Annotated in this window: 46 protein-coding genes (2 of these 46 cut by a window edge); 17 read left to right on the forward strand and 29 right to left on the reverse strand. The window is 46.7% G+C overall.

All coding sequences use genetic code 11. From position 1 onward, the window contains the following. A protein-coding gene (rluB, locus tag MHN31_RS04670) for a 23S rRNA pseudouridine(2605) synthase RluB (RefSeq protein ID WP_010385476.1) crosses the window boundary here: on the forward strand, window positions 1-651 show its 3' portion. The gene continues 210 nt to the left of window position 1, outside the view; the window shows 651 of its 861 coding nt (coding positions 211-861); the start codon falls outside the window, past its left edge; its stop codon occupies window positions 649-651. 41 nt (window positions 652-692) lie between these two features. On the opposite strand, the gene MHN31_RS04675 is transcribed toward rluB, so the two are convergent. Continuing rightward, window positions 693-1,436, reverse strand: a complete 744-nt coding sequence (locus MHN31_RS04675; RefSeq protein WP_125561472.1) for a YciK family oxidoreductase — start codon at window positions 1,434-1,436, stop codon at window positions 693-695. Window positions 1,437-1,705: 269 nt separating this feature from the next. On the opposite strand from MHN31_RS04675, the gene MHN31_RS04680 reads away from it, so the two are divergent. Beyond that, entirely contained in the window at window positions 1,706-4,126 is a 2,421-nt protein-coding gene (locus tag MHN31_RS04680) for a VolA/Pla-1 family phospholipase (protein WP_239443578.1), read from the forward strand. Window positions 4,127-4,198: 72 nt separating this feature from the next. Then, window positions 4,199-5,212, forward strand: a complete 1,014-nt coding sequence (gene sohB / locus MHN31_RS04685; RefSeq protein ID WP_138539705.1) for a protease SohB — start codon at window positions 4,199-4,201, stop codon at window positions 5,210-5,212. Between the two features lie 30 nt (window positions 5,213-5,242). On the opposite strand, the gene MHN31_RS04690 is transcribed toward sohB, so the two are convergent. From MHN31_RS04690 to MHN31_RS04705, 4 genes are all read right to left on the reverse strand, one after another. Next, window positions 5,243-5,743 carry a histidine phosphatase family protein gene (locus tag MHN31_RS04690; protein ID WP_239443579.1) on the reverse strand — a complete coding sequence of 167 codons (501 nt, stop codon included), beginning with the start codon at window positions 5,741-5,743 and terminating at the stop codon, window positions 5,243-5,245. Between the two features lie 37 nt (window positions 5,744-5,780). Beyond that, window positions 5,781-6,698 (reverse strand): ABC transporter ATP-binding protein, encoded by a 918-nt coding sequence (locus tag MHN31_RS04695; protein ID WP_239443580.1) that lies wholly within the window; start codon window positions 6,696-6,698, stop codon window positions 5,781-5,783. Beyond that, window positions 6,695-7,504, reverse strand: a complete 810-nt coding sequence (locus MHN31_RS04700; RefSeq protein ID WP_239443581.1) for an ABC transporter permease subunit — start codon at window positions 7,502-7,504, stop codon at window positions 6,695-6,697. Before MHN31_RS04700 ends, MHN31_RS04695 begins: the two co-directional genes overlap by 4 nt. A 121-nt stretch (window positions 7,505-7,625) precedes the next feature. Continuing rightward, complete coding sequence (locus MHN31_RS04705) at window positions 7,626-9,437, reverse strand: M2 family metallopeptidase (protein ID WP_125561466.1); 1,812 nt, start codon at window positions 9,435-9,437, stop codon at window positions 7,626-7,628. 148 nt (window positions 9,438-9,585) lie between these two features. Between MHN31_RS04705 and MHN31_RS04710 the strand changes: the two genes are divergently transcribed. Beyond that, the gene (locus tag MHN31_RS04710; protein ID WP_239443582.1) at window positions 9,586-11,850 is read left to right on the forward strand and encodes an acyl-CoA dehydrogenase; all 2,265 of its coding nucleotides are present in this window, start codon (window positions 9,586-9,588) and stop codon (window positions 11,848-11,850) included. Window positions 11,851-11,972: 122 nt separating this feature from the next. Here MHN31_RS04710 and MHN31_RS04715 read toward each other — a convergent pair whose 3' ends face one another. The 4 genes from MHN31_RS04715 to MHN31_RS04730 form a co-directional block, all read right to left on the reverse strand. Next, window positions 11,973-12,410, reverse strand: coding sequence for a hypothetical protein (locus MHN31_RS04715; RefSeq protein ID WP_239443583.1), 438 nt, complete (start codon window positions 12,408-12,410; stop codon window positions 11,973-11,975). A 162-nt stretch (window positions 12,411-12,572) separates the two neighbouring features. Then, on the reverse strand, window positions 12,573-14,918 hold the full coding sequence (locus tag MHN31_RS04720; protein WP_239443584.1) for a hypothetical protein: 2,346 nt from the start codon (window positions 14,916-14,918) through the stop codon (window positions 12,573-12,575). Between the two features lie 198 nt (window positions 14,919-15,116). Continuing rightward, the gene (locus MHN31_RS04725; RefSeq protein WP_239443585.1) at window positions 15,117-18,260 is read right to left on the reverse strand and encodes an efflux RND transporter permease subunit; all 3,144 of its coding nucleotides are present in this window, start codon (window positions 18,258-18,260) and stop codon (window positions 15,117-15,119) included. 3 nt (window positions 18,261-18,263) lie between these two features. After that, window positions 18,264-19,439, reverse strand: a complete 1,176-nt coding sequence (locus MHN31_RS04730; RefSeq protein ID WP_239443586.1) for an efflux RND transporter periplasmic adaptor subunit — start codon at window positions 19,437-19,439, stop codon at window positions 18,264-18,266. A gap of 221 nt (window positions 19,440-19,660) precedes the next feature. On the opposite strand from MHN31_RS04730, the gene MHN31_RS04735 reads away from it, so the two are divergent. Then, window positions 19,661-19,909: a zinc/iron-chelating domain-containing protein gene (locus MHN31_RS04735; RefSeq protein ID WP_010385461.1), complete on the forward strand. Its 249-nt coding sequence runs from the start codon at window positions 19,661-19,663 to the stop codon at window positions 19,907-19,909. Between the two features lie 138 nt (window positions 19,910-20,047). On the opposite strand, the gene map is transcribed toward MHN31_RS04735, so the two are convergent. From map to rsmF, 3 genes are all read right to left on the reverse strand, one after another. Continuing rightward, on the reverse strand, window positions 20,048-20,854 hold the full coding sequence (gene map, locus MHN31_RS04740) for a type I methionyl aminopeptidase (protein ID WP_239443587.1): 807 nt from the start codon (window positions 20,852-20,854) through the stop codon (window positions 20,048-20,050). Beyond that, window positions 20,829-21,041, reverse strand: coding sequence for a ParD-like family protein (locus MHN31_RS04745; protein WP_049863010.1), 213 nt, complete (start codon window positions 21,039-21,041; stop codon window positions 20,829-20,831). The genes map and MHN31_RS04745 overlap by 26 nt, the downstream gene beginning before the upstream one ends. Window positions 21,042-21,780: 739 nt before the next feature. After that, window positions 21,781-23,220, reverse strand: coding sequence for a 16S rRNA (cytosine(1407)-C(5))-methyltransferase RsmF (rsmF, locus tag MHN31_RS04750; protein WP_239443588.1), 1,440 nt, complete (start codon window positions 23,218-23,220; stop codon window positions 21,781-21,783). A gap of 228 nt (window positions 23,221-23,448) precedes the next feature. On the opposite strand from rsmF, the gene MHN31_RS04755 reads away from it, so the two are divergent. Together MHN31_RS04755 and arsJ are read left to right on the forward strand one after the other, a co-directional pair. Continuing rightward, window positions 23,449-24,462, forward strand: a complete 1,014-nt coding sequence (locus tag MHN31_RS04755) for an ArsJ-associated glyceraldehyde-3-phosphate dehydrogenase (protein WP_194867871.1) — start codon at window positions 23,449-23,451, stop codon at window positions 24,460-24,462. Between the two features lie 4 nt (window positions 24,463-24,466). Continuing rightward, on the forward strand, window positions 24,467-25,666 hold the full coding sequence (arsJ, locus tag MHN31_RS04760; protein WP_239443589.1) for an organoarsenical effux MFS transporter ArsJ: 1,200 nt from the start codon (window positions 24,467-24,469) through the stop codon (window positions 25,664-25,666). A gap of 72 nt (window positions 25,667-25,738) precedes the next feature. Here arsJ and MHN31_RS04765 read toward each other — a convergent pair whose 3' ends face one another. From MHN31_RS04765 to ccoN, 12 genes are all read right to left on the reverse strand, one after another. Next, window positions 25,739-27,718 carry a methyl-accepting chemotaxis protein gene (locus MHN31_RS04765; protein WP_239443590.1) on the reverse strand — a complete coding sequence of 660 codons (1,980 nt, stop codon included), beginning with the start codon at window positions 27,716-27,718 and terminating at the stop codon, window positions 25,739-25,741. 453 nt (window positions 27,719-28,171) lie between these two features. Continuing rightward, entirely contained in the window at window positions 28,172-29,089 is a 918-nt protein-coding gene (gene ttcA, locus MHN31_RS04770; protein ID WP_239443591.1) for a tRNA 2-thiocytidine(32) synthetase TtcA, read from the reverse strand. 150 nt (window positions 29,090-29,239) lie between these two features. Next, a complete protein-coding gene (uspE, locus tag MHN31_RS04775) occupies window positions 29,240-30,163 on the reverse strand; it encodes a universal stress protein UspE (RefSeq protein ID WP_125561406.1) in 924 nt (307 codons plus the stop codon). A 100-nt stretch (window positions 30,164-30,263) separates the two neighbouring features. Then, the gene (locus tag MHN31_RS04780; RefSeq protein WP_125561404.1) at window positions 30,264-30,992 is read right to left on the reverse strand and encodes an FNR family transcription factor; all 729 of its coding nucleotides are present in this window, start codon (window positions 30,990-30,992) and stop codon (window positions 30,264-30,266) included. A gap of 227 nt (window positions 30,993-31,219) precedes the next feature. Then, the gene (locus MHN31_RS04785) at window positions 31,220-31,891 is read right to left on the reverse strand and encodes a sulfite exporter TauE/SafE family protein (protein WP_239443592.1); all 672 of its coding nucleotides are present in this window, start codon (window positions 31,889-31,891) and stop codon (window positions 31,220-31,222) included. Further along, entirely contained in the window at window positions 31,869-32,051 is a 183-nt protein-coding gene (ccoS, locus tag MHN31_RS04790; RefSeq protein ID WP_049865783.1) for a cbb3-type cytochrome oxidase assembly protein CcoS, read from the reverse strand. Before ccoS ends, MHN31_RS04785 begins: the two co-directional genes overlap by 23 nt. Further along, the gene (locus MHN31_RS04795; protein ID WP_239443593.1) at window positions 32,048-34,423 is read right to left on the reverse strand and encodes a heavy metal translocating P-type ATPase; all 2,376 of its coding nucleotides are present in this window, start codon (window positions 34,421-34,423) and stop codon (window positions 32,048-32,050) included. Before MHN31_RS04795 ends, ccoS begins: the two co-directional genes overlap by 4 nt. Before the next feature lie 5 nt (window positions 34,424-34,428). Next, window positions 34,429-34,920: a FixH family protein gene (locus MHN31_RS04800; protein WP_125561398.1), complete on the reverse strand. Its 492-nt coding sequence runs from the start codon at window positions 34,918-34,920 to the stop codon at window positions 34,429-34,431. 118 nt (window positions 34,921-35,038) lie between these two features. Beyond that, on the reverse strand, window positions 35,039-36,004 hold the full coding sequence (ccoP, locus tag MHN31_RS04805; RefSeq protein WP_125561396.1) for a cytochrome-c oxidase, cbb3-type subunit III: 966 nt from the start codon (window positions 36,002-36,004) through the stop codon (window positions 35,039-35,041). Continuing rightward, a complete protein-coding gene (locus MHN31_RS04810; RefSeq protein WP_010373992.1) occupies window positions 36,001-36,186 on the reverse strand; it encodes a cbb3-type cytochrome c oxidase subunit 3 in 186 nt (61 codons plus the stop codon). Before MHN31_RS04810 ends, ccoP begins: the two co-directional genes overlap by 4 nt. A 6-nt stretch (window positions 36,187-36,192) precedes the next feature. Further along, window positions 36,193-36,813, reverse strand: coding sequence for a cytochrome-c oxidase, cbb3-type subunit II (gene ccoO, locus MHN31_RS04815; RefSeq protein ID WP_058795135.1), 621 nt, complete (start codon window positions 36,811-36,813; stop codon window positions 36,193-36,195). 12 nt (window positions 36,814-36,825) lie between these two features. Continuing rightward, a complete protein-coding gene (ccoN, locus tag MHN31_RS04820; RefSeq protein ID WP_125561394.1) occupies window positions 36,826-38,259 on the reverse strand; it encodes a cytochrome-c oxidase, cbb3-type subunit I in 1,434 nt (477 codons plus the stop codon). A gap of 97 nt (window positions 38,260-38,356) precedes the next feature. On the opposite strand from ccoN, the gene MHN31_RS04825 reads away from it, so the two are divergent. The 5 genes from MHN31_RS04825 (at window position 38,357) to MHN31_RS04845 (ending at window position 45,949) form a co-directional block, all read left to right on the forward strand. Next, window positions 38,357-39,067, forward strand: a complete 711-nt coding sequence (locus tag MHN31_RS04825; protein ID WP_125561392.1) for a hypothetical protein — start codon at window positions 38,357-38,359, stop codon at window positions 39,065-39,067. A gap of 209 nt (window positions 39,068-39,276) precedes the next feature. Next, complete coding sequence (locus tag MHN31_RS04830) at window positions 39,277-42,318, forward strand: hypothetical protein (RefSeq protein ID WP_239443594.1); 3,042 nt, start codon at window positions 39,277-39,279, stop codon at window positions 42,316-42,318. Window positions 42,319-42,379: 61 nt separating this feature from the next. Continuing rightward, complete coding sequence (locus MHN31_RS04835; protein ID WP_125561388.1) at window positions 42,380-43,474, forward strand: hypothetical protein; 1,095 nt, start codon at window positions 42,380-42,382, stop codon at window positions 43,472-43,474. A gap of 10 nt (window positions 43,475-43,484) precedes the next feature. Beyond that, window positions 43,485-45,395, forward strand: a complete 1,911-nt coding sequence (locus MHN31_RS04840) for a hypothetical protein (RefSeq protein WP_125561386.1) — start codon at window positions 43,485-43,487, stop codon at window positions 45,393-45,395. A 77-nt stretch (window positions 45,396-45,472) separates the two neighbouring features. Then, window positions 45,473-45,949 carry a GreA/GreB family elongation factor gene (locus tag MHN31_RS04845; RefSeq protein ID WP_125561384.1) on the forward strand — a complete coding sequence of 159 codons (477 nt, stop codon included), beginning with the start codon at window positions 45,473-45,475 and terminating at the stop codon, window positions 45,947-45,949. Here the strand turns inward: MHN31_RS04845 and MHN31_RS04850 are convergent, their stop codons facing one another. Continuing rightward, the gene (locus MHN31_RS04850) at window positions 45,950-46,945 is read right to left on the reverse strand and encodes a helix-turn-helix domain-containing protein (protein ID WP_125561382.1); all 996 of its coding nucleotides are present in this window, start codon (window positions 46,943-46,945) and stop codon (window positions 45,950-45,952) included. A gap of 117 nt (window positions 46,946-47,062) precedes the next feature. On the opposite strand from MHN31_RS04850, the gene MHN31_RS04855 reads away from it, so the two are divergent. Beyond that, on the forward strand, window positions 47,063-48,964 hold the full coding sequence (locus MHN31_RS04855) for a beta-ketoacyl synthase (protein ID WP_194867879.1): 1,902 nt from the start codon (window positions 47,063-47,065) through the stop codon (window positions 48,962-48,964). A 51-nt stretch (window positions 48,965-49,015) separates the two neighbouring features. On the opposite strand, the gene fghA is transcribed toward MHN31_RS04855, so the two are convergent. Together fghA and MHN31_RS04865 are read right to left on the reverse strand one after the other, a co-directional pair. After that, window positions 49,016-49,858 (reverse strand): S-formylglutathione hydrolase, encoded by an 843-nt coding sequence (fghA, locus tag MHN31_RS04860; protein WP_239443595.1) that lies wholly within the window; start codon window positions 49,856-49,858, stop codon window positions 49,016-49,018. A 10-nt stretch (window positions 49,859-49,868) separates the two neighbouring features. Next, window positions 49,869-50,990 (reverse strand): S-(hydroxymethyl)glutathione dehydrogenase/class III alcohol dehydrogenase, encoded by a 1,122-nt coding sequence (locus tag MHN31_RS04865; RefSeq protein WP_228553340.1) that lies wholly within the window; start codon window positions 50,988-50,990, stop codon window positions 49,869-49,871. 97 nt (window positions 50,991-51,087) lie between these two features. On the opposite strand from MHN31_RS04865, the gene MHN31_RS04870 reads away from it, so the two are divergent. Continuing rightward, window positions 51,088-51,954 (forward strand): LysR family transcriptional regulator, encoded by an 867-nt coding sequence (locus MHN31_RS04870; protein WP_138538846.1) that lies wholly within the window; start codon window positions 51,088-51,090, stop codon window positions 51,952-51,954. On the opposite strand, the gene MHN31_RS04875 is transcribed toward MHN31_RS04870, so the two are convergent. Then, the gene (locus MHN31_RS04875) at window positions 51,951-53,618 is read right to left on the reverse strand and encodes a SulP family inorganic anion transporter (protein ID WP_239443596.1); all 1,668 of its coding nucleotides are present in this window, start codon (window positions 53,616-53,618) and stop codon (window positions 51,951-51,953) included. The two genes, MHN31_RS04870 and MHN31_RS04875, sit on opposite strands and share 4 nt — an antisense overlap. Before the next feature lie 168 nt (window positions 53,619-53,786). Here MHN31_RS04875 and MHN31_RS04880 point away from each other — a divergent pair, with 168 nt between their 5' ends. Genes MHN31_RS04880 through MHN31_RS04890 form a run of 3 tightly spaced genes read left to right on the forward strand, consistent with a single transcriptional unit; the run spans window position 53,787 to window position 56,920 of the window. Next, on the forward strand, window positions 53,787-54,998 hold the full coding sequence (locus MHN31_RS04880) for a lipoprotein-releasing ABC transporter permease subunit (protein WP_239443597.1): 1,212 nt from the start codon (window positions 53,787-53,789) through the stop codon (window positions 54,996-54,998). Next, window positions 54,991-55,689, forward strand: coding sequence for a lipoprotein-releasing ABC transporter ATP-binding protein LolD (gene lolD, locus MHN31_RS04885; protein ID WP_125561367.1), 699 nt, complete (start codon window positions 54,991-54,993; stop codon window positions 55,687-55,689). The genes MHN31_RS04880 and lolD overlap by 8 nt, the downstream gene beginning before the upstream one ends. 4 nt (window positions 55,690-55,693) lie before the next feature. Next, on the forward strand, window positions 55,694-56,920 hold the full coding sequence (locus MHN31_RS04890) for a lipoprotein-releasing ABC transporter permease subunit (RefSeq protein ID WP_239443598.1): 1,227 nt from the start codon (window positions 55,694-55,696) through the stop codon (window positions 56,918-56,920). A 29-nt stretch (window positions 56,921-56,949) separates the two neighbouring features. On the opposite strand, the gene MHN31_RS04895 is transcribed toward MHN31_RS04890, so the two are convergent. After that, window positions 56,950-57,671 carry the final stretch of a sensor domain-containing phosphodiesterase gene (locus tag MHN31_RS04895; RefSeq protein ID WP_239443599.1) on the reverse strand. 898 nt of this gene lie beyond the right edge of the window, so only the last 722 of its 1,620 coding nucleotides appear in the window; its start codon lies off the right edge, out of view; its stop codon occupies window positions 56,950-56,952.

The raw sequence follows: 57,671 nt of genomic DNA on the forward strand, positions 1-57,671 counted from the left end.
CATAAGCCAGAAGGCGAGCTGTGTACGCGTAAAGACCCTGAAGGGCGTCGTACTGTGTTTGATCGTCTGCCGCGTATTGAAGGCGATCGCTGGATTGCTATCGGCCGATTGGATGTTAATACATCAGGTTTGTTATTGTTCACCAATGATGGTGAACTGGCCAATCGTTTGATGCATCCAAAATATGAAGTAGAACGAGAGTATTCGGTACGCGTATTTGGTGATGTGACTAATGAGCACCTGCGTAACCTGAAAAAAGGGGTAGAACTGGAAGATGGTCCGGCGAAATTCCTGAAGCTGGCACCACGCGGTGGTGAAGGCCTGAACAAGTGGTTTAATGTTACTCTGACTGAAGGTCGTAATCGTGAAGTGCGTCGTTTATGGCAGTCACAGGAGCTTGAAGTCTCGCGCCTTATTCGTATTCGCTACGGTAAGTTAGAGTTGGGTAAACGTCTGCCTCAGGGGGGCTGGGAAGAACTCAAGCTGGAAGATGTGAATTACCTTCGCAAATCTGTTGGCATGCGCCCTGAAACGCAAACTAAGCTGTCGGTGATGCCTGAAAAGCGTAAAGACAAGCGTGCTAAGATAAACCGTATTCGCAAGGCGGTAAGCAAGCATAATCAGCGTCTCAAGCAGAGCAAACGTCGTTAATAGACATAAAAAAAGCCGCGAAAGCGGCTTTTTTTATGTCTTTATTTTACCTGTGCGTCCAGCGACTGACCATTTACCTCGGCCGAATCATCAGACATCAGATAAAGATAAGTTGGCATCAAATCTTCTGGTGTTTTTAATTTATCTTTATCTTCTCCCGGATAGGCTGTGGCGCGCATGCCTGTGCGAGTAGCCCCTGGGTTGATACAGTTAATACGAATGTTGGTTTTGCCAACTTCAGCGGCCCAGGTTTGCATCATCCCTTCGGTAGCGAACTTTGAAATGGCATAGGCCCCCCAAAACTCTCGGCCCTGACGACCAACTCCGGATGAAGTGAAGATAATTGATGCACTGGGGGCTTTGCGCATGACAGGGAACAGGTATTTGGTGATCATAGCCTGCGCAGTGACATTTACTTTCATGATGTTTTCGAATGTAGAAACACAAAAGTGCTCTAGCGGACCCAATGCACCTAATATAGAGGCGTTGTTCAGTAGTCCGTCAAGCTTGCCAAATTGTTGTTCGATAGTGGCGGCAAGATCTCGATAGTGCTGTTTTGTGGCACCCTTTAGGTCTAAAGGTACTATTGCAGGTTTTGGATATCCTGCGGCGACGATTTCGTCATAAACACATTCCAGCTTGCTGGTGGTTTTACCCAGCAAAATAACGGTCGCGCCATGTTTGGCATAGGTCAGCGCAGCAACCCGGCCAATGCCATCGCCTGCACCAGTGACCAAAATCACTTTGTTTTCTAAAGCATTCTCAGCTGCTTGATAAGTATGCATTTTGAACCTCTGAGCTAAATTTTCAGCATATTTTACCACATACCACAGCCAAGTTATCGAATTTATTGTAAATATGGCTGGCGAAACGCTACACTTTGCGTTAACTTAAACTGGTCTAATGTCTTATTAAAAGCAGATTTACCTTTAAGTACCTTTTTGCAAAGGTTTTAACTAAATATTCTCTGATTGGTCAATTTACCAGCTAAATTAAGCAGTTAAGTTGAATTCAGGGCTAAGAATAATAATAAGATTATGTCGGAGCCAAATAAATGAAAAAAATGCTACTCTCACTCGCGGTTTCTGCAGCCTTAGCTGGTTGTGGTGGCGGTGAAACCCTTGAAGATGTAAAACAAGAAAGCACAGCTGTAACACCCAGCGCCTCGATTAAATTCGACCCTGCCAATGGGGTGATTTCGGTGCCTAATGATCTGCTGTTTAACGGCACGAAAGATGGCACGCTGAATATTCCAGGTGAACTGAACGATGACGGCTCTGCTAAAATCCAGCGTGCAAATTATGCCGACCCTTCACTGGCGTTGGGCGCACTAGATGGTTGGTCAACGCAAATGCCATTTGCGATTGATTTAACAGTGCCAGCTGGTGTTGAAATTGATGCGGCGAGTGTCGCAACGCCCGGTGCTGTGAGAATTTTTGAAGTGGTCATGGGCGCCAGCCTGACTGATCAGGACTGTGCAACTGTACCTGCCGGGATTGCCTGTAAAGGGGTCGCTGAGCTGACCTTTGGCCCAACTGGTGATTTTATTGCTCAGCTAGGTGCAGACGGGAAAAGCATTAATGTTATTCCTGTGAAGCCGCTAAAATCGGCGACGACTTACATCACAGTATTGACAACGAGCCTGAAAGACAGCTCGGGCAGTGTTACGCCTTCTTCTTCTTACACATTGCTTAAGCAGGAAGCGCCTTTGGTAACACCTGCACAAAAGAGCTTGCAAGCGGTTGTACGCAGCTATGAGAGTGCGGTGACATCTCTGGGTACTGTGACCAGCGAAGAAATCATTTATTCTGCTGCAATGACAACCCACTCGACTTTTGAAGTCATGGGGGCCGTGAAACAGTTACTGGCTGGGTCATTGACTACCGAGCAGAGACCCGTTTTGAGTGTTGGTCAACAACCCGTTGATGGCCTGACCGTTGCTGATGTGCTGGGTGAGCGTTTACCTGAGCAAATTCGTCCTCTGTACCGTTCAGTGAGATACTTACAAGGTAATATTGTACTGCCACGTTACCTGGGTGAGCCGCAAACGAAAGACGACGCAGCGCTGGCAGATACCTACTGGCAGGCACAGTGTGATAACGCCGCAGCGGTTGCCGGCTATATTCAGGCAACGGGTGGCACACCTGAGCTCAAAGAAGGTAACGATACGCTTTGTAATGCGTTATCTGAAGGTCGTTTGCGAGACTTAGGGCTGGATCAGCACAAGTTTGTCAGCAAATATAACCCAATTCCAAAAGCGCTGGGCGCGAATAACATCCCGGTCCAGATCACTATGCCTGCGGACGAAACAAATCGCCCAGAAACCGGCTGGCCGGTTATTATCATGCAACATGGTATCACCAGTAAGAAAGAAGACATGCTGGGTCTGACGCTGGCATTGACTCAGGCTGGGTTTGCAACGGTTGCAATTGACCACCCATTGCATGGTGACCGTGGTATTGATGTAGATGGCGATGGTGAGGTTGATTTCAACGCGTCAACGAAGAGTGTACTTCACTATATGAACCTGCAATCACTGCTGGTTGCACGTGATAACCTGCGTCAATCAACAGCCGATCTGCTGGGTCTGCGTCTGGGTCTGAATTTCATCAATCAGGCGACGGCGGTTCCTTTGCTGTTCAATACACAGGATGTGAGCTTTATCGGCCACTCTTTGGGATCGGTTGTTGGGCCTAGCTTCATCGCGTTGGCTAATACACCGCTGGATGAGCAGGTTGATGCCTTGTTTAGCGTGAAAGCGGGCGCATTATCAAGCGGTGGTTCGGGCATTGCAAACTTCCTGGTAGAGTCAGCTTCTTTCGGCCCGGTGGTGAAAAGCGCGGTCTTGTCTGCAGCAACAGACTTAGCTGTATCAAAACAGTTTAATGCTTACCTGGGAGAAGGTGCCATCTCAGATTGCGGCCAGTTTGCGACTGATGCCGGTGCGTTTGCAAACTGTGCATATTCCACCTTTACTGCGCAGCTAGAGGCGAACGGTGATACCGTTTCACTGGGCGCAATTGATGCAACCGTCACCCAATTCGCTTATGCAGCACAAAGTGTGCTGGGTAGCGCTGACCCGCTTAACTATGCTGGCGCGGTAAACGCGCTGGGTACACCTATTTATATGGGTGTTGTTGTGGGTGGTGAGAATGGCAATAAAGAAGATCAGGTTATCCCTCCTTCAACGCAAAGCAATCCGTTGTCTGGCAGCTTACCAATGGCCGCTGTAATGGGGCTGACGCCTGTGAGCGAAACGCAAACGTCAACCGACGGCACTGCAGGTAGCTATGTTGTACGCTTTAGCCAGGGACATCACAGCTCACTGTTGACCACCAGCTTTGATGAGCAATCAGGTGGCACAGCAGAAGGTCATGCTGCAGCGACCATGGAAATCCAGCAGCAACTGGCGACTTTCCTGGCTTCCAAGGGCCTGATGTTACCAATTACGAATGATGCTGTTATTGCAAAATAATCGTATTTGAGAGATTATGAAAAAGCCGCTGTTTTAGCGGCTTTTTTTTACTTAAATTTCAGGAGTAGAAAGTTGGTATTTTTATATGAATACGGATTATTTTTGGCTAAAGCGGTGACGCTGGTCGCTGCGTTAGGTGCAATTATTGCGATGATAGTTGCGGCAAGCCATAAGCCGAGTTCTCAGTCCGGTGAAATCGAGCTGACCGATCTGTCCAAACGACTGGACGAGGCTAAAGAGCAGTTTCTGACACAAACCCTGGATAAGAAAGCGCTGAAGTCCCACCTCAAGCAACAGAAAAAGACGCAATCAGAACAGTCTACTGAGACAAAAAAGCGGGTCTTTGTGATTGAGTTTTGTGGCAGTATGGATGCTCATGAGGTCGAAAACCTCAGAGAGGAAGTGACGGCTATTCTGACCATTGCAGAGGCAAAGCAGGATCAGGTCGTGGTTAACCTGGAGAGTGGGGGAGGGGTTGTACATGGTTATGGGCTGGCAGCCTCACAACTACAACGTATTAAAGATGCGGGCCTGCCACTGACGGTTTGCGTGGATAAAATTGCTGCCAGTGGTGGTTATATGATGGCCTGTGTGGCAGATAAAATCATTGCTGCGCCGTTTGCGATTGTTGGCTCAATTGGCGTCATTGCTCAGATGCCTAACTTTAATAAGCTGCTAAAAAAGAACGACATTGACTATGAGCAAATTACAGCGGGTGAGTTCAAACGCACGTTGACCCTGTTTGGTGAGAATACAGATAAAGGGCGCGAAAAGTTTCGTGAAGAAGTAGAGCATACCCATGGTTTGTTCAAGCGTTTTGTCAGCGATAACAGACCGAATATGGATATTGATAAAGTGGCGACAGGAGAGCACTGGCTGGCCACACATGCACATGAGTTTTCCCTGGTAGACGAAATCCGCACCAGTGACGATCTGTTGTTAGACTTAAATCAAGCCTATCAGCTTTATCAGGTAAGGTTCAAACTGAAAAAGTCGCTGGCTGAGAAACTGGGCGTTGGTGTTAGTCTTAGCCTTGAAAAAGGCGCGATGCGTTTATTCTCTAAATGGCAAAAATCGAGTTATTAAGCACTTAGGGCAGTGTGGTTTGCACATTGCCTACTTATTTTCGCCTGATGTCTCAGGCCTGAATATATAATGTTGCAACGTGGTTATGCCTGGCGCTAGAGCGTGCCACTGCTCAGCTCTTATATTCAGTTCGACATAACCCGCTGTCACTATGTTATCAAATTGGTGTGTACTCAGATGATTTACCAGTATCGTTAAGGCAGGATTGTGGCCAATTATTGTCACATCATTGCACTCGTCTGGCAGCAGGCGCAGGCAGTCCATTAAGTCGACAGCATCAAAGGTATAGAGTGCTTGTATTTCCTCAATAGCCTGAGTCACCTGACATTGAGCGTGCAAGATATGCGCAGTATCCCGTGCCCGGCGAGCTGGGCTGGTAAATATAAACGTATCGGGCAGCAAACCTAATTGTTTTGCCAGCGCCTGAGTTCGTCGCACGCCTTTGGGTTTGAGCGGCCGGTCAAAGTCGTGCAGCATAGGATCCTGCCAACTGGATTTGGCGTGTCGGATCAGCCTGAGTGTTCTATTCATACACAACTCAACCAAAATTTCATGTTGTTAGTGTAGACTAAGTTGTTGTGAACAGCTCATTTTCTAGGGTATTGCCATTAATTAGCTGCTTATAAGTCCACCCCTGGTGATGGCAGAGCTCCAGTAATGCGATATCCAACGCCTTATGGCAGGTATCATACTCGATAACAAACTCATCGGGCTGAGACTGCCTGACGTGCTTAACCCCGTCAAGCTGTGCTATTTGATCTCTCATCTGATCCGTTAATCGTTGCAGTTGCAAGGTCAAAAAGGCGGTGCCTGAATTGTTTTGGGTATATCTTTGGTGACTGGTCAGTTTACCTTGTTCAAGGTACAGCACAGTGTCACATAAGCGCTCCAGCTCACTCAGATCATGTGAACTGAGCATAAAGGTGATGTCTTTACTTAGACTTGCAATCAATGAACGGATGGCTTTTGCATTGATGGGATCCAATCCTGCCGTAGCTTCATCCAGCAGGACGATTTTGGGTTGTCCAATCAATGCTTGTGCAATGCAGATCCGCTTTCTCATACCATGCGACAGCTCAGAGGCCTTGGCATTGAGCTGGTTACCGAGATCAACTAGCTCCAAAACACGTGCCGTTTCCTGCGTTGCGTCACGGTGACTTAATCCCTGTAACTGGCCATAAAAGGTCAGTTGTTTGCCAACCGAAAAGCGGGGATCCAGCTGCGCATCTTGCGGCAAGGCACTGAGCACACCAAACAGGGCGTTGTCGCCTGGTGTATGTCCAAGTACTTTGACGCTGCCCGCGTCAGCTTGTAAGAAGCCACACAAGATACTGAATAGCGTTGTTTTTCCTGCTCCATTAGGGCCTACCAGCGCAACCGTATGACCGTGACCTAACGTAAAGCTGACCTTATCCAGTGCGCACTTGTTGGCAAATCGCTTGGTGACTTCATTGACTTCAATGACGAATGACGTTGAGGTACTCATAGATCTTTCCTTTTCATTAGCCAAAAAGCAGCACTCAGCAATACCGCAGTTTGTAGCAGGGGAAGTGCAATGGCGTGTAAACCGATACCGTGCCAGGGAGCAATGTCACTGATATGCACACCGGGTAGCAAATAATACAGCCAGTGAATCGGTTCGAACAAAGAGGTTAGGTAACCAATCAACATATTCCCGACAGTAAAGAGCAAGCTGGCATAAATGATACTCAGCCTGGCCGAGCTTGCGAGCAGATTAAGTAAACTCATCAGTGCGATGAAGGGAAGTGTTGTTAATACGAGTAACATGATAATGGAGGTGACTTTGCCGAGGCCGACCATGGCCAATGTGGTGTCCCGGGTTAGCATGAGTATCCAGGCTGCAAGAGCTGAGGCCGTGATCAGGGTTAGTAAAATGAGGGCCTGGCCTGCAAATCGACCAAGCAAGATCTCTCCTCGGCTGGCACGTAATGTCAGGAATCTGAGCGTACCCCGTTTAGCGTCCTCAACAGTTTGATCGGCACTGACAAACAAGGTAAAGACTGGAAAGCTAAACAAGGCAATGATCCAGTAGACCGACAGTTCAGCCTCCGGCCAGCGTGCTAATGAATAAAGTCCCACTGAACCGGCTATTTGTACAGCGATATCTGAGAACTCTGCGCTGTTGAGTACTGAAACGGCATGATAAATGGGGTAGCGTAAGATCATCAGCCACACCATAGTAAAGGCGGCCAGTGCCAGCCAGCCGCGTTTGGTCGCAAACAAGCGGGTCAGTTCAAACTGACTCAATAAAATGATTCTTTTTAGTGGCATAGTGCACTCCTTTTGCGGATACCTTAACGCAAAAGCAAATAGATGGGAAAGGTGAGAATTGTTTCAGAGTGTGGCGAACAAAAAAAGGAGCCCGAGGACTCCTTTTTTTACATGGAGAGGATTACCAACCGCATTGGCGGTTTTTATTTTGCTCGTCCAGATAGGTCTGCAGTGGTGCAAAGTAATCCAGAATAGCTGTTGCGTCCATTTGTTGGCTGCCAGTGACGCTTTCCAGTGCTTCTTGCCATGGGCGGCTGCTGCCCATTTCAAGCATGGCATTTAAGCGCTCACCAGCTTCCTTCGAGTTGTAAACAGAGCAGCGGTGAATGGCTTCTTTGCTACCGGCAATCTCACACAAAGCTTTGTGGAATTCAAACTGAAGGATATGCGCCAGGAAGTAACGCGTGTAAGGTACATTGCCCGGTACGTGGTATTTTGCACCTGGATCAAAATCGTTTTCGCTGCGAGTGATCGGCGCTTTAAGACCTTGATACTTTTCACGCAGGTCCCACCAAGCTTGGTTGTATTCTTGCGGGCTGATTTCTCCGGAGTAGACTTTCCAGCGCCATTGGTCAACCAACAGGCCAAATGGAATGAAGGCTATTTTGTCCAGTGCCATTTTCATCAGCAGACCAATGTCTTTTGATTCATCAGGTACTTGCTCTAACAAACCGATTTCTTTTAGATAGCCTGGCGTTACTGACAGGGCTATCGTGTCACCGATAGCTTCATGGAAACCATCGTTGGCACTTTCCTGATAATACAACGGCAGTGTGTTGTAAGCTCGTTGATAGAAGTTGTGGCCTAACTCGTGGTGAATAACAGAGAATTCTTCGCCAGTGCGTTGGATACACATCTTAATACGCAGATCGTCTTTGTTATCCAAGTTCCAGGCTGATGCATGGCATTGTACGTCACGATCCTGTGGTTTGGTAAATAACGAACGAGTCCAGAAAGTCTCTGGCAGCGGTTCAAAGCCCATTGAAGTAAAGAACTTCTCTGCACCTTTTACCATTTTGATTTCATCGTAGTTATGCTGCTCAAGCAGTTCAGTGACGTTATAACCCGGATCGGCATTTTCTGGTGCTACCAGGTCATAGATGTTGCCCCATTGCTGAGCCCACATGTTACCTAGCAGGTGCGCTGGGATTGGCTGATCTTGTGGAACTTTATCTTCACCATATTTTTCGCCTAGCTTAGCACGGACATGACAATGCAAAGAGTCATAAAGTGGTTTTACTTGCCCCCAGATGCGATCAAGCTCTTTGGCGAAGTCATCAGCCGGCATATCGTATTTGCTGCGCCACATCGCGCCTGTGTCACGATATCCGAGTTCCTGAGCACCTTCATTTGCTAAAGAGACCAAATCTTTATACAAAGGACGCATCTGAGGAGAAACCTGGCGCCAGCCTTGCCATACGTCTAACAATTCATCGTAGTTTCGGCTATTGGCCATTTTGGATGTCATTTCACCCAAACTCATGCAGTTGCCGTCTTTGCAGTATTTTCCTTTGCCGTACATACCGTCCAGCTCAGCCGATAGCTTAGCTAATTCAGCCGTTTTTGCTGCGTCTTTTGGTGCTGGCAATGTCAGGTTAAGCTTCAGTTTGTCGAGTTTACGGCGATTGTCGTAGCTCAGTTCAAGCTCATCAAACTTGGCTGCTTCGTTGGCTAATGCGACCAGTTTTTCTGTGTACTCCTGGCTTACGTCAGCGGCCAATGATGCCGTGTCTTCCGTTATGAAATTGGCATAGATCCAGGCTGAACGTGCACTGCGGTAGCTCAGGTCCTGTAGCTCTTGTTCTGCTTTGGTTAAAAATGCTTCTGCATCTTTTTCGGTCAAGGTTGACGTGCTTGTTGAGTTACATCCACTCAGAGAGAGTGCCCCGGCAACCACGAGGGCGCCCAGGCTGAGTTTGAATTGTAGTGCCATCATTGTTCCAATTATCGTTATTAGAGACGTGATAATACCAGTGTCGGCTGATTGCGACAATTCGCGTTGTATGAGCAGAGTAAAAATATTGTGATAAGTGGCATTTGTTCCATACTTAAAGCGCCATCAACCGGGAGGTGCCGAAACTATGTGGTTACTGATACTCGTCTTCATTGCTGTGTGTTTTATTTTCTATGTTAAAGAAGTGAGGTTAAAAGTTGTTTCGAACTCTGCTTTAGCATATTTCAAGCGAGCATTACCCCAGCTATCACAAACTGAGCGTGAAGCGATGGAGGCTGGTGATACCTGGTGGGATGCAAGTTTGTTCAGTGGAAAACCCAACTGGTCACAATGGCTGAAAACGGGCAAGCCTGGGTTGAGTGACCATGAGCGAGACTTTATTGAACATGAATTGGCTGAGCTGATGGCGATGCTGGATGAAAGTCAGATCTGTGCTCAGGGCGATTTGCCACCGGAAGTTTGGCAATTTCTGAAAGAAAAGGGGTTTTTCGCTTTCATTATTCCAGAAAAATTCGGCGGCAAAGCCTTTAGTGCGCAGGCCAACTCGGCCATTGTAGCGCAAATTGCCACGCGCAGTTTGTCTGCGGCAGTGACCGTGATGGTGCCAAACAGTCTGGGTCCGGCTGAACTATTACTGCATTTTGGTACTCCCGAGCAACAACAAACCTGGCTACCTAAATTGGCAGATGGTTCAGCACTGCCGTGCTTTGCATTGACCTCCCTTGAAGCTGGCTCAGACGCCGGTGGCATTACCGATTTTGCGGTGGTGTGTAAGCAAGAGTTTGATGGGGAAATGACTTTGGGCCTGAAAGTCACCTGGCATAAGCGTTATATCACTTTGGCACCTGTGGCTTCCGTGCTGGGGTTGGCGTTTAAAGTATATGATCCCGATCAGCTTTTATCAGAAGCAACAGAATTAGGCATTACCTGTGCACTCATCCCGACCGACCATCCGGGTGTTAAGGTTGGAGCAAGACATGATCCTATGGGGTTGGCGTTTATGAATGGCACAACACAAGGGCAGGGGGTGTTTATCCCTATGCACTGGGTTATCGGGGAGATGGACGGAATAGGTAAGGGCTGGCGCATGCTGGTTTCTTGTCTGAGCGCCGGGCGGGGTATCTCATTACCGGCTTTAAGTGCAGGAACCGCACAGTTGAGTGCTAAGGCGTCGACTGCTTATTGTCGTGTCAGGCGACAATTTAAACAGCCATTGTGGCGATTTGAAGGGGTCCAGGTGGCATTGGCGCGGATCGCGGGGCTGAGCTACAGCATAGAGGCCACCCGACAAAATACTGCGATGGCCATAGACCTGAATAAAAGTCCTGCGGTGATCACGGCGATTGCCAAATACCACCTGACCGAAATGGCCAGAGTTGCTATCAACGATGCAATGGATTTACATGGTGGTAAAGCAATTCAGCGCGGGCCACTGAACTATCTTGCGCTGCATTATCAGGGGATGCCGATAAGCATTACCGTAGAAGGCGCGAATATCCTGACGCGAAATTTAATGATTTTTGGTCAGGGCGCAACCCGCTGCCATCCCTACGTGCTCAAAGAAATGGCGGCTGCACAAGAGCAGGATGCGGATATGGCATTGCAGCAATTCGACAAGGTACTAATGCAGCATTTGGCCCATAGCGGTAAAACCTTTCTCAAAGCGTCGTTTAATGGCCTGACTTGTGGTGTGTTTTCATCTGCGCCCGTTGCCGGAGAGGTAGCACGCTACTACAAAACGCTGACCTGGTATAGCCAGATTTTAGCTGTCTTGAGTGACCTGGCAATGCTGGTTTTGGGAGGCAAACTAAAGCTGCAGGAAATGCGCTCAGCCAGGCTTGGAGATATGTTGAGCCAGCTCTACTTGGCGTCATGTGTATTGAAAAAGTTTGAGGATGACGGTCGTCAGTGCAGTGATTTACCTCTGGTGCATTATGCTATGCAATTCCATCTCAGTGCGTTTGAGCAGGCTTTTACCGGGTTCATCGATAATTTCGCGCCTACCGGGTTAAAGACCATAGCAAAACGCTGGTTTATGCCTTTCGGGAGTGCTGTGGATGGTCCGTCGGACCGTTTGATTACGGCACTGTGTGATAGCCTTTATCGTAATAAGCTGACCCTCGCACGGGTAAGTAATCTATGTGATACCTCAGGACATGCAGGGTTGGCTGCACTGGAAAAGGCATTTCAGCTATTTCCCAAATGCGAGCAAGGGTTGCATAAGTTTGAACGTTGGCAAAAGGCCCATCAGGCAAAGTTGCTGGTATTAAATACTGATGAGCAGCTTGCGATGGCTGTCGCGGAATGTATCCTTGACGAAGAGGAGAGAGAGTTGCTCGTGGAATGGTTCCAAGCCAGTCGGAAGGCCCTGAGTGTGGATGAAAGCGCTTAATGTCATTCGCTATGTGATAGCTATCACTTATTGTTGCTTCGTTGTTTGTGTGAGTCGGCTATTTGACTCACACGAAATAAATGACGACCAAAGAAAATTAGAGGGGGGATGCAAGTATAAGCTTAGCGAGCAAATGGGTCGGCGTTAATTTTGTCAACATACCACTCGCCTTTGCGCCTTATAAGCTGGACGCTGCGCATATCGTCTACCTGCTCTCCGTGCAACATACCGGTAAAAATTAAGTTGATACGGGCTTCGTTGCCGTATTGTTCCCGTAAGCTTTGGTTTGTCATATCCACTTCAATGGTCACCTGATCGTACTGCATGTTTACCAGATTCCTGGCGAATTGAGATGGCGTGCCATAAGAACGCATGATCCTGCCCATGCGTGGCGTTGAGCGACTTAACGCCAACTCCATGTCTTTCTTATTATACAGTGCGTCAAAAAACACCGTTGCTGCATATCCAGGGGTGTTTTTGTCCCCACGCGCAGCGTCATTATCACCACAACCGGATAGCATCAATAGGATTACAGTTGAAAAAGTAAGTAGTAATTTCATCTTAGTAGTAATTCGGGTGAATATGACTTTAGTTTGTCTTCTAATCGGGCTTTTGTAAAGTACAGGTCGGTAAAATACGGGGAGAATGACGAGGAACGACTATAAATCAATGGGAAGTGACAAACAGTTGCAGCATTTCGCCGCAACTGTTTGAAATCTAGATTACTCAATATCGCATTTTAGAGTTCCGCGACCTGTTCGGTAGCAAATTTCTCCTATATACAGCAATAGATCTTGTGGTAATACGTCTTTGATTAGTTTAGTTTGCGTGTCACCGTTATAACATTTGATGTCTTTGTTGCTTACCAGACAGGTGAGAGAGCCGTTTGCCAGTACTTTATGTACGGTCGCATTTGCCGCAAGCAGATCCGTCAGTTCTGTGCCCCGACTACCCCAGCACTGCCAGCTGGCATCGCTTAGCTGGGCACATACATTACTTGCGTCGACAGCGTTAAGTTTTGTCGCAAGCAATTGTACAGGCACGTTTTTCACCGGGTTATCGCCCTTGGCATTACACATGATTGTCCCATAATTGCCAAGCAAGCAGGCATAGTCGCCTTTAGTTATCACTTGTTTGAGTTCGACAGGGGCATCCAGAGAGAGTGTCTGACCTAAGGTTTCACGGCAATATTCAAATTGACCATCCGTTACTTTACAAACATAGTCATCACCTCGAACAGTGTAATTGCTTTCATATCTTAGTTTGACATCGCTATGATCGCTCTGGTCATGCTCATCAGTGGCGTGAAATTCAAGCGTCAGGGTGCGTTCTGTCTCATCATTGTACTTTACAGAAGCACTGGTATCCGACACTTGCTTAATGGTTACATTATCATCCGTGCTTTCTGCCTGCCAGTGACTTGGTAAATCTTGCATATCATTCAGGTGAAAAACTTGCCCAAAAACGTGCGCCTCGCTGCCCATAATATAGGTCTCTTCTACGCCAGCATAGGGGATGACGATGGCGTTATGAGCCGTACCAATAATCGTACTTTCACGCACAATATCACCCGCTTTAGCTGTGACTTTTATGACAGTCAGGCCTTTACGGGTAATCGTTTTTTTGTTCAGGATTAGCGTTAAATACTTACGCTCATTAATCGCTTCGAGGGTGTCATAGGGATCGTAATCACTACTGGAAACGATGACTTCTTCGATATCAACGTCGCCATTAAATTCCAATTCTAAAATTCTACTGCTGTCCGGATAGATAGAAAATTCGCCGGGATCTTTGACTATCATCAAGGTTTTAGCTGCTGTGCTATTGGCGTAGGTGAAATTAGCAAAGGTTGATTGCTCAGTACCATTTTTGAGCTTAACTGTGTACTCAATTTGCCGTGAAGTTTGCAAGATATCTTCATCAGGGATGGTAATCACGAGTTTATCTTTTGATTTATTTAGTAGTTCATCACTAAAGTCGGGAATATTCCATGTAACATTTTCAACATCATCGAAATCAGTTAAATTGGAATACGCTGTGATTGTTTGTCCAGGCACTGCGACCGAGCGGTCCAATGTAAGCTTAAGGCCCTGTAAGTCGGTGACGTTTTGCACAACAACAGTTGTCTCTGCCGTTTTTTTGATGTCGCCCTTCATAGTTACAGTGAGTTGGAGTGTAAAGGTTTGGTCTGCACTCACTTCAGGAGCACTGAAGGTATAAGCAGCTTTATCTTGGGTTTGTTGAGAAGGCTGAGTCGTGCCTTGCCATTGCCAGTCATAGCTGATGATGTCATCGGTATTGGTAGTTGTAGCATGTATTGTCAGCGAGTTTTTTTCATTCACAGTAACCTGTTCGGGCAGGCTGACAGTCAGTGATGGCTCAGATTCCGGTGCCAGCGTGACCTTGATGGTTTTAGTGATGACTTCGTCACTGGTGGTAATTTCGAAGATAATATCAAATTCTTGGGTTTGCGTGACCTCAGGTGAATCAAAGCTAAAGGTACTTTCTCCTGAGCGCGTGTTATATCCTTGCAGGATTGTCTTATTAGAGAGCTCAAAACCGTCTGTGCGCCAATCAACCTTTTCAATATCGGATGTCACAGCAAAGGTCGCAGTAATCGAGGCATGTCCCCCTCCTGCTAGTGTCAGGGTATCGACGAGATCAATGTGTCCGGCAGTGGACTTGGGCATCACAGTTACCTGCCAGGTTTTGCTCACCTGGTTGTCGTGACTGTCTGTGACGGTGAAGGTCAGGGTGACTTGTGTCTGCTTATCGACGTCCGGGAAAATCACCTGATGTGTGCCGTCGGTTGAATCGATAAACTGAACACCCGCAAGGGAGCTGGTCCACACACCGGTTACCGAATCATTTTCCGGGTCCGTCACTGTGGTAGTCAGAGATAAAATATCACCTGCGTTGACTAAGGTATTGCCTTCCAGGCTGACGCTGGGCGCCTGGTTGACGACTTGTTGTGTGTTGTCAGTTGATGGTGATTTATTGTCGTTATTAGAAGAACCGCCACAGGCGGCTAGAATCCCAAAAGTGGAGAGCAGCAGATAATTCCGCATTATTCATTCCTTTTATTGCGTTTTCATTTCATTATGGAGAATACAACAAAAAAGTACCATTTTGGAAACGCTTATTTGTTAGATTGTGTATTTTAATTCATCAACAAAATTAAACGAGTCGTGGTGAACAGAGGTGAAAATAAAAGCCCGGTACGGGACCGGGCTTAGTTGGTTGGGTAGAACTAAGACTGCAAATTGTTAGCTTTGCTGCAATGTTTCTTCGCTTGCTTGTGGCTTTCTAAAGCGTTTGATAATGCGTTTGAGATCTTCCAGTGCCACGTATTGACAAGGAATGAGGATCAGTGTGATTACCGTCGCGAATAACACACCAAATGCCAAAGAGACTGCCATAGGTATCACGATTTGTGCCTGCAGACTGGTTTCCAGAAGAATGGGGACCAGGCCAATAAAAGTAGTCAGAGAAGTCAACAAAATGGCTCTGAAGCGCTTGCAACCTGCTTCAACAACCGCTTCCTTGATGGTCATGCCTTGCTCTCGCGCTTTGTTGACAAAGTCGACCATGACCAGTGAGTCATTAACGACCACGCCTGCGACTGCGATGATGCCAAAGAAAGACAAGCTGCTCATAGTCATACCGAGTACCATGTGGCCAAAAACTGCACCTACGACACCAAATGGGATGACAGACATAATCAGGATAGGCTGAGAATAGGAGCGAAGTGGAATTGCCAGCAGCGCAAATATGATCATCAAAGACAAAGCAAAGTCGCGAATTTGCTCAGCTACACTGTCCATTTCTTCCTGAATGCGACCAGCAACACTGCTGCTTACACCTGGGTAGTTTTGTAACAGTGAAGGTAAGTAATCATCTCGGATCTCTTCAGCAATTTTGAATGGCTCAGCCTGATCTGTGTCAACCGATGCCCAGACATTGATAGTCCGTTTCGCATTTTCGCGACGGATACGATTGACCCCCTCGACCAGGTTAATATCGGCAATTTCTCCCAATGGGACTTCTGCTCCGCTAGGCGTAATTATCCGTACTGACTGAATGTCGCTGATGGTATTACGCTGCTCTTGTGGATAACGGATCATGACTTTGATCTCTTCACCACGGCGCAGGATCCTTTGTGCTTCCAGGCCGTAGTAGCTGAAGTTGACCTGAGATGCCACGTCAGCCAAAGTGAGGCCCATGCTGTAGGCAAGCGGTTTAAGTTCGAGCTGCACTTCTTCTGTGCTTGATTGCATGGAATCATTGACATCGCCCACACCAGCAATAGTACGGAGCTTCTCCTTGAGCTTGCCAGCGACTTCTTGCAGTGCTTTTTTGTCTTTGCCTTCCAGGCGGAAGCTGATATCACCATCATCCCGGCCACCATTCATAATGCTGTCCTGGATATTCAATGATTTCACACCTGGCAGTGGGGGCATGTTTTCTCGCCAAAGTGCACTCAGGGCAAAGGTATCTATAGGGCGCTTATGGGGTTCTACCAAAATGGCCATGATTGAAGCGGTGGTTCGGCCGCGCAGATTCACAGACAGGTCTTTTATCATGTTCGCACCATATTGTGCTTCAATCTGCTTCTCAACATCCAGAATAACCTGCTCCACTTTCTTGGCCGTGGCCAAAGTCGCAGACTCGGAAGATGACAGGTTCATATCTATGGTGATACGAGGGAAGTCATGGGGAATTTTTGGGTTTGCAACAAACTTAACCAGACCGCCTGCGAACATACCGCCGCTGACAATGATGATAGACAGGAAAGCGACGATCACAGTATATCGATAATGAATACAGCGTTCGATAAATGGGCGGTAGAGATTTTCAATGAAATTTTTAAGTGCCCCATCAATGATAGCTCTGGCGCGGTGTAGCGGGTTTTTAGGGTTATCTGGGCGGTCTTTCATCGCTGCCAAATGCGCGGGCAGGATAAGTTTAGACTCAACCAGTGAAAACAGCAGGCACAAAATAATCACACCACCAATGGCTTTGGAGAATGCGGCGGCAGGACCTGTTGCAAAGGTCTGTGGTAAAAATGCGGCGACTGTGGTTAATACCCCAAAGGTTGCGGGAATGGCGACACGTTTTACACCTCGCACTACGTTGTCGAGACTGTGACCATGTTTTTCAATTTCAGCATGGGCTGATTCGCCAACAACAATCGCGTCATCGACCACGATGCCCAGCACCAGAATGAAAGCAAATAAAGAGGCGAGGTTAATCGTGACATCCAGCATGCCCATCGGCATGAATAAGAACGCCCCTAAAAACGACACAGGTAACCCCATCATGACCCAAAAAGCCAGGCGAACGCGCAAAAACAGCGCTAGCATGAGCATGACCAGGATACCGCCCCACAACATATTTTCTACCATCATGTTGAGGCGGCCTTCAAGGTAATAAGTGAGATCGATAAAGGGCTCAAGCTCGACCCCCTGAGGCAATTGTGTTGCTTTATCAGCCAGGTAAGCTTTCATAACCTGCGCAACTTTGGTGATATCCTGATCTTTTGACGCTCTTACCTCAAATACCAGTGAGTTTCTGCCGTTGTAACGAGAGTACAACAGGCCTTCTTCAAAGCCATCTGTGACAGTCGCAACATCACCTAGCTTTATTTGTGCGCCATCAGCAAGTGTTAATAGCGGCAGTTGTTCAAACTCATGGCCGCGATAGGCCTGATTTTCGACCCGCATTGATATATAACCGTTGTCTGAGCGGATCTGACCTGCCGACATATTAGCTGAGAAGTTTTTAACGGCTTCCGAAATATCTCGGAATGTCAGACCATATTCGCGCAGTCTATCTGGGCTAATCTCAATGCTGATCTCATAATTCAGGCCACCATTGAAGCCGACCAGGTTGACGCCGGGCAGGGCGAGCATCTCGTCGTGTATTTCATTTCCCAGTTGTTTCAGCTGGTGGAAGTTCATCTCGCCATTAAGTGACAAAAACATCACTTCTTGCTCAAATTTATCGCGACGGACTATTGGACGCTCCATGCCAGCCGGAAAGGTTGAAATAGAGTCGACCTGCATTTTTACTTCGTCCAGCACGTCTTGCGGGTCGTACTTTTCTTCTACTTCGATCCAGGTTTGCGAGAAGCCTCGGTTAGAGTAGGTGATCAGGCGTTTAATCCCTTCAAGCCCTTCCATCGACTCTTCAACTTTAATGGTGATCCCTTCTTCAACTTCTTGTGGTGCAGCGCCCGGGTACACTGCCTGAACACTCAACCAGTTGTTTTCAAACTGGGGAAACATCTGCTTGCGTATGGTAAAAGCACTGAGCAAGCCGCCCACCAGGATAAAAATCATCAGCAGGTTTGCCGCAACCGGATTGCGGGCAAACCAGGCTATCAAGCCTTTTTCGCGTGTGCCTTGCATAGATTACTCCTCCTTTAAAGCCAGTTGCGTCTCTGCGGCCATCACTGGCGATGTATCAAGGCGCAATTGCATTCCTTCCGTCGGGTATTCCAGAGCAGAGGTAATGAGCTGTTGTCCGTCGCTCAGGCCTTCTGTGGCCACCGCATATCCGTCTACTTCGCGAATAATGGTGACGGGCTTGAAAGTGAGTTGTTGATTTTGGTCAAGTAACGCCACTTTGCCTTCGCGTATCAAGTGACGAGGGATCCGCACCGCATTACTGACTGATACACCCTCTATTTGTGCATTCAGGTAAGTACCAAAGCGCAGTGGCTGGCTCGGGTTATCATATGGTGCAGCGACCTGAGCAACCAGATAGGTCATGCGGCTTCTGTTATCGACAACGCCTTCGCTGCGTACAATTGTGCCTTGCCACGAAACGGCTTGCCCTGCGACTTTTGCAGATAATTTCACCGTGGCATCTAACCCATTGTTATGCAGATATCTCAGTTCGTGGTCCGCAACAGGTAAGCGGATCTCTGCTACGGATATTGCGTTCAGAACACCCAAAGTACTGCCTGGGTTAACGACACTACCAAGGCTCAATGAACGATTGGTAATAATGGCATCATAGGGCGCCTTAATGTAGGTGCGCTCGAGATTGCGTTTTGCACGTTTGACACTGGCCTGTGCTGCTTTGAAACGCGCCAGCTTTTCTGCCAGCTGAGGCTTGCGCAGATACAGCTCAGAGGGAATGGTCGAGTGTGCATTGTCTTTAATTCGTTGCCATTCTGTTTTGGCGACATGAGCCTGTGCCTGTTCAATTTCTAGCGCAGAGTGTGCCTGAGCCAGGCTCGCTTCGGCTTCAATCAACGCCGCTTCATAATCATTGGGATCAATGCGCGCCAGGGTTTCTCCCTGGTGAACAAATCCGCCTTTGACAAATTTGTCTGACAGCTCTATTAACTGGCCACTGACCTGAGCGACCAGTTCAGTGCTGTACTTAGGGGTGACGAGCCCGTAAGAGTCGACCATCAGTTGCATCGGGGCCATATCAATTGGCTGCACTTCAACCAGCGGATGAATGACTTTTTCAGGTTTTTCTTCGGGCGGTTGCTTCATTGCAGAGAATGCAAAAGCGGTGGCGAGGCCACCGAGTAGCACCGCAACGGGTAATAGGATTTGTTTTTTACTAGCCACGAGTTATTCCTTCCATCAATAACGGTTGAATCGATTTCTCTAACCTGGTTAAGGATACGCGAACAGATGTGTCTAGGTGTTTTAATCATTTCAAATAATGTAACAAGGCATTGCAATCATGTCTGGTTGCTTACCGATTGGCTGTCAGTTTAGTGTTTTCATCGGTGGATTGGCGTATAATCGCTTGCTTTATTCGTTAAATTCAAATTATGAAGGGTCTGATGGAGTGTCGTTTGGGTTGTGGTGCATGTTGCATAGCACCAAGTATCAGTTCGCCAATTCCGGGAATGCCGCAGGGCAAACCCGCGGGAGAGCGGTGTGTACAACTGGATGATGATAATCTGTGTAAGTTGTTTGGCGATCCCAGTCGCCCTAAAGTCTGTGGCGACTTTGTGCCCTGTGAAGATGTATGTGGGACAGATAATGCGCATGCAATGTGGTTGATCACTGAGCTTGAGCAGTGTACTTAGAGCCATCATAAACAAAAGAGAGTCAATTCGGGGAATAACCCAAACCAACCCTGAAATGTTTTACATTTGCTATTCAGCGCCCCCAATAACAACCTATCTCCTGTAATCACTGAGAATGAGGCGATTCAGGGGAGCAACCTAAGTATGCGGTAGGGTATTGGCAGGCAAACCTTCTAGTTTTTCTTCTTCTCGCAAGGTTAATACTTCAAATCCTGTCGGGGTTACCAAGAGTGTGTGCTCTGCCTGAGCTGATAAAGCACGGTCTCTTGTCACCACAGTCCAGCCATCTTTGAGCGTCTTAACCTTGTGGCTACCCTGATTAAGCATCGGCTCAATGGTGAAGGTCATGCCGGGTATGAGTTTCAGTCCGGTACCAGGGCGTCCAAAATGCAGCACTTCAGGTGCTTCGTGCATTTCAGTGCCAATTCCGTGGCCGCAATATTCTCTTACGACGCTCAACCCTTTTAGCCGTGCAAACTCTCCAATTGCATGGCCGATATCGCCCAGTGTTGCGCCGGGCTTTACCTGATTGATACCACGCCACAGTGCTTTGACGGTATTGTTAACCAGCGCCCGGGCTGCATCACTGGCATTTGGCATCATATACATTTTGCTGGAATCAGCAATGTAACCTTGATGTTTAAGGGTGATATCGATATTTAGAATATCTCTGCTATCAATGAGATGTTTTGCGTTTGGCATGCCGTGACAGACGACTTCGTTAATTGACGTGTTGATTGAGTAAGGGTATCCATACTGACCTTTACTCGCTGGAGTAGCACCAAGCACATCTACAATATAATGCTCAACAAATTCATCCAGTTGTAGTGTTGTGACGCCTGGTTTTACTTGCTCATCCAGGGCTTTAAATACTTGGGCTAACATGGCCCCAGATTCGCGCATAAGCGAGATGGCTGCATTATTTTTGATCGTGACCTGAGTCAATGGTGTCATTCCTTGTGTGATTAAGTTGTTGTCTGATTATTTGGGCAAAGGTCATATCTGGGTTCAGTTCCGCCAGTCGGCCCATTTTGATCCAAAACTCTGCCTGAGCATTGATAGAGCGTGACATAACATGACTGGCCTGTCGTAGCTCTTCGTGTACTTCGTCTGAAATTTTAACGATACCCATTTTATATCTAATTTATATATATTCCGTATATGAATCATACATTGCTACATAAAGGGGATGCAAATTATTTTTATCAGCAGGCTATCAACTCTGGTTACTGCAGCTCAATAAAGTACTCAGGCTTCATGCCTTCGGGCGTTCGTGCAAGTATTTGCAATGAAAAGGACGCAGTACGTGTCGATATGTCTTTTAGGCGCCAGCATTTACCCGTTTTCTTGACTGAGCGGTACTTTCCAATTCGGTTTGATATGGTTATGGATACAAACGGCGTGTTTCTGCATACCTGAGATAAGATTGTTTGCTGGCGGTGATTACTTAATTGAAATAGTACTTGTCAGTAATATGACAGGCGGAAAGCTGTCTGCCTGTTCATGGTTGATGATGAGTGCGTTGAACTTAAGCGCATTGGGTTGTTTCACACCTCAAAATACCAAAACCCAGTTATACAAATGCAGCGTGGCTGAGACAAAGCAGTTTAAGGGACAATTGAAATGAGATCCTGCGACATAAAAAACGCCCGACTCTGAGGGAGTCGGGCTTAGGGAAAGGCTCAATTTTGGAGCCATGCGCTAACTTAAAAACACCTTCTAATTACAAGGGAGAAGTAGAAAGTCATTTAAGTGTAGCTAAGGCTTCATAAAATTTACAAACATTTGAAATATTAATTACTTTATCAAAAACAATACGTTACTTACATATAAATGAATGGTCTTAAAATTATCAAAAACTTTTGTTCAGGTTATACCCAAGTTATTAACTGGCCATTGAGTACCAGATCGCGTGGCAGCTTGTTTTTGATTTTAGCTTTTTGCCACTTGCCGAGCCCGACTGGTGCGCCGCATAGTGTAAGTACCACCTCACCCTGTGCGGGTCCCGGGGAACCAAGGCGGATATCTTGCCCCTGAAAGTATGCTTTTGCTTGTGCGGGATCTAACTCAAACACATTACTTGTTGCAAGATGACCGAGGCAGGTAGCAAATTCGTGCTCAAGTTTGACCCCATTTTTATGAGTTGTGGCGACTTTAATGCCAATTCGCGAGTATTTGATTTTTTCCTGCAGTGTTTCCATGTGTTGAGGAAATAACCATAATTCTTTGTCTCGACTCATGAGCGTGCCAGGTAAAGACTTGATCCCAAACTGTTGCTTTATACTTGCCTCAAATGCTTGCTGGTCTTTTTTGGTGGTGGGCGAAAAGGGAAATTGTCCTTTTTTTGTCTTTTGTTGTGGGTGCTCGACACTGCCTGTTTTTCTAAATTTGGCAATAAAAAAGCCTTCACTGTCGTAGATTTGCGGCCAGACATGTAAGTAGCCTTGTGCCGTAGCTGCTTTGTTAGCACCCGGGAACAAAGTGTTAAGTGGTACGACTTCGACATGTTCTGAGAAGGCCTCGAGCAGGTGGTCGCAGATCTGCTGGTTTTCTACTGGTGTAAGGGTACAGGTTGAATACACCAAAGTACCGCCGGGTTTTAAGGCCATAAAGGCACTGTGGATCAGTGTTTTTTGTACCTCGGCGATGTCCTGGTTCGATGCCAGTGACCAGTTCTTAAGCGCATCCGGGTCTTTGCGCACAGTCCCTTCTCCAGAGCAGGGCGCATCCAGTAATATATGATCAAAACTTTCATACATATAATCACCAAACACCTGACCATCAAAGTGTGACAGTGCGCAGTTGGCCACGCCCATACGCTTTAGCGTAGCGGCCAGTGTCTTTAATCGGGAAGATGAGAGTTCGTTGGCAATCAGAATCCCCTGATTGCCCATTAAAGCGGCCAACTGTGACGTTTTTGACCCCGGCGCTGCGGCCATATCCAGTACATGCTCTCCTGGTGTCAAAGAAGTGGCCAGCGCCATAGGTGGCAGCATAGAGCTTGCTTCTTGAACGTAGATACAGCCACTCAGGTGCAGGGCAGTATTACCGATAGGCAGGTTGGCTTCTTCTTCTGCTGTGCGGGTTAGCCAGTAGCCCTGCTCGCACCAGGGAATAGGCTCAATGTGCCAGTTTAGTTGCGCAGCCTGATGTTCAAATTCTTGCAGCGACATCTTTAGGGTATTAACACGGACAGCGCGTCGCAGGCCGGTGCGACAGCTGGCAATAAAGTCATCCATCGTCAGGTGCGCCGGTAGGTAGCTGGCGACATCTGCAATAAAATCATCGGGAATATAAGTTTTGTTGTCCAAAGTCAGTATCTCTTGCACTTTTAGTGACTAGTTTACCACTAATTGACATCACACGGGGATAGACTGACCCCAAGAGGCTATATTCCTCGTAGCAAGGCAATGCTTTGCCATTTATCTTGAATATACGGAAAAACATATATAATATATTTCGCATATTTGGTTTGGAGGGTGAAGGCTTGTCCTGAAACGCTTCAGAGTAGCTCCGGTGTAATTAAAAAGGTAATTCACATGACAATCAAAGTAGGTATCAATGGATTTGGACGCATGGGCAGATTGACCATGCGGGCATTATGGCAATCGGCAGACATAGAAATTGTAAACATTAACGACCCGGGCGGTGATGCGCATACACTGGCGCACCTGATGAACTTTGACTCAGTGCATGGTAAGTGGCAATTCGAAGCGCAAGCCAGTGATGCAGGCACTATGGTGATTGCAGATAAACACATTACCGTAACGCAGCAAAAACAGATCGAAAGCATTGACTGGTCTGGTTGTGATTTGGTCATTGAAGCCAGTGGCAAGATGAAAACCAAAGAGAAGCTGGCGGGTTACTTTGCGCAGGGTGTCAAACAGGTCGTGGTAACAGCGCCGGTAAAAGAAGAGGGTGTACTGAATGTTGTGATGGGCGTCAACCAGCAGCTATTCGAGGCTGAGTCTCACCCCATAGTGACGGCTGCATCGTGCACCACTAACTGTCTTGCACCTGTTGTTAAAGTGTTGCAGGACAACATTGGTATTAAACATGGGTCAATGACCACAATTCACGACATCACTAATACTCAGACCATTATTGATGCGCCACATAAAGATCTGCGCAGAGCCCGTGCTTGTGGCACAAGCTTAATTCCTACTACGACCGGATCGGCGACCGCTATTACTCATATATTTCCGGAACTGAAAGGGAAGCTGAATGGTCACGCGGTGCGCGTGCCGCTGACGAATGCGTCGATCACCGACTGTGTATTCGAAGTAAATCGCGAAACAACCGTCGAAGAAATCAATGGCTGGATGGAGCAGGCTGCACAGGGAGAGCTAGCTGGCATTTTGGGTTATGAAACTCGCCCTTTGGTGTCCATCGACTATAAAACGGACCCGCGCAGCGCTATTATTGATGCTCTGTCTACTATGGTCGTAAATGGGACTCAGGTTAAGCTTTACGTTTGGTATGACAATGAGTGGGGCTATGCTAATCGCACCGCTGATCTTGTGCGCTACGTGATTGCTCAGCGTTGGGGGTAAAAGCGTGTTGCAGCAGTTATCAGCGCCAATAAAGCAGTACCTGGTAATTACAGGTAATTACTGGTCGTTTACCCTGACCGACGGTGCACTGAGAATGCTGGTGGTGCTCTACTTCCATCAGCTAGGTTACAGTCCGCTCGCCATTGCTTCTTTATTTTTGCTTTATGAGGTCTTTGGCGTAGTGACCAACCTGGTTGGAGGCTGGTTGGGTGCCAGAATGGGCCTGAACAAAACCATGAATGTCGGCCTGTTTTTGCAAATTGTCGCGCTGCTGATGCTGGCCGTGGACCCACAGTGGTTAAGTATTGCCTATGTTATGGTTGCGCAGGCTCTATCAGGCATTGCTAAAGACCTTAATAAGATGAGCGCTAAAAGCGCCATTAAGTTGCTGGTGCCTAAAGAGCAGGATGGTGTCTTGTTTAAGTGGGTTGCAATCCTGACCGGCTCGAAGAACGCACTCAAAGGGGTTGGCTTCTTTATGGGGGGCTTGCTGCTGACCCAGCTAGGGTTCCAGGGGGCATTGTGGTTTATGAGTGCGATGCTACTGTTAACCTGGTTGCTCAGCCTGGTACTGCTGAAGCAAGATTTGGGCAAGAAGAAGCATAAGCCTAAATTTTCAGAGATGTTTTCGACCAGCAAACAGGTCAACTGGTTATCGGGTGCAAGACTGTTTTTGTTTGCCTCCAGAGATGTTTGGTTCGTAGTGGCATTGCCGGTTTATCTGGCCAGTGTATTCGGCTGGGATCACTGGTGGGTTGGCGGGTTTATGGCTTGCTGGGTCATAGCGTATGGGCTGGTTCAGGCAAATGCGCCTAAATTGTTGGGCAAGCGGCGCTCTAATACCCAACAGGCATTTATCTGGGTGGCTACGCTTTGCTTGCTGCCTGCGCTTATTGCATTGGCGTTGTGGTATGAGTGGTATATTCAGATTTCCATTATTGCGGGTCTGTTGATATTTGGTGCAGTATTCGCCGTGAATTCTTCTTTGCACAGTTTTTTGATAGTGCACTTTGCGGATGAAGATGGCGTATCGATGGATGTCGGATTTTACTATATGGCCAACGCCATGGGGCGCTTGGCAGGCACTGTTTTATCAGGGCTTGCATACCAGTACGGTGGCCTGATTAGTTGTTTGTTGATTTCCAGCGTTTTGCTTGTGTTAGCGACAGTACTTACCTACGGATTGCAACGCCATACCAGATGATAAACTCTCCAAAATAGCGTAAGCCAACTGACTCTAACCAGTTGGCTTACGCTGTAAGCAATGGAATGCTATTTATGGCAGCTTGAAGCTGGCCGTAATTTGTTTAAGCTTTCTCGATTGTTTGTCCAGATCCAGACTTGCACTGGCTACCTGATCGGCCCCAGCTGCATTATCTAGTGCGGCTTGTTTAATGGCATCAATGTTGTAGCTGATCTCTTCGGTCGTCGAGGTCTGTTGCTGCGCTTCTTGCGCAATGCGTTTTGCACTTACTGAGATCTCCTGGATCTGTGTGACGCTTTTTTGCAAGCTTTGGGCACTCTCATTCGTAGCTGAGATAGAGGCCTGTGCGACTTCGGAAGATTGATGCATTTTATCAACGGCTTGTGTGGTTGCGTTTTGCAGCTCAAGGATCATGGTTTCAATATCGCCAGTAGATTGCTGAGTTTTGTGCGCCAGCTGGCGTACTTCGTCTGCAACGACAGCGAAGCCCCGGCCGTGTTCACCGGCACGAGCGGCTTCGATGGCGGCGTTTAATGCAAGCAAGTTTGTTTGCTCGGTAATTGCCTGTATCACTTCTATGACCTTGCCGATATTCTGAGCGCCAGATTCTACATTCTTAATTGCACGCTCAGAGTCATTGATCACTTGATCCAAAGTGCTCATTTTTGAAACGCATTGCGCCAAAGTATGACTGGCTGCGTCTGTACTTTCTTCTGCTCTGACACTGAGTAGGGCAACCTGATTAGCGCTGCCTGCAACGCTTTCAATGGATTGAGCTGTAGCACTGATAGCGAGCGCAACTTGCTCAATATTCGCATGTTGCTCTTGTAAGCTGGTATTGGCTTGTTCGCTGGCTGCACTGGTCTGACTGGCTGTGACAGCAAGTTGAGAGGTCGTCTCACTGATAGTCCCAATCACGCCCGTGAGATAACTGGTCATTTGTCGCATCGCGCCATACACACCCGTAACATTGGTATCCTTACTGAAATCCTGGCGCAAGTCACCTGAGGCGATACGTTCACTGATATCACGCATCATACTGGGCTCCCCGCCGAGTGGACGTAACACGGAATTGGCTATTAACCAGGTAGCAATGCTGATTGCGATAATTGCAATTCCGCCAATTATCGCAATAAACCAATATAACTGATAAATCGGAGCAAATGCTTCAGCTTTATCAATCTCACTCAATAACACCCAGTTCAGATTTTCGAACTTAAAGGGCATATAGGCAGACAAGACGGGGTTACCGTTGTAATCAATGATCAGTTCAGTTTCTGAAAACCCCTGTAAACCGCGCCTGACCGCGTAGGTATCGACGCCGTTTCGGGCAACTGACCCTGCAAAGCTCGCTGTCACACTGTGTGCAGTGGGGTCGAGATATGAATCAGAGCGCATTCTTAAATCTGAGCCAACCAGATAAGACTCGCCGGTTTTCCCCATACCATCGCGTTGTTGCATGATATCGTTGATAGTATCAATGGCAATTTGCAAAGCAATAATAGAGTGGGTCCGTCCGTTAATCTGGATCGGAACACCTATAAAGGCGGCTGGCTCATTATTGCTGGGGGCGTATCGCTGGTAGTCAGTAATAAAAAACTGTTTGCCATTGAGTGCATTGCGAAATAACTGTGCAAGCCCGGAATCGCGATAGGGCCCGGATCTCAGGTTGGTCTTATAATCGCTCTCCTGTGCGACGGTGTAACCAATGAAGCCGTCAGTGTCTATAATGAACAAGTCATAAAACCCTTTCTGTTCAATAAAGTGTTTAAACAAAGCATGGTTTTTATGCGCTAATTGAGCTGTAGTCGAATGTACTTCAGTACTGGCGATTTGTTGCCATTGTGCGGCAATCAGACTTAGGTCTGCCTTGCGTGCCTGAAAGTAATCGTCAATTTGGCGATGTTTAATATGTTTGATCGAGGTCAACTGATTATAAGCTTGACGTTCCAACGCATCGGATGCGGTCATTAAGGATGTGATTGCCATAAATGCGGCGGGCAGTAAGCCAACCAGCAAGAAGGAAATCAACAAACGTAGTTTGGTGGACATGGAGTACCTGACTTTGGGTTGTTTTGCTAATTGCAATTAAAAATGATTATCATCACACATTGTAAACAAAAATCCCTTTAGTGGGAACTCTGATGGGCAAAAAGTTAAAAAAAAGAAACTAAATTCTTATTTTTGTTTCTGCACTTTGCTGTTTACTTCGTTTTGTGTGTGGTTATGTGGCTGGGATCTGCATTGCCGGATCCGGATGCTGGCGCATCCGGAACACTTAATACCTATTTCACTTAGTACCTGTTCAATTTGAAGGAGTAAATATGGCGCTAACGGCGTAAAAAATTGTCATTTAGAACCTTATACCTTAAACATAGGTTCACAAATTTTAGCCTCGCCTATAGGGATGTAGGTGCCTCAGCGATAGCAGGACGCGGGAGCGGTGCTATCGACCCTATTTTCTCGCCTCAAAATGGAACACTAAATTAAGCAAATTGGCATGATTTAGCTAAGCTCAATAGCCTGGATCTGAACGACTGATTCGTCCTCATCCTGTGCCGTGCTTTGTGGCGCGTCAGGGAACTGTGGTTTATCGAGCGCAATGTCTCCGCCATCAATGATGTCGTCTTTTTGTAAACCCTGGAAATCAAACAGAGCATGATCGGCAAGATGAGAAGGAACAACATTTTGCATAGCCGTAAAAATACTTTCAACTCTGCCTGGATGAGAGTTATTCCACTCGTTGAGCATCGCTTTGACATGCTTACGCTGCAGGTTTTCTTGTGAGCCACATAAATTACAGGGAATGATGGGGAAAGCCTGGCTTTGCGCATACTGTGCGATATCCGCTTCTTTACAATAGGCCAGAGGACGTATCACCATATGCTGACCATCATCACTCATTAGCTTGGGAGGCATGCCTTTTAACTTGCCACCGTAAAACATGTTGAGGAACATGGTTTCAATCATATCGTCTCTGTGATGCCCCAATGCGATTTTGGTCGCTCCCATTTCCTTTGCCGTGCGGTACAAGATACCACGGCGCAGTCGTGAACACAGCGAGCAGGTGGTTTTACCCTCTGGGATCTTATCTTTTACGATTGAATAGGTGTCTTCTTCAACAATCTTATACTCAATGCCAAGGGTATCCAGATATTCGGGTAAGATATGCTCAGGGAACCCAGGTTGCTTCTGATCCAGGTTAATGGCGAATACATCGAACTTAATAGGGGCAACACGTTGAAGGTGCTGTAGCACGTCCAGCAGGGTATAACTATCTTTACCGCCAGACAGACAAACCATGACGCGGTCACCCTCTTCGATCATATTAAAATCGCCAACAGCCTGACCGGCCAGCCTTCTTAAGCGTTTTTGCAACTTGTTAAGGCTATATGCTTGCTTTGCTTCTTGTGAGTGAGACACTCGCCCCCCTATGTAAAAATGACGGCAAAAATAAATAAGGGCGCATTATACCGACAGACCAGTAAACTGCAATATTAGCAGTGTGAATACACGCAGGCATAGAGGGAGAGGGGACCGGCACTTGACTCCGTGCCGATCTGAGTGATTGATTTATTGTGCGAGTGGGCTTGTGTAACCATCCGGTTTCAGTGCCAGGACGTCACAGTCCAGGCTGTCAATTACGTGTTCTGCGGTATTACCTACGAGTGCTGCACTGAGACCCGTTCGTCCGACGGTACCGATCACAACCAGTTCGGTATTTTTCTCTTTCGCGATATGGGGGATCACATCCTCAGGAAGCCCCTCTTTTATCACACACTGCGAGTCGCTCAATCCAAAACGTTTTGCCAGCGCCCAGGTTTCCTCTTCGTGATGCTTTTTAACAGCCTCATTATATTGAGACGGATTAAATTCAGGTATCTCAATGGCAATATTCACTGGGGTTGCGGGGTAGGTGTTGACCAGGCTTAAAGAGGCGTTAGCCAGGTCACATAAGAACTGTGCATCTTTGATTATACGGTGGTTGAGCGCCTGATGTTGCTCGTCATCACTCACTGCATTGACCGCTGCAAGTATTTCACCTTTTTCTGGCCAGGCATGATCTTTGACCAGTAACACAGGAGCCGGGCATTTTCTGATCAGGTGCCAGTCTGTTGGTGTGAAAATGACAGACTTAAGTGTATCATGTTGATGGGTGGCTTTAATAACGAGATCAAACTCGTGCTCGAGTACCGTTTTGATGATGGCTTCATAGGGCCGGTTATGCCACACCACTTTGGTCTCTATATCAATATTTTGATAGCCACTGGTGAGCTCTGAGATCCAGGCCTCGCGATCTTTAATCACGGCTTCTCTCATCGCTTCACGCTCTTCTCGCGATAACATCGTCGTCATCTCATAAGAGAAGTCATAAATTGATAAAAAGGCGGTGATTTTGGCACCTGTTTTTTGCGCCAGACTGATAGAACGATCCAGGCTGTTCTGTTGCTGTTTGGTCGGGTCTATGACAGTGAGAATGCGTTTGATTTGTTCCATAATGGACTCCTTAATCTTGCACGGACGATTTCAACTCTGTTTACAGTGTAATCGAAATCGTCTCGGGATAAAGAAAAAGTGAGCCGTAAATTGCCTCAGATCAAAGAGAAATTGCTGCGGCTTTCGCCAGTTCATCAATATCCAGAATCGTGATGAATTTGCCCTCAACTTTGATGATCTCTGCCTTTTGGAAGCGACTTAACAGTCGGCTAATGGTTTCAACGGTCAGTCCAAGGTAATTACCAATTTCGCCTCGTGTCATGGTGAAACGGAACTCTTTGCGAGAGAAACCACGCTCGCCGAAACGATTAGACAGGTTGTAGATGAAGGTTGCAAGGCGCTCTTCAGCGGTTTTTTTGTTGAGCAACAGCAGCATTTCTTGATCATAGTTGATCTCGCTGCTCATTAACCGCATGATTTGTTGTCTGAGTTTTGGCAGTTTGCCAGCCAGCTCATCTAGAGTGTCAAAGGGGATTTCACACACCATGGAGGTTTCCAGAGCTTGTGCAAAACTCTGATGCTGCATCTTATTGATGGCATCAAAACCCACTAAGTCACCAGCCAGGTGGAATCCTGTAATTTGTTCGTCACCCTGTTCTGAAATAGTGTAGGATTTAAACGACCCGGAGCGTACAGCAAAAATTGAGTTGAGTTCGCTACCGGACTCGAACAAAAAGTCCCCTTTGTGAAGGGGTTTTTTACGCTCGATGATTTCATCCAGCTTGTCCATTTCGTTACCATTTAGAGAAAAGGGCAGGCACAGTTGGCTGATACTGCAGTTATTGCAGCTGATAGTACATTGACTTTTTGAACGATTACTTAAATCCATAACAAATCCGTTATCTATGACGCACGTTAATGATATTCTATTAGATGTGGTCATATTTTAATACTTGAACTTTGCGATATCTGGTGCCCAGATATACCATCTATTAGTCGGGGTTTTGGTTCTAAACATTGAAGAACCAAACCGCATCTTGATCATTTTAGGTCAAAAAACTCCCATTCTCCGACCAGCATAGATGACTCTCATCTAATAGTATTACTGGCTCTAGATTAATGTACTAGTTTATCCGTTGCAATGATTAGTAGATAAAAGCCATACCAAATAAAAATATTGCCTAACGCAATCCGTGTCGCTTTATGATTTAAAAACATGCTGAGCATTTGAGCGGATTGTCCCACCGCTAGCATGGCCGGAAAAGTGCCAAGTGCAAAGGCCGCCATGATGAGTGCGCCACTTAAACTGCTGTTTGCTTGCAGGCTCCAGGTCAGGGCAGAATAAACTAGCCCACAAGGGAGCCAGCCCCATAGTGCACCATAAGCTAATGCTTTGGTTTTTCTGTCTATCGGGAGTAAATACTTGTTGAGCCTAACAAGGCGTTGCCAAAGCAGCCATTTACCAGCTTTTTCCAGCCAGTTAAGGGTGGCAGCCAGGCGCATGACATAAATACCAACCAGCAGCATAAAAATACCGCTAAGTACATTCAGCGTATTTGCAAATAACGTGCTTTGCTTGGCAAATGCAGCACCTAGCCCTGCAACCAGTGCTCCGGCCACCATGTAGCTACCTAGTCTTCCCAGGTTGTATAGTAGTGCCGTCACAAAGGGCGACTGTTTGGTCTGGGCGAGTTGCAGGCTTGATGCAATTCCACCGCACATGACTAAACAATGGCCGCTACCAACCAGGCCCATGATAAAGGCGCTAAATAGACTTATCTCGGTCATTACTTTTGTTGTGTTGCTCTTTATCGTCTTCGAACAGAATGCTGTGGCCTTGCTTATTCAGATCAGAAAACTGCTCACTTTTGACGGCCCAAAAAAAGACCCCGATTGCGATGATGACAAATAAAATCGCGATGGGAATAAGGATATAAATAATACTCATAGTTTCAGTAACCTCAAAGAGTTAGTGATCACCAGAATCGAGCTCGCAGACATTCCTATGACAGCCACCCAAGGGGGCACTAATCCCATCGCAGCGAGCGGCAAGATTGAACCATTATAACAAAGTGACAAAGCGAGGTTTTGTTTTATCACTGTTTTGGTTTTTTTAGCGACCTGATGCAGTGTTTGCAATGACTTAAGATCGCTGTTTAGGAGCACTACATCGGCGGTATTTTTCGAAATATCAGCGCCGGTTTCCATCGCGATAGATAAGTGTGCGCTGTTAAATACCGGGCTATCATTTACACCATCGCCAACCATGCCAACAATATGCTGCTGTGCGGACCAGGATTCGACTTGTTGCTGCTTATCTTGTGGCGAGCAAGCATTTTTATAAGTATCTAACCCCAGTTCCAAAGCCAGGTCTTTTACAGCATTTGAGCTATCACCGCTAAGTAGGTGGCAGCTCAGGCCCTGGCCCTGGGCATAATGAATTATCTCAGGCGCGCTATGTCGAACTTTATCTGCCAGGTAGAAATCAGCGACTGGCTGGCCATCCACAAACAAAGTTGCTTGAGCAAAAGAGCTGTGATTGCCAAACCAGGCGGATTTACCGATAGCGACAGGTTGTTGATTAAATAGCGCCTTTACACCGCTCCCCGTGACGACTTCAACGTCACTTAGCTGCCTTGGAGACACTAGCTGTTCGGTAAATGCTTTCGCGATTGGATGCTCGGAATAACGCTCCAGAGCAACGGCCAGCGCCATTACACCGGACTCCTGCCAGCTTTTGTCAAGTATGCTGATGGATTCGATAGAGAAACGCCCTTCGGTGAGGGTACCGGTTTTGTCAAACGCCATTCTAGTCAGCTTAGGCACAGTTTCGAGTACATGGCTTTCTTTGATTAGGATCCCTTTACGGGTAAGCGTTGCGACGGCACATGTGAGTGCTGTCGGAATTGCCAAACTGAGTGCACATGGGCAAGTTGCAACTAACACAGAAATGGTCACCCAAAATGCATGGGGTGGGTCTATTTGGTACCAGGCAACCGCAGTAATAGAGGCGAAAATCAATAGGCAGGCGACAAACCACTGCGCCACTTTATCTGTGACTTCGACGATTTTGGGGCGCTTTGTCAGAGCGTTGTGTTGCAGCTTAATGATTTGATTAAGTAGTGTATTTTGACCTACTTTGTTGATTTCAATGGTGATCACGCCATCATGATTGATGGTGCCGGCATAGACCTGATGAGTTTGGTATTTTTTCACGGGTAAGTGTTCACCCGTCATCATAGATTCGTCAACGGTTGTAGAGCCTGAGATTAATACGCCATCGGCCGGGATGGTTTCACCGGGCTTGATCATAATCTGATCGCTCAGTTGCAAGCTTTTCGCAGCAACGATTTTTTGCTCGCCATCGGGCAGTAATTTACGCGCGGTCAGCGGTAACAGTTTTTGCAAGTTAGCAGTAAATTCACTGGCCTTCAGCCTGGCCCGAAACTCCAGATATTTACCGAGTAAAAGCAAAAAGGTGAACATACAAATGGATTCAAAGTAGACTTCTCCCACAGACATCACTGTGGCATAGCAGCTTGCAGCGTATGCACCAAAGATGGCCAGTGAGACGGGAAGATCCATATTAAGCTGTTTAGCTTTGAGCCCTTTAATGGCATTGGTCAAAAATGGCATGGCCGAGTAGAGGATCACCGGAGAGGCTAAAAATAAACTGATCCATCGAAAATACTGCTCGAAATTGTCTTCCATGCCGGAAAACATGCCAAAGTACATGGCAAACGCAAACATCATGACTTGCATGGTCATGAGGCCTGCAACACCTAGCCGGCGTAAATAGGCTTTAGCGACGGTTTGCTTTTGTGCGGCTTCATCGTCGGCCTGAAAAGGGTAGGCCTTGTAGCCAATTTGATGCAGTGATTTAATAATCTCGCTCAGTTTACACTGCTGTGGGTGCCACAAGATCATGGCTCTGTGCGTTGATGTGTTGACGTCAACCCGTGCAACACCTTTCAGTCCAAGTAATTGTTTTTCAATTAACCAGGCGCATGCGGCACAGCTAATACCTTCAACACTGAGTAATACTTCCTGCAGCTCGCCTTGCTGACTGACAAAGTCTTGCTGAATTTCAGCATTGTCATAACTCAACAGCTCTTTTAATTGTTCCGGGACCAGCTCTTCGACTTTGCCCGCACTGTCGGTTCGAAATTTATAATAGTCGCTCATGCCCTGAGCTAGAATGGTTTCGGCGACCGCCTGACAGCCAGTGCAGCAGACAGGCTGCGGCTGGCCTTCAAATTTTACGTGAGCAGAAAACCCCGGCGGTACGGGCTCCAGACAATGAAAACAACTGGTTGTCATAGTGTCTACTTATATTCTGGGGAAATGGCGACTTTCTGAGTGGTGGGTAATTGCAGTTTTTCTTTGAGCTTCCAGCTTTGGTCCATAGGTTCCAGAAAAACAGTAAACGCGCCACGATGTGGCTCATCCAGAATGGCGGTGAATTCACCAGCAGCATTAGCAAGCAGGGTCACTTCAAAGTCATACTTCTTGACTGTGCGGTGGTAAAAAGATGCCTTCAATGCATTTACTTTACTGTGATCACCTTTGGTGAACGTAAAGCTTATTCTTTCTTCAGTGACATCAAGATCACCATGTAAATACAAAGCTTTAGCTTTATCGAACTTGCTGAGTTCAAGGTTAATGGCTTTACCTTTTTTATAGTAGTCGTCGACCACCATGTCGGGACCATTACCGACGGCAAAAATCACTAAAAAAACGCAGGCAATAATGGTAACCAGCGGAAAAAACATTAAAAACCAAGGCCAAAAATTCTTATACCAGGGAGTAGGGTTCATAACGACTCAACAGCTTAATTTCAGTGGCAATATTCTATCTTATTTGGGGTTAAATACCTAAAAAAAAGCCTCCGATTGGAGGCTTTTTTGATCTTAAATAAACTTATAATCTATTCGATTATTTCTCCTGAGAGAGGCTGTACACATAGGCTGTAAGCAGGTGTACTTTGTCTTCACCCAGAATGTCTTTCCAAGCTGGCATTACACCAGCACGGCCATGACGCAGTGTTTCTTCAACAGCACGTTGAGAACCACCGTACAACCAGATGTTATCGGTCAGGTCAGGCGCACCAAATGGCAGGTTGTGAGCGACAGAGCCCTTACCGTCCATGCCGTGACAAGCCGCACACATTGCGAACTTCGCTTTACCAGCATCAGCATCTTTTTGGTTTACTTTACGGCCAGACAAACTCAGTACATATGCAGTCATTTCTTTAATGCCCTGGTCACCCAGTGCATCCTGCCAACCTGGCATCGCAGCAACACGACCTTGCAGTAGTGTTTCTTTGATCTTGTCAGGTGTACCGCCGTACAACCAGTCATTGTCTGCCAGGTTAGGGAAGCCCATTGCACCACGAGCATCTGAACCATGACACTGTGCACAGTTTTGCGCGAACAAACGTTGACCAATTTCAAGTGCTTTTTGATCTTTTGCTAGTGTTTCGATGTCTTGCTCAGCAAATGCTTTGAAGATAGGACCAAAACGTTCGTCAGCAGCTTCAAACTCTTTATCAAGTTGAACCCAGTGACCGTTTGCTTTGGCTTCTTCAATTGCTTTTTTAGACTCCTCGAGAGACGTTACGCCCTGGTTAGAGCTTGTCCAGTTCAAAAAGCCTGCAAAGTTACCTAAACCTGGGTAAGCAGCAAGATAGTAAACAGACCAGATAAATGTTGCGAAGAACATGTAAGTCCACCACTTTGGTAGTGGGTTGTTTAGTTCTTCGATTCCGTCAAACTCGTGACCACAGCTTTCGCCTTCTTCAACACCTGCATAGTTTTTCAGGTTCCAAAGCAGCAAGCCAAAGATCAGAGCCAGACACGCCAAGGTCAATACAATGACCCAAATACTCCAAAAGCTAGTCATTTTTCAGACTCCTTTTCCTCGTTTGAGATTGTGTTATTGTGTTTCTTTTCATCTTCAAAAATGGCATTGGCAGCGTCATCAAAACGACGTTTGCTACGCTTGCTGTATGCCCACACAACAATCACTATGAACAGTACTAAAATTACCAGAGTCAAAATGCCTCTGTATGTGCCGTAATCCATAACAAATTACTTCAAATGTGTGCCAAGTTGCTGAAGGTAAGCAATCAGGGCTTCCATTTCGGTTTTGCCCTTTACTGCGGCTTCAGCACCTTGAATGTCCTCGTCGGTGTATGGCACACCAAAGTTACGGAACACTTCAAGTTTCTTAGCGGTTAATTGACCGTCCAATACATTCTCATTGAGCCAAGGGTAGCCAGGCATATTTGACTCAGGTACCACAGAGCGAGGGTCCATCAGGTGCGCAAAGTGCCAGTCATCTGAGTAACGCTGACCTACGCGCGCGAGGTCTGGACCTGTACGCTTAGAGCCCCACTGGAACGGGTGATCCCAAACTGATTCACCAGCTACAGAATAGTGGCCGTAACGCTCAACTTCGTCACGGAAAGGACGGATCATTTGCGAGTGGCAGTTGTAGCAACCTTCACGTACGTAGATATCACGACCTTCCATTTCCAACGCTGTTAGAGGGCGTAAACCATCAACAGGCTGAGTGGTGTCTTTTTGGAACATCAGTGGGGTGATCTCAACGAGGGCACCGAAGCTGATGGCAAAAACCGTCAGGATAGCCATCAGGCCAACGTTCTTTTCGACGATTTCATGTTTGTTTGAAGAGTTATTATTGCTCATACTCGACACCCCTTAAGCCATTTGTGTGTTAGCGTCGGTGGTCAAAGAGCCACTCTTAGCTGCTACAGTACGGTACACGTTGTAAGCCATTACCAGCATACCAATCACGATGAATACACCGCCCAGGAATCGCATGATGTAGAAAGGCTTAGACGCTTCAAGAGACTGTACGAAGCTGTACATTAAAGTACCGTCAGAGTTAACTGCACGCCACATCAGACCTTGCATAACACCAGAGATCCACATTGCAACGATATACAGAACAACACCGACTGTGTGTAGCCAGAAGTGGGTGTTAACTAGTTTAACGCTGTACATGTTGGCGTGACCAAATAGTGCAGGGATCAGGTGATAAATAGCACCAATAGAGATCATTGCTACCCAACCTAGCGCACCAGAGTGTACGTGGCCGACTGTCCAGTCAGTATAGTGTGATAGCGCGTTTACGGATTTGATTGCCATCATTGGGCCTTCGAAGGTAGACATACCGTAGAAAGACAGAGAAACAACCAAGAAGCGCAGTACCGGGTCGGTACGTAGTTTATGCCAGGCACCAGACAGAGTCATAATACCATTGATCATACCACCCCAAGAAGGAACGAACAGGATCACAGACATTACCATGCCCAGAGACTGAGTCCAATCAGGTAGCGCGGTGTAGTGTAAGTGGTGAGGGCCTGCCCAGATATATAGAGAAACCAGTGCCCAGAAGTGAACTACTGATAAACGATAAGAGTAAACAGGACGACCTGCTTGCTTAGGCACGAAGTAGTACATCATACCCAGGAAGCCTGCGGTTAGAAGGAAACCTACCGCGTTGTGACCGTACCACCACTGAACCATAGCATCTACCGCACCCGCATAAATAGAATATGACTTGGTAAGAGATACAGGTACAGCCATGCTGTTTACAATGTGCAGTACTGCAACAGTAATAATGAAGCCCGCGTAGAACCAGTTCGCAACGTAAATGTGTGACACTTTACGCTTGATCAGCGTGCCGAAGAAAACAACAGCATACGTTACCCAAACTACAGCGATTGCAATATCGATTGGCCACTCAAGTTCAGCATATTCTTTAGAAGATGTGATACCCAGTGGCAGCGTGATAGCTGCTGCAAGAATGATTGCTTGCCAGCCCCAGAAAGTGAAAGCGGCTAGCTTATCGGAGAATAAACGCGTCTGACACGTACGCTGTACAACATAGTAAGATGTTGCGAAAAGTGCACTAGTACCAAATGCGAAGATTACTGCGTTCGTGTGTAACGGACGAAGTCGAGAGTAAGTTAACCATGGAATGTCGAAGTTTAACGCAGGCCACGCAAGTTGCGCCGCGATAAATACACCTACACCCATGCCAACGATGCCCCAAATCACTGTCATTATAGCGAATTGGCGTACAACCTTATAATTGTACTCAGTTTGTGATGCTACTGTTTGGCTCATTTTCCGGATTCCGCTGCAATTAATGCGATTAGAAATGATTAACCTGTAATACAGGCCCTGTTTTTTTATTTCAACAAACCCGTTTGAGTTACATCCCGTGGAACAAAACTCTCACCAGCTTGAGAAACCCTTATTTTTGCAAGGAAATAATAATTTTTTTGCAAACGAAAAGATACTACAAACACCTAAAATAATGACATCAATCAAACTTTGTACGAGTCATTTGCTTAATGAGTACGCGAATTGCGCAATATCAAAACAAATTGCAAAACTTAACGCCAAAGGCTGGCTGAAAAGAGCTATTCCACATAAACTGAATGTCTTTTCAAGATGTCACACACTAAGCATTATGCAGAAATTTTGCACACTACCCGGTGTTTTTTTAGCCACTTTCCTGACGGCCTGTTCAGACCCAAGTACCATTATACATGAAAGTTCAGAAAATAGTGAAAGTTCGCAAACTTCCTTGAACTGTGTTGCCTCATCACCATGTAAAAATGGTGATGAGGCGCTTTGGAGTTCAGGCAAAAAATTACATCCAGAAACCCCTTTCAACTTGTCTCTGGCTCTCAGTTCGTCCGATTTAAAGGTACGGTCTGCTTGGTTGGAAGGCACTCAAATGTACATGGGTACCATCCCTGTTTTTTTTACGCATCAGCAAGCTGAATTTTGGTCAGCAGAGGTGATGGTAGGCGCTTGCAGTGAACCTGTAATGGAGTGGCGTTTGACAGTCGAACTAGCAGATTTGACGGGGGAGGTTGAATATGTCAGAAATGTCACATTCAGTCTTTATACTACGCAAGAATGAAATCAATGTTGGAAAAGTTCACCTTTGCGTTTTATATTTGTTTACAAAGAAGTGTGTTTTGCAATGACTTTGTTAAGAGTATTGAGTATATTGATGGTCTAAAGTACCCAAATTAGCTTAAGAGTCTCGTTTGACAAAAACATTCGCATAGGCAAATAAATAAAGAAAAACACGCAAGCTATTTAAGGAGACCTCTAGTGGCAAAGCGCATGAATAAATTTACTCCAGTGGCATCCACCATTGCATTAAGCCTGGGCCTTACTGGCTGTAGCTTATTTGATAGTGATGATAACGACCCGATTGTCAATCCTCCCCCAGCTCCCTCCGAAGTCGAAAGTACTGTTGATGCTAATTTTAACGTTTCAGTATCTGGTAAAGCCGTTAAGGGAACTCTTAGTGGCGCTATGGTCAGTGTTAAGACTGTAGACGCGCAAGGCAATATGGTTGATTTGGCTTATCGAACAGCCGCAGGCGAAGAGTCTGCGACAGAAAAAGCTGAAAGCGAGAGTGAAGCCAAAGCAAAAGCTGAGGCAAAATTAATCAGCGGTAACCCAGCAGAGTTGAAAACATCAGCACAAGGCTTGTACGAGATCTTTGTTGACGAAGAGTTTTCTGGACCTTTATACATCACTGTTAAGACAACCAAAGACGGCGATGCATTGGTTAAGTGTGATGCGTTTGCTGGATGTGGTGTAGGTACTGCAATAAAAGTGGATGACGGCTCCGTCTTTAATGACAATGGCAAGGTCGACTTTGGCGAATGGTACAAAGATGATATCGAACTGTCTGTTGTTAAGCTGATTTCCGCGAACGCTGCGGCCAGTTCCGCGTCGGCCAAAAGAGGTCCATCCTATGCAGATGGTGACGATGGTTCTTACAAAGCGAATTTGTCGGTATTTACATCAACCGCAGCGCGAATTTTGCTTGCTGGAGAATCAGCTATTGACGCAGCTGCTGTTGGGCAAGCGAGCATTCAGGTAATTGGCCAGCTTGTGGGTGACCTTTCTTTAGTTGCTACACTGGCCAGTGATTTATCACTGGGTGGTGTGATTGACTTTACTGATGTCGATGGGACAGAAAAGCTTGACGCCGGTGCGCTCGTGTTGGTACAGGTTGCGTCTTCACTGCAATCTCTGGCTGGTAAAGAAAGCAGAACCGTTGCGGACGTATTAGCTGAACTAACTGGTGATGTTGAACAGGGTAACCTGGGCGATAGCCAGATCTTCTCAAAACTAAAAACTGAAACACAGAAAGCGGGTAAAGTTCTGAACGCGATTGTTTCCGGTGATGAAGAAGCAATTAAAACAGCACTAATTGAAGCAGGTGTTGATGAGTCTGATGTCGATCAGGTTGCGGCTGATGCGAAAGCGGCCAAAGATAAGGCTGTTAAAAACGGTGCTACGTCAGATGAACAACTCCAAGATGATTCGGATAAAGTCGTTGACCAACTTGATGACTTGGGTAACGGTGACACTTCTCTGGAAAGCTTGAATGCGTCATTGTTAGCAAGTATTGAGGCAGGTAAACAAACGCTCACTGGTAGTGATGCTCAGTTGAACGAATTTGCAGCGTCATTGGCTGCTGTTAAAGCCCTGGCAGCTGATACAGATACTAAAGAGAAAGCGGTAGCCTATGGCAGTGCTGCGGTTGTCCTGGATACACAATATACCGCTGCGGTTTCAACAGACGTAGAAGGCGATAACCTGGGTAAGTTGCTGGTCCGTGAGCTTTCTGGTGCTGAGCAACTGGTATCTGCTGCTTCGGGATTAGTGATATTAGATGCCGAGTATCAACCTACGCTGACACAAGCTGGAGAGCTGTTAACGCAAGTCACTACGTTGGTTGCTCAAAAAGACCAACTGGGTGCTCAAATAACTGCTGAATTGACTGCGGCCAATGAGAAAATCGCGGAATTTGGTGCCACGCTCGATGTTGCTAAGCAAGCGTCGGATGAAAGCCTGTTAGCAGCGAAGGAAAGTAAGGAAGCCGCAATTGCTAAGAAAGGCGAGATGGAAGTCCAATTCCAGACCGCGATGACTGCTGTCGCAGCAATTACAGATCAAGCTACCGCTGAAGCTGCGTTGAGCGAAGTGGAAAAAACCCAGACTAGCTTACAAGACACTATTGCAGCTTACCAGGCAGCAGAAACAGCTGCAAAAGCGTCACTGGAGCTGGCTAACACCTATAAAACTATTGCTCAAAACGAAAACGCGTCAACGGATGCGGCTGACCTCGCAATCAATGAGTCGAATGAGTTGATCAGTGAAGCGCTTCTTGAAATTTCCGTACTGCAAGGAAACACTGCGCTACAAATTGAAGACTACAGAATCACAGCGCTGGCCATGCAGGGCACGGACAAACTGGTTAAGATCAGTTTTGTAACCAGAGAGGGTGCTGATGCCACATTTAATGCGGGCGAAGTTATCTATGATGTAATGAAAGATATCTGGGATTCGGGATTAGATTCTGGTGAACATAGTGGCACAGCGCCTGGTTTCCCTGAATGGAAATACAGCTATGACACAAATACATATGCTCTGAATCTGGAAAATACCGAAGGTGACGAGAAGATTGTCGCGAATGGTCAGGTTAACTCTGGCGCACAGAGTAAAATAATTTTCACCTGGTCTGGCAATTTAGTAGCTGATTCTGGTCAGAAAGTTGAGATCCAGTCTCCGGATCTGGCTGAATGTGAGCGCTGGGCGATAGATTCTATTGACATGCCAAATGCATCTTGTTTGGTGCTTAACGTTGATGGCAGCATTCAGAGTGTAGAAGATGCGCGAGACTTTGATATTTCTCGTGGCAAAACGTTCAACTTGGTCGAATTTGTTGATGGCCAGTATGGCTTTAGCGGATACTTCCATTCAGAGTTGACTGCGGTTGACCAGCAAGGTAACCCAGCTCCACTATTTGTTGACGATTCAATTGAACTGGCTTCAATTGTGCTCAAAGGTGATAGTGAGGGTACTGAGTTTACTGCGCATTTCGATATCCGTAATGAGGATAACAACGACGACCTTGGTATGGCTGAAGTCTCGATTGACAATTTTAATGGTTATGTATTTAGAGTTGGTCTAATCGATGAAGCTGGCCCATTGCGCGGCAGTGTTTCACTATTCAACGATACCGAACAGTCTGTTGGCGTAGGTAGCGTAGAGGAAATTACAAACGGTTTCCGTGTTGATTACTTTACTGGTCTGTCAATCGACTATACGGATATTGACTTTATCGGTCAGTCAAACAACTAATGTAAGTCAATTTGAAAAGGGGAAAGGGTTACCTTTCCCCTTTTTTTTAGAAGTTAAGTTTATGACATTAAAAAAAATTACACCTCTACTTTCTCTGTGCTGTCTACCTGTGTCTCAGGCGGCGCTGTCAGCATCTAATGACATACAGTTGATTCACCAGTTTCATAGTGAGATATACACGGAAGCACAACCTGTTAAGGCGTTTGTTGATGATTTTGACAAGCCTCTGACAGATGGTGACAGCGCATTTACTTACAATGTGTTTGAGTTAGGCATGAAATACAAGGGGTTTGGTATTGGGGCGCAGAGCCGCTTTGATTATTTACTTGCATTTGATCCCGATACGGCCCGTTATACGCATACAGAAAAAAATGATCTGCCATTTGAACGTCGTAATTATCGCTATTATCTGAGAGGTAAGCAGGCGACAACCAACGGGGTTTTTCTAAGCTACGATTTCACGTTGCTGGATGAGAGTTTAGTGATTACGCCAAAGTTTACTTATTTTCAAAGTACGCACTTTCAAGACGCTGTGGTCGACGGCACTATTTTTGCGGATGAAATTGAAGGAAAACTGCAGACTGAGTACTACTTTTCGAAAGATATCCTGTTTAAGTCATTTACACCAACGGAAAATCCGCAAGGAGATGGCTACAGTTTTGATCTAACGTTCAGCTGGCAGATTACGCCGGATTTAGATATTTGGGCAGCTGGTAAAGACCTGATGTATGAAACCAAGTACGAGGGAGCTGGGTTTGTAAATGGATTTACCACGGATATCCCATTCACCGAGAGAGAAGATGGCATAGACACAACCCCCTCTGTCAGATTGCGCACTTCTGCTTATGATCAAGAAATCGAATACACCTTTGAGCGGGACGCCAGATACTATTTAGGCGTGAATTACCGTATTAACAACCAGTTCTCTACCACACTTAAAGCGCGCAAGTATATTGATGATGCGTTTGTTCAGGCAACTGTATCTTACCACTTTGGAGAAAGCTGGGAGTTATTTGGTGGCTATGAAACACATAGCGAGGCCTTTGAGTTAGGTATTAAAACTCGTCATGCTGGTATATCTGTGAAAATGGATAACCCCAATATTGATGATGCGCACTATGTAAATTTGAACTGGTTTCTTAACTTGGCATTTTAGGGGGTAAAAGGTGCAAAAAATCAATAAAATCTTACCTTTGTTGTTAGCTGGTATTTTGTCAGCATGTGGTGGAAGTAGTGACCCGGCCCCAACCGTGGATGATGCAGAGCCAGGGTTTGGCCATGATGTAACTCAAATTCCTTCCGCTTCTGTGGCCTTCTATGTGCCGAAGTTTGTCGATACGTCGGGGACTCTGTCTGTCACTCAGATAAGCTCAAGGGAAACACAGCAGTTTACCGTTAACGATCTGAACGAAATGACCATCACCCTGAATTCAGGTGTGGTGTATCAATTTGAGTTTAGCCCAAGTTCCGAACAAGTATTTTGTCCCAGAAAGCTTGGCTGTGGTCGGGCCCTGCGTGATGACCCAAATGATCTCAATGGCAATGAGGAAATTGATTTCGGCGAACCGGTGTCTGCAAACGTGTCATATTCTCTTGCGGCGAAACCGGTTGCTGGCCAAAATCAGCTATATTTTTCTTCATATGCAACCTTGCTGAGCGATTCGCAACTAGACAGTACAGTACTGTCTTTGACAAATACACCTGTTTATCACTTGAGTCACAGTCGTATTAACCAGTCATTACAAGCAGAGTATGCGGCTCAAGCATTTACTTCTGCTGATATCATGAGACAACTTAACATTCAGGGCCGTCAGGATGACGAGATCTCGCCTTTGGCTGATGCTTTTGATCTTGCTTATAAGCACAGCGACAGTACGCTTTGGCAAAGTTATATTGATCAAGTCAACGAGTACTTTATAGAAACGCTGTTAGACGAAAAGGACAGCACACTGTTTTCTAGTGTTGTGGACCAGGTTTTGCTGACTGCCAATGAAGCATTGCAGTTACAGGATATGGTGACGCTAAAAGACTCTGATACCGTATTTAACAATGACCTGCTTGACCACTTCAGAGATTCTCTGGGGGTAGTACGCCTTCAAGAAGAGAAGTACAGTGATGAACTAGACACCAAACTGCGTGAAATAGAGAGTGTTGTTTCAGATGATGTAGTACAAGAGTCGTTCTTGGCACTTGCGGAGGCAGTTTATAATGTTGTTGACAACGTGTCTCCAGCTCGCAATTCTGAGCCAGGTAACTATCAGGTTGATGATCTGGATGTAGTGTATACGACTGATCCCTTGTTTAACTGGCAAGTAACTGGCTTTAATAGAGGCTTTGAAGTCAGTATGGACGTAACTATGTCCGAGTGGCGTAAAAGCCCAATTCTGGGCGACCGTATTGTGGGTGTTGGGGTTGTATCAGTTCGCAAGGGCGATGTGTCTTTAGAGGCAGACCTGAACGATATCTTCTTGTTATTTGATGGCTCTATTGATGGAGATAACCTGCAAACGGCCACAGGTACTTCACATTTTGCAGGTGAGGTTACTTTGCAAACTGCAGCGTCGATGACTAAAGCGGACCTGAGATTACATTTAGATCGGGTGCGCTCACCTGGCAATTCGGTTGAAAGCATCATTGCTAACTTGCGTTTGCGCGGTGATTTTGAAACTGTGAACCAGGTGACACCTGTCGCTCTATACGCCGCTGAGCAATCTCCCTATGAGTTCGACACAGCCCTGGATTTAGCGTTCGGGTTACATGTTGACTTTGATCTAAAAGGCGGCCCTGATTTTCAGCTACAGCTGGCAGCTGATCCTAATAATTTCACAAATTTGAACTCAGCTGAAATCAGTTACCTTGTTGGTGGCAGGGTTATGCAACTTGATGTGCGTCGCTCTGGAGATAACAATAATATTGTTGCGCAGGGTAAGGACGGCTATTGGCTGGATATTAAACAAAAAGGGCGTAATTTCACTGGTGGATATTATTACGGTGATCAGCAAATCGGTGACGTAAAGACAGTAAGAGGGGTTCCAGGTGTATTATTCCCGGATGGTAGTTTTGAATCCCTGTTCTGATGGGGTCAATTACTGTTAAAATGATATTTTTATTTGAAGGGCCTGCGGGCCCTTTTTGCGGTTTTAAGAGGGTCAGCTTGAATAAAAGCCACGTTATTGAACATTTAAGGTTTGCACTGGAATGCAAGCTCCAGGAAGCACAAGAGGCAGCAGACAGTGCTCGTGCCGATGCAATTCATGAACAAAGTGCGGCGGAAACTCAGTATGACTCTTTGAGCATTGAGTCCGGCTACCTTGCCGAGGGGCAAAGTGAGCGGGTCGATCAGGCACATAGAGCTATTCAGGCGTTCGAGCAAACATATACGTTAAGCCGTCCTGGCGTTGTCCAGGTAGGGGCGCTGGTAGAGTTAGTTGACGAGCAGGATCAGCATCATTGGTTTTATGTTGGACCCTGTGAAGGTGGACTGAAAGTGATTTTGGGTACTTCAGAAGTCAGAGTGATCACGCTCGCTTCTCCTGTCGGTCAGGCCCTCCAAGGGCGTGAACAGGGTGAGGAAATTGAGTTTAACTTCAATGGTAAGACTCAATGGTTGGAGGTACTAGAGTTGCAGTGATCATGAAAAGAGCTTTTTTCTGACCACTTGTCGGTACTGACTGGGGGTTTGATTCATTGTACTTTTGAACACCCTGGTAAGCTGTCCTTGCGAGCTAAAACCGCATGCCAGCGCTATTTCCTGAATACTCAGGTTGGTGGAAGCCAATAACTCAGTAACCTGACGCACTCGGGTTGTTTGCAAATAGTTGGCGGCAGTCTGACCTGTTGCGGCTTTAAAGCGTCGGTTGAAAGTGCGATAGCTCATACCAAATTGAGTGGCAACCTCAGGAAATGTTATTTCATTCGCACTGTTGTTGCGTAACCAAAACTGGATTGAGGCAATTTGTTCATCACTATGGCGGTCAACAGCGCCTTCCAGGTACCTTTGTTCTTCATAGGGCTTTCTTACTTCGTGAGAGAAGTTTTGTTGCACATGATTGGCAGCTTCTTGGCCATAAAACTGGCCAATAAAGTGGACAATCACGTCTGCCAGCGCGTTCAAGCTTGCTACTGTATATAGTCTTTCTGACTGAGTAATGAAGTAATCAGGGCGCAGGGCAACTAAGGGATAATTGCGCTTAAATTGATCTGCATAATGCCAGTGGGTTGTTGCTGAGTGTCCGTCGAGGATCCCGGATTCCGCTAAGAAGCAAACGCCTGTGCCGACACCAATAAGTGTGGCACCAGAGCGCCATGCCAGGGCTAGATTTGAAACCAATGAGGTATTTTTTTTCAACACTGGACGAGGGTTACGCCAAATACTGGGAGTAATGATGTAGTCGAACTCACTGAGTGCACTGAAATTGGCGTGTGCTAAAAAAGGCACGCCCATCGATGAATGAACGGCTTCACCTGTTTCACTTAGCCAGGCAATTTCCAATGGTATAAATTCATTTCCTAAATGGCGTCTTGCGAACGCCTCACCAGCACGCAGCATTTCTATGGGTAATGTTACGCTGGTTATTAGCATTTGCTCATAAAGTGTGAAAGCAATACGGTGGTTATAAGCACCCATCTCATCCGACCTCTTAATGGTGGCGTAATTTGCATGTTATGTGGCGAAAAAAGTAAAGTATCATGTTTTCCTTCGTTCTAAAATCGGTTCATTAGTTTTATTTGATAAGAGATTGATATGACAGCATTACCAATTATCGTAGGTATGGGCGGTGTGAATGCCGCTGGCAGAACCTCGTTCCATCAGGGCTTTCGTCGCATTGTGTTAGACACCCTGGATGATGCTGCAAGACAGGAAACTTTCCTTGGCCTGGCGACCTTGATGAACCTAGTGTCATTAAAAGGGGCGGATTTGGTAACAGCTGAAGGCGAAGTCGTTCAGCGTGATGAAATCGAAGCACGCTTTGGCCAGCAGATTGTTGAAGGGACGTTAATCCGAAAAATCGAGAAAACTCATTTTGATGTCGATGCAACGCACTGGCAGCAAAAGCTGACAATGCAGGCCAACGATAGCCATGGATTAACCTTTACCTGTCGCAAGCGTGATTTACCAACGCCTGTACCATCTGGCTGGCAAATTGAAATGCTTGATGAAAAAACGGCCCAGGTGCTTATTCCGGAGCAGCTGGCGGTAAAAGTGGATAGTTACAGAGACAACCCTATTAAGGCAGCAGGCCAGCTACCAACCGGATTTGATCCATCTGTCATGTACAACAGCCGTTATCAGCCGCGTGGTTTGCAAGCCACTATTTTTGCCGCAACCGACGCTATCCGCTCTACAGGCCTAGACTGGGATACGGTTATGAACAGTGTCGAACCCGACCAGATTGGCACTTATTCAGCTTCGGTCGCTGGGCAAGTTAATGATGAAGGGTTTGGTGGCCTCATTCGCAGCCGCATGAAAGGGGAGCGGGTGAGCACCAAACAACTCGCGTTGGGTCTGAATACCATGTCAACTGACTTCATTAACGCTTATGTGACGGGCAGTGTGGGTACGACATTCTCCACTTCAGGTGCTTGTGCAACCTTTTTGTATAATTTGCGTGCAGCAGTTAATGACATTCAGGCGGGTCGTACCCGTGTAGCCGTGGTTGCCAGTGTTGAGTGTGCGTTAACGCCAGAGATTATAGAAGGCTTTGGTAATATGGGCGCACTGGCAAACGAAGAAGGCTTGCGTAAGCTTGATAACACTGAACAGGTTGATTATCGCCGTACCAGCCGTCCATTTGGTGAAAACTGTGGCTTTACCATTGGGGAAGGGGCACAGGTAACTATTCTGATGGATGATAAATTAGCCCTTGAACTGGGCGCTGACATTATGGGGTCTGTTGCAGATGTCTATGTTAATGCTGATGGGGTTAAGAAATCGATTACTGCGCCTGGTCCGGGTAACTACATTACTATGGCTAAATCAGTGGCACTGGCAGAGCAGATCGCGGGCACTGAAGCACTTCAACAGCGTAGCTTTATTCTGGCACATGGGTCCAGCACACCACAAAACCGGGTGACAGAATCTTTGATTTACCATCGTATTGCACAAACATTTGCTATCGAAGGCTGGAAAGTAGCTGCTCCGAAAGCATTTGTTGGTCATACCATCGGTCCGGCTTCTGGTGATCAGCTGGCAATGGCGCTGGGTATCTTCAGTCATCAGATTATGCCAGGTGTGACGACCATAGATGCGGTTGCAGAAGATGTCTATGACCAGCATCTGGATATCCGCACACACCATTATCACTGTGGAGAGATGGATATCGCTTTCATTAATTCCAAAGGGTTTGGTGGTAATAATGCAACTGCAACGATACTGTCGCCTGCCGTTACCTTAAAGATGCTATCGAAACGCTATAGCGAAGCTGCGCTTGCAGAGCATGACGCCAAACTGGCAGAAACGAAGCAACAACAAGCCAGTTATCAACAGGCAGCCGATCTGGGTCAGTATGAGCTTATTTATCGATTCGGTAATGGCATGATTGATGATTCGCAACTGCAGCTAAGTAAAGAAACTCTGGAGATCCCAGGTTTTGATAAAGCAGTTAAGCTGAATGTCAATAATCAGTATGGTGACCTGACGGATTAAAATACTATGTTAAGCAAACAAAAGGCGCGCTAGCGCCTTTTTTTGTATTGGTTACTTCAGGTATTGTGCATGGAAATCCAGGTGTGCATCGATGAAGGTCGAAATAAAGAAGTAACTGTGGTCATATCCCGGCCGCATTGTTAGCGTAAGTGGGTAATTTGCAGCCTGAGCTGCCTGCACCAGTGCTTCAGGCTTGAGCTGTTCAGTTAAGAACTGATCAGCATCACCTTGATCAACTAAGATAGGTGCTTTGCCATTTTCCGTATTTTGTCTAAGCAAGTGGCATGCATCGTATGCTTCCCACATTGCATTGTCTTCTCCCAGGTAGCCTCTGAATGCTTTTTTGCCCCAAGGGCAATCCACCGGATTAGAGATTGGGCTAAATGCCGAGATACTCTGATAACGAGTTGGATTTTTCAGACCGACAACCAGCGCGCCGTGACCACCCATGGAGTGTCCCGCGATAGCACGTTTGTCAGAGACAGGAAGTTGCGCTTCGATAAGTTTTGGCAGCTCGTCACTGACATAGCTATACATGTGATAGTGTTTATCATAGGGGGCTTGAGTCGCATTGACGTAAAAGCCTGCGCCGAGCCCAAAATCATAGCTATTTTCCGGGTCATCTGGGATCTCTTCACCACGCGGTGATGTATCCGGTGCTACGATTGCTATCCCGAGCTCGCTGGCACGTTTAAACGCGCCGGCTTTTTGCATAAAGTTCTCGTCGTTGCAGGTTAGCCCTGACAGCCAGTAAAGCACTGGTACAGGATGGCCATTAAGTGCTTGCTCAGGTAAAAAAACGGCAAAGGTCATTTTACATTGAGTATATTGACTGTCATGTTGATAACGTCGGTGCCAGCCTCCGGCGACTTTGTTTTCGCTCAATAATTCCATAATATGCTCTTTATAAATGGATCACCGAACGGATACTCTTACCCTGGTGCATTAGATCAAACGCTTCATTAATGTCATCCAGCGACATCGTATGGGTAATAAAGTCATCCAGTTTAAATTCACCAGCGAGGTAACGCTCGACGATTTCTGGCAGCTCAGAACGGCCTTTAACCCCCCCGAATGCTGTACCCCGCCATACCCGGCCAGTTACCAACTGGAAAGGACGAGTAGAGATTTCCTGACCAGCACCCGCAACCCCGATGATTACAGATTCGCCCCAGCCTTTGTGACAACATTCCAATGCACTGCGCATCACGTTGACGTTACCAATACATTCAAATGAAAAATCAACTCCTCCATCGGTCATTTCCACAATGACTTCCTGAATTGGTTTGTCGTAATCGTTTGGGTTGATGAGGTCGGTAGCGCCGAGTTTTTCAGCCAGCGCGTATTTGTCTGTATTGATATCAACGCCAATGATCCGACTGGCACCAGCCATCACTGCCCCTATCACGGCTGACAGGCCAATACCACCCAGGCCAAAGATAGCAACCGTATCGCCTGGTTGCACTTTGGCTGTATTCATCACTGCGCCCATCCCTGTTGTTACTCCACACCCTAGCAGGCAGATCTCTTCTAGTGGCGCAGTTTTATTAACTTTAGCCAGAGAAATCTCTGGAAGAACAGTGTATTCAGAGAAGGTTGAAGTGCCCATATAGTGATAAATAGGTTCGCCGTCTTTGTAAAAACGGGTTGTTCCGTCAGGCATGACTCCTTTACCCTGAGTCGCACGGATCTTCTGGCATAAGTTCGTCTTGCCTGATGTACAGAACTTACATTCGCCACATTCTGGCGTGTAAAGTGGAATAACGTGGTCACCTACTGCGACACTGGTTACCCCTTCACCTACGGCTTCAACAATGCCACCACCTTCGTGACCTAAAATCGCCGGAAATACACCTTCAGGGTCTTCTCCGGATAGGGTGAATGCGTCTGTATGACAGACACCTGTGGCAACGATTTTAACCAATACTTCGCCTGCTTTAGGCATCATCACATCCACTTCTTCAATGCTCAGTGGTTGTCCTGGTCCCCAGGCAATCGCTGCCCGTGATTTAATAAACTCAGCCATCATTACTCCAGTTTTGTAGTGTGAAAACAAAAGTATAACTTGCTGTGAGAGTTTGATAATCTTAAAAATTAAGAAAGACTTTTACGTATTTGTAATAATGGATAGATGGTCAGGTTTAGATGAATTTGTCGCGGTGGCGACCAGTGGCTCCTTCACAGCGGCAGCGCAGCAGTTAGACACCTCAGTAGCACAGGTCAGCCGTCGGGTTAAAACCCTGGAGTCTGAGCTTGGCTATCAGCTACTGACTCGAACAACCCGAAATCTGGCGTTGACACCCGAAGGCCAGGTATTTCTCGGTCATGCCAGGTTGCTCCAGCACGCCTACGATGACGCAACAGCGGCACTGAGACAAAGAGACAGTGAGCCTACGGGTAAAATCAGGCTCACAGCGCCAGTGATGTACGGCGAGCAATACATTATGCCGTTGGTACACCAGTTCATGTGTCGTTTTCCTTCGGTTACGGTTGATATGGAGCTGACTAATGCGCAGCTCGATCTGGTTGAGCAGGGCGTCGATCTTGCTATTCGCATCGGCCAGCTCAAAGATTCCTCGTTACATGCAAAACGTCTGTCGCAGAGACGTACTTTGGTGTGTGTTTCACCGCAATATTTAAGTCAGCGCGGTCCAATTACCGCTATCAGAGATCTGGAGAAACAAAATTGCCTGTTAGGCAATGCACATTATTGGCGTTTTATGGATCACGGAGTCGAGCGGCATGTAAAGGTAACTGGTACCTTGAGATGTAACAGTGGCTGGGCGTTGTTAGACGCGGCGAAGCAGGGGCTAGGGGTCGTTCAGTTGCCTCATTATTATGTGCAAGATGCCATTCAAGGTAGTGAATTAGTGACTGTGCTGGATTCCTTTGCACCTATGGAAGAGGGGATCTGGGCGGTGTACCCGCCCAGAAAATATTTGTCTACGGCTATCCGTGCGCTAATAGACTTTTTGGCTGACGCACTCTAGGCCTGAACAGTATTGCTTTGCATCGCTTCCAGGGCTCTGGTCAATGCCTGTTCGCGGCTTTTGCAGAATGCATGATCACCCAGTTTGCTGCGAATATCGAACTTCTGAAGTTGTTCACTCGTGTCTTTATTTGGTGAGTAAATAAAGACCTGACAGTCAGCATCCAGTGCATCACTGATGGCGTTTTCAATCGCGAGGCTGACGGTCACATCCAGCATGGCCACATCACTTAAATCAAGTACCATGGTTTTATACTCACCGATATGGCGGTGCTGGCGGGTGATTGCTTTCGACACGCTAAAGATCATTGGACCTGACAGATAAAAGAACAAGAGTTTGCCTTTGGCCTGCTCTAATAACGCACGCTCATGCGTCGAAAGTGGCACATCTTCATCAGCATCGCCGTCGCTGATGGCTTTTACATGCTGTTCCTGAACCCGGCTTAAACGTTCAATTACCATAATATTGGAAATAAAGACACCCAGGCCAACTGCAACCATCAAATCGACGAAAACCGTCAGTAACATAACACCATACATGATGGCCATCTGACTGATGCTGAGTTTATGTGCACGCTGAATAAAGCTCCAGTCCAGAATGTTAATCCCGACATATACCGCGATGCCTGCGAGTACAGCCATCGGGATCGGCTCTGTCAGGCTGCCGGCCACAAATACAACGGCCATTAGGATCAGGGCGCGGAAAATCCCGGCTAACGGAGAGCGTGCACCTACCTGTATGTTGACAACTGTGCCCATGGTGGCACCGGCACCTGGTAGTGCGCCGAAGAAGCCTGCAATCATGTTTGCAATACCCTGACCACGTAGTTCTTTATCAGAGTCGTGCTCTGTACGCGTCAGGCTATCACCGATAACGGCTGTCAGCAAAGTGTCAATACACCCTAAGGTACCCAGCACCAGGGCATCGATCACCATTTCGGTAAAGAGTTCCGGAGTAAAAGTTGGCCAGACAATTTCAGGCAAGCCACTGGGGATCTCGCCAATGCGGCGAATGCTGTCAGTATCAAACAGCAGGATAGAGATTAAGGTAACAATAACCAGCGCCACCAGCTGTGCAGGAACGTACTGGCGATATTTCTTAGGCATGTAGAACAGAACACCTAAGGTGAGGACCCCTAAAAAGAGCTCTGAGAAATGTAAATTTAGAAATAGCTCAGGGAAAGCGGACAAAGTACCGGGAACACCGCCAGGAGGCGCCTGATGTCCGAGTAGGGGGGCCAGTTGCAGTATGATTAATATGACACCAATTCCGGACATAAACCCGGAGACCACGCTGTATGGCATCAGAGTGACATATTTACCAAGCTTGAGCGTGCCCAGTAATATCTGGAATGCACCCGCCATCATCACCACGGTGAAGGCCATAGCCGGCCCCGCTTCGGGGTATTTTGATATCATGGTGGTCAGAACTGCTGTCATAATGACCGTCATCGGGCCAGTTGGTTCTGAGATCAGAGAAGTAGAGCCGCCAAATAAGGCAGCGAAGAGGCCAACGAGAATTGCGCCCCACATACCGGCTTCAGCTCCGGCGCCGGATGCCACGCCAAAGGCGAGGGCGAGTGGTAGGGAAATGATTGCAGTGGTCACACCACCGAACAAATCTCCCTTGAAATTCATATGTTTAAATCTTGATAACGAAAACATTGAAGGTCCATACCGCGAGATTTGCCGCATTCTACACTAAAACCCGATGTAATTTAGAGCGGCTATTAAAAAAATTTTACACTTTTTTTTGGGGTCAAGGGTATGACCCGGCTTTCTTGATTGTGCTAGTATCGTGCTCTGAACTTGTATGCAGAAAAATAAACTATTATGTTTCAGCCTGTTAGCCTTTACATAGGGCTCAGATACAGCCGTGCCAGCAAGGGCAATGGGTTTGTATCTTTTATTTCTTTTTTTTCCATTGCCGGGATAGCACTCGGGTTAATGGCACTTATTACAGTTAGCTCTGTGATGAATGGGTTTGAGCAGAGCCTGAAAAATGCCATGCTCGACTTAATACCTCATGTGCAGTTGCGCAAATCATCAGACGAACAATCTCAAGACGCCGATGCGTTGCTAACTAAGCTGAGCGCATTGCCAGAAGTTAAGCGGGTAACTCCCTATGTCACCAGTGATGTGATCCTGCAAACGAATAAAGATCTGGTTGGTGTGCGTTTGCAAGGGACCTTTTCCGGTTATCCATCGGCACTCGAGCCACACATTGAAGCCGGTAGCCTGGCACAGTTTCGTGAGCAGAAATATCAACTGGCGCTGAGTCGCTATCTGGCAAATCAACTGGATGTGCGATTGGGACAAAAAGTGCGGGTGATCATGCCTGATGTTAGCAGTTATACGCCTATGGGCCGGGTCCCTAAACAGCGTTTATTTACAGTTGCCTTGATTTACAACACCCACAGTGAGGCCGATGTTAACCTGGCATTCGCCGATGGTAAAAGTCTGCAACGTTTGCTTAAGCGCAAACCGATGGATTTTGACGTTAGCATTACATTAAAAGACGCTTTTGCCGTTAATGAGTTCAGAACAGCGAATGTCCCCTTGTTGTCTGGATTAGAATACTCAGACTGGCATGTACAGCAGGGGGCATTATTTGCAGCCGTTGCAATGGAAAAACGCATTATGGCCTTACTATTGGGACTGATCGTGATTGTGGCCGTATTCAATATAGTGTCGGCGTTATCGATGATGGTCAGTGAAAAGCAAGGTGAAGTAGCTATTTTGCAGACTTTGGGGCTGGCACCTGGCGCTATAGCACGGGTGTTCATGGTGCAAGGGTTGTACAACGGTGTAGTGGGTACGCTAATTGGCACTGTGTTTGGTTATCTGCTGGCCAGTCATATTAACGAGGTACTGGCAGTCAGTGGGCTGTCTTTACTGGGTGGTGCAGAGTTACCGGTCAGGTTCGACTGGTTTAGTTTGAGTTTAATTGTTGCGACCAGTCTGGTTTTGAGTTTTCTGGCAACATTATATCCGGCGTTTAAAGCCGCAAAAGTGCTTCCTGCTGAGGTGTTGAGGTATGAGTGATTTAGTAATTGAATGTCAGGGCCTGAACAAGGCTTATGATGAAGCGGGCCAGCAGGTTGAAGTGCTAAAAGGGGTCGATCTGGCGCTTGAACAGGGTGACATGTTGGCCATCGTCGGTAGTTCCGGCTCAGGCAAGAGTACTTTGTTGCATATATTGGGCACATTGGATACGGCCAGCAGTGGTTCAGTGAAAATCAAAGCTACCGATGTCGCGCAGTTATCGCGTCGTAAACAAGCGGATTTTCGCAATCAAAACCTGGGCTTTATATATCAGTTCCATCACCTGCTTATGGATTTTACGGCATTAGAGAATGTGGCTATGCCTTTGCTGATTGCCGGTCAGCCACCTAAAGCCGCTCAGGCGCAAGCACAGGAAATGTTGGGCAAAGTTGGCCTGGACCATCGTGGAGGTCATCGACCATCGGAGTTATCGGGCGGGGAGCGCCAGCGAGTTGCCATAGCCAGGGCGCTAGTTACGCGTCCAGCATTAGTCTTGGCAGATGAACCTACCGGTAACCTGGACAAACAAAATGCACTGAAAATCTATGCCTTGTTAAAAGAGTTAAACCGGGATTTAAAAACCAGCTTTGTGGTGGTAACACATGACCTTGAACTGGCGGCAAAACTGGGTCGTGCAGTTGCTCTGGACGACGGTGTGTTGGTTGAGCATGCGCTACATAGTGAGGCATAAGCGAATGTTGAGTGTGTTTATCAGTAACCGATTACGTGCTTCCAAGCATCAGGCTGGTATGATTGGGTTTTTGAGTAAATCATCAACGCTCGGTGTCATGCTGGGGGTGGCGGTGCTTATTGTCGCACTCTCAGTGATCAATGGGTTTGAACAACAGCTGAAAACCCGCTTACTTTCTGTGGTTCCTCATGTCGCTTACCAGGCGCCTTACGACCCAATTTCAAATTGGCCTGAAAAAGTGCGATTGCTGGAAGCGCAACCAGGTATTTTGGCCGCGGTGCCTGAAATATCGGTCACTGCCATGGTACAGTTTCGTGGTGAGCTAAAGGCCGCTGAAGTGAAGGGGATAGATTTTCTTTCTCATCACAAGGTATCAGACGTGGGGCAATTTATTGCAGATACTTCACTGAGCGATTTGACCGACAATGACATCGTCTTAGGGCGGCATATTGCCACAGAGCTGGGTTTAGAGCGCGGGGATAAAGTCACGCTGTTAGTGGCAAATCCACAAGCCGCTTCTCCTCTGGCTGCCCCAAAGCGGCTTAACTTTGTGTTGGCGGATGTGATTAGTATGGGAGGACCTATTGATCGGTCGTTGGCTTTGGTTTCTGTGAAGCGGTTACAGCAGGCAATGGGGCTGTCGGACGAAGAAGTGACCGGGCTCCGTGCCAAAGTTGAGGATGTATTCTCTGCTCATCAGGTCGCAATGGCAGCAGGCCGGGCTTTACCTGATCTGGTCTACGTCAATAGTTGGTTTCGTACGCAGGGGAGCCTTTATCAGGATATTCAAATGGTCAGGACAATAGTGTATCTGGTCGTGTTTCTGATCATCGCTGTCGCCAGTTTTAATATCGTGTCGTCTATGGTAATGGAAGTGAAAGAAAAGCAAGCGGATATTGCGATTTTAAAAACCATGGGTACCAGAGATAGCACTATTTTTGCGACCTTCGCGATACAGGGGGTCAGCTATGCCCTAATCGGTGCCCTGGTTGGTCTGTTTGTCGGCATTTTGTTGGCGCTGAATATTTCTGACTTATTCCGTGCCTGGATTGAGCTTGATGGTGATAATCCATTGCAGGGCGTTTATTTTATTGAATTTTTGCCCAGCCAGTTGGATTGGATTGACGTGGTTTCAGTGTTGTCTATTACGCTTGTTATTTCGGTACTATCTTGCCTTTATCCGGCCTGGCAGGCGGTAAAAGTAGATCCAGCCAGGGTTTTGGGTGGTTAGTTTAGGTAACGCATACCACGGTGTATGCGCTACTCTTCAAAATGCAGATAGCTGGATTTGTCGGCGACAACATACTCGACAAAGTCGTTAATACTCAGCGGCTTGCTATAGTAATACCCCTGTATATATTCAACCCCTTTGGCTTTGGCATAGATCATCTGGTCTAATTGTTCTATGCCTTCTGCGACCAGCGGTTTATCGAGATTTTTTGCCAGCGATACAATGGAATTGAAAAGCGACTGCATTTTTCCATCACTGACGACATTGGTGACAAAGGCACGATCAATTTTAATTTCATCAAAATGCAGTTTACACAAATAGCTCAGACTGGAGTAACCGGTACCAAAATCATCAATCGATATCATCAGCCCTTCGCTTTGTAGTTTTTGTAATATCTCATTAATATAGTTAAAGTTATCGATCAGGGCTGATTCAGTGAGCTCCAGCTTAATTTTGGCGGGGTTAAGTGACAGCTTTTCCAGCGTTTGCAGCAATCGGGTGGTGAAGTTAACATCGAGAATTTCAACAACACTAATGTTGATTGCAAAACGAAACTGGCGTGCCTCAATGTGCTCTTGTGCAAGTAAACTCTTTAACTTATTAATCTGACTGAGCGTAAATAGCGTTAGCTTGTTAATCTCTCCCGTACTTTCAATGATTGGAATAAACTCGGTAGGAGGAATAGGCTGACCGTCAAGTTCCCAGCGCATCAGGCACTCAGCCCCAATCAGACGTTCTGTTTTGGTGTCAT

It is taken from the genome of Pseudoalteromonas sp. McH1-42, from assembly GCF_022347845.1.
GTDB lineage: Bacteria > Pseudomonadota > Gammaproteobacteria > Enterobacterales > Alteromonadaceae > Pseudoalteromonas > Pseudoalteromonas rubra_D.

Excerpts from the sequence above, each read along its gene's own strand:
- MHN31_RS04725 (WP_239443585.1), bottom strand. The coding sequence starts at position 18,260 with ATGCAAGGCACACGCGAAAAAGGCTTGATAGCCTGGTTTGCCCGCAAT.
- MHN31_RS04870 (WP_138538846.1), top strand. The coding sequence starts at position 51,088 with ATGGATAGATGGTCAGGTTTAGATGAATTTGTCGCGGTGGCGACCAGT.
- MHN31_RS04705 (WP_125561466.1), bottom strand. The coding sequence starts at position 9,437 with ATGGCACTACAATTCAAACTCAGCCTGGGCGCCCTCGTGGTTGCCGGG.
- MHN31_RS04830 (WP_239443594.1), top strand. The coding sequence starts at position 39,277 with ATGAATAAATTTACTCCAGTGGCATCCACCATTGCATTAAGCCTGGGC.
- MHN31_RS04735 (WP_010385461.1), top strand. The coding sequence starts at position 19,661 with ATGGAGTGTCGTTTGGGTTGTGGTGCATGTTGCATAGCACCAAGTATC.
- ccoS (WP_049865783.1), bottom strand. The coding sequence starts at position 32,051 with ATGAGTATTATTTATATCCTTATTCCCATCGCGATTTTATTTGTCATC.
- MHN31_RS04695 (WP_239443580.1), bottom strand. The coding sequence starts at position 6,698 with ATGAGTACCTCAACGTCATTCGTCATTGAAGTCAATGAAGTCACCAAG.
- MHN31_RS04780 (WP_125561404.1), bottom strand. The coding sequence starts at position 30,992 with ATGGATTTAAGTAATCGTTCAAAAAGTCAATGTACTATCAGCTGCAAT.
- MHN31_RS04835 (WP_125561388.1), top strand. The coding sequence starts at position 42,380 with ATGACATTAAAAAAAATTACACCTCTACTTTCTCTGTGCTGTCTACCT.
- lolD (WP_125561367.1), top strand. The coding sequence starts at position 54,991 with ATGAGTGATTTAGTAATTGAATGTCAGGGCCTGAACAAGGCTTATGAT.
- MHN31_RS04700 (WP_239443581.1), bottom strand. The coding sequence starts at position 7,504 with ATGCCACTAAAAAGAATCATTTTATTGAGTCAGTTTGAACTGACCCGC.
- MHN31_RS04855 (WP_194867879.1), top strand. The coding sequence starts at position 47,063 with ATGACAGCATTACCAATTATCGTAGGTATGGGCGGTGTGAATGCCGCT.
- MHN31_RS04765 (WP_239443590.1), bottom strand. The coding sequence starts at position 27,718 with ATGTCCACCAAACTACGTTTGTTGATTTCCTTCTTGCTGGTTGGCTTA.
- MHN31_RS04680 (WP_239443578.1), top strand. The coding sequence starts at position 1,706 with ATGAAAAAAATGCTACTCTCACTCGCGGTTTCTGCAGCCTTAGCTGGT.
- MHN31_RS04880 (WP_239443597.1), top strand. The coding sequence starts at position 53,787 with ATGTTTCAGCCTGTTAGCCTTTACATAGGGCTCAGATACAGCCGTGCC.
- MHN31_RS04745 (WP_049863010.1), bottom strand. The coding sequence starts at position 21,041 with ATGGGTATCGTTAAAATTTCAGACGAAGTACACGAAGAGCTACGACAG.
- MHN31_RS04675 (WP_125561472.1), bottom strand. The coding sequence starts at position 1,436 with ATGCATACTTATCAAGCAGCTGAGAATGCTTTAGAAAACAAAGTGATT.
- MHN31_RS04890 (WP_239443598.1), top strand. The coding sequence starts at position 55,694 with ATGTTGAGTGTGTTTATCAGTAACCGATTACGTGCTTCCAAGCATCAG.
- MHN31_RS04865 (WP_228553340.1), bottom strand. The coding sequence starts at position 50,990 with ATGGCTGAGTTTATTAAATCACGGGCAGCGATTGCCTGGGGACCAGGA.
- MHN31_RS04875 (WP_239443596.1), bottom strand. The coding sequence starts at position 53,618 with ATGTTTTCGTTATCAAGATTTAAACATATGAATTTCAAGGGAGATTTG.
- fghA (WP_239443595.1), bottom strand. The coding sequence starts at position 49,858 with ATGGAATTATTGAGCGAAAACAAAGTCGCCGGAGGCTGGCACCGACGT.
- ccoN (WP_125561394.1), bottom strand. The coding sequence starts at position 38,259 with ATGAGCCAAACAGTAGCATCACAAACTGAGTACAATTATAAGGTTGTA.
- MHN31_RS04810 (WP_010373992.1), bottom strand. The coding sequence starts at position 36,186 with ATGGATTACGGCACATACAGAGGCATTTTGACTCTGGTAATTTTAGTA.
- MHN31_RS04785 (WP_239443592.1), bottom strand. The coding sequence starts at position 31,891 with ATGACCGAGATAAGTCTATTTAGCGCCTTTATCATGGGCCTGGTTGGT.
- MHN31_RS04720 (WP_239443584.1), bottom strand. The coding sequence starts at position 14,918 with ATGCGGAATTATCTGCTGCTCTCCACTTTTGGGATTCTAGCCGCCTGT.
- ccoP (WP_125561396.1), bottom strand. The coding sequence starts at position 36,004 with ATGACTAGCTTTTGGAGTATTTGGGTCATTGTATTGACCTTGGCGTGT.
- MHN31_RS04690 (WP_239443579.1), bottom strand. The coding sequence starts at position 5,743 with ATGAATAGAACACTCAGGCTGATCCGACACGCCAAATCCAGTTGGCAG.
- MHN31_RS04715 (WP_239443583.1), bottom strand. The coding sequence starts at position 12,410 with ATGAAATTACTACTTACTTTTTCAACTGTAATCCTATTGATGCTATCC.
- MHN31_RS04755 (WP_194867871.1), top strand. The coding sequence starts at position 23,449 with ATGACAATCAAAGTAGGTATCAATGGATTTGGACGCATGGGCAGATTG.
- MHN31_RS04710 (WP_239443582.1), top strand. The coding sequence starts at position 9,586 with ATGTGGTTACTGATACTCGTCTTCATTGCTGTGTGTTTTATTTTCTAT.
- MHN31_RS04795 (WP_239443593.1), bottom strand. The coding sequence starts at position 34,423 with ATGACAACCAGTTGTTTTCATTGTCTGGAGCCCGTACCGCCGGGGTTT.
- MHN31_RS04850 (WP_125561382.1), bottom strand. The coding sequence starts at position 46,945 with ATGGGTGCTTATAACCACCGTATTGCTTTCACACTTTATGAGCAAATG.
- ccoO (WP_058795135.1), bottom strand. The coding sequence starts at position 36,813 with ATGAGCAATAATAACTCTTCAAACAAACATGAAATCGTCGAAAAGAAC.
- uspE (WP_125561406.1), bottom strand. The coding sequence starts at position 30,163 with ATGGAACAAATCAAACGCATTCTCACTGTCATAGACCCGACCAAACAG.
- MHN31_RS04800 (WP_125561398.1), bottom strand. The coding sequence starts at position 34,920 with ATGAACCCTACTCCCTGGTATAAGAATTTTTGGCCTTGGTTTTTAATG.